Source organism: Streptomyces sp. NPDC100445, assembly GCF_044759735.1.
In the GTDB taxonomy this organism is placed as follows: domain Bacteria; phylum Actinomycetota; class Actinomycetes; order Streptomycetales; family Streptomycetaceae; genus Streptomyces.
In genome coordinates this window covers 1-54561 of the sequence record NZ_JBIVZV010000005.1, presented here as the reverse complement: position 1 = coordinate 54561, position 54561 = coordinate 1, and the positions used below count along the sequence as shown (strand labels likewise).

The 54561-nt window shown below is 71.8% G+C and carries 59 protein-coding genes and 1 pseudogene (1 of these 60 only partly in view); 35 read left to right on the top strand and 25 right to left on the bottom strand.

Annotated elements, in window-relative coordinates:
• The 4 genes from ACIQVT_RS14320 to ACIQVT_RS14305 all read right to left on the bottom strand — a co-directional run.
• Positions 1-14, bottom strand: partial view of an HAD family hydrolase gene (locus ACIQVT_RS14320; RefSeq protein ID WP_403751927.1) — the beginning only. The gene continues 730 nt to the left of window position 1, outside the view; 14 of the gene's 744 nt are visible here — the first part of the coding sequence; the start codon lies at positions 12-14; its stop codon lies off the left edge, out of view.
• On the bottom strand, positions 14-895 hold the full coding sequence (locus ACIQVT_RS14315; RefSeq protein ID WP_403751925.1) for a winged helix-turn-helix domain-containing protein: 882 nt from the start codon (positions 893-895) through the stop codon (positions 14-16). The genes ACIQVT_RS14320 and ACIQVT_RS14315 overlap by 1 nt, the downstream gene beginning before the upstream one ends.
• Before the next feature lie 114 nt (positions 896-1009).
• A complete protein-coding gene (locus ACIQVT_RS14310) occupies positions 1010-1918 on the bottom strand; it encodes a winged helix-turn-helix domain-containing protein (protein ID WP_403751923.1) in 909 nt (302 codons plus the stop codon).
• A 434-nt stretch (positions 1919-2352) separates the two neighbouring features.
• Complete coding sequence (locus ACIQVT_RS14305; RefSeq protein WP_403751921.1) at positions 2353-2964, bottom strand: aerial mycelium formation protein; 612 nt, start codon at positions 2962-2964, stop codon at positions 2353-2355.
• A gap of 250 nt (positions 2965-3214) precedes the next feature.
• Between ACIQVT_RS14305 and dtd the strand changes: the two genes are divergently transcribed.
• The gene (dtd, locus tag ACIQVT_RS14300; RefSeq protein ID WP_403751919.1) at positions 3215-3640 is read left to right on the top strand and encodes a D-aminoacyl-tRNA deacylase; all 426 of its coding nucleotides are present in this window, start codon (positions 3215-3217) and stop codon (positions 3638-3640) included.
• A 33-nt stretch (positions 3641-3673) separates the two neighbouring features.
• Here the strand turns inward: dtd and ACIQVT_RS14295 are convergent, their stop codons facing one another.
• From ACIQVT_RS14295 to ACIQVT_RS14285, 3 genes are read right to left on the bottom strand one after another with little or no spacing between them, the layout of a single operon-like run.
• Positions 3674-4639 carry a YgfZ/GcvT domain-containing protein gene (locus tag ACIQVT_RS14295; RefSeq protein WP_403751917.1) on the bottom strand — a complete coding sequence of 322 codons (966 nt, stop codon included), beginning with the start codon at positions 4637-4639 and terminating at the stop codon, positions 3674-3676.
• 9 nt (positions 4640-4648) lie between these two features.
• Positions 4649-5086, bottom strand: coding sequence for a Fur family transcriptional regulator (locus tag ACIQVT_RS14290; RefSeq protein WP_403751915.1), 438 nt, complete (start codon positions 5084-5086; stop codon positions 4649-4651).
• A gap of 52 nt (positions 5087-5138) precedes the next feature.
• Positions 5139-5714 (bottom strand): FABP family protein, encoded by a 576-nt coding sequence (locus ACIQVT_RS14285; RefSeq protein ID WP_403751913.1) that lies wholly within the window; start codon positions 5712-5714, stop codon positions 5139-5141.
• Positions 5715-6028: 314 nt separating this feature from the next.
• On the opposite strand from ACIQVT_RS14285, the gene ACIQVT_RS14280 reads away from it, so the two are divergent.
• Positions 6029-6391: a DsrE family protein gene (locus ACIQVT_RS14280; protein ID WP_403751911.1), complete on the top strand. Its 363-nt coding sequence runs from the start codon at positions 6029-6031 to the stop codon at positions 6389-6391.
• Positions 6392-6421: 30 nt separating this feature from the next.
• Here the strand turns inward: ACIQVT_RS14280 and ACIQVT_RS14275 are convergent, their stop codons facing one another.
• Positions 6422-6685 (bottom strand): DUF3099 domain-containing protein, encoded by a 264-nt coding sequence (locus ACIQVT_RS14275; protein ID WP_403751909.1) that lies wholly within the window; start codon positions 6683-6685, stop codon positions 6422-6424.
• A gap of 140 nt (positions 6686-6825) precedes the next feature.
• Between ACIQVT_RS14275 and ACIQVT_RS14270 the strand changes: the two genes are divergently transcribed.
• The 4 genes from ACIQVT_RS14270 to ACIQVT_RS14255 all read left to right on the top strand — a co-directional run bounded on the left by ACIQVT_RS14270 (position 6826) and on the right by ACIQVT_RS14255 (position 9163).
• Positions 6826-7563 carry a DUF2993 domain-containing protein gene (locus ACIQVT_RS14270; protein WP_403752963.1) on the top strand — a complete coding sequence of 246 codons (738 nt, stop codon included), beginning with the start codon at positions 6826-6828 and terminating at the stop codon, positions 7561-7563.
• A 213-nt stretch (positions 7564-7776) separates the two neighbouring features.
• Positions 7777-7857: an Ms5788A family Cys-rich leader peptide gene (locus tag ACIQVT_RS14265; protein WP_351055874.1), complete on the top strand. Its 81-nt coding sequence runs from the start codon at positions 7777-7779 to the stop codon at positions 7855-7857.
• A 125-nt stretch (positions 7858-7982) separates the two neighbouring features.
• Positions 7983-8828: a sulfurtransferase gene (locus ACIQVT_RS14260; RefSeq protein WP_403751907.1), complete on the top strand. Its 846-nt coding sequence runs from the start codon at positions 7983-7985 to the stop codon at positions 8826-8828.
• 47 nt (positions 8829-8875) lie between these two features.
• A complete protein-coding gene (locus tag ACIQVT_RS14255; RefSeq protein WP_121788100.1) occupies positions 8876-9163 on the top strand; it encodes a DUF1416 domain-containing protein in 288 nt (95 codons plus the stop codon).
• A 93-nt stretch (positions 9164-9256) separates the two neighbouring features.
• Here the strand turns inward: ACIQVT_RS14255 and ACIQVT_RS14250 are convergent, their stop codons facing one another.
• Positions 9257-9535, bottom strand: a complete 279-nt coding sequence (locus tag ACIQVT_RS14250) for a hypothetical protein (protein ID WP_403751905.1) — start codon at positions 9533-9535, stop codon at positions 9257-9259.
• Positions 9532-9933 carry a hypothetical protein gene (locus tag ACIQVT_RS14245; protein WP_403751903.1) on the bottom strand — a complete coding sequence of 134 codons (402 nt, stop codon included), beginning with the start codon at positions 9931-9933 and terminating at the stop codon, positions 9532-9534. The genes ACIQVT_RS14250 and ACIQVT_RS14245 overlap by 4 nt, the downstream gene beginning before the upstream one ends.
• 166 nt (positions 9934-10099) lie before the next feature.
• Here ACIQVT_RS14245 and ACIQVT_RS14240 point away from each other — a divergent pair, with 166 nt between their 5' ends.
• Positions 10100-10936 (top strand): helix-turn-helix transcriptional regulator, encoded by an 837-nt coding sequence (locus tag ACIQVT_RS14240; protein WP_403751901.1) that lies wholly within the window; start codon positions 10100-10102, stop codon positions 10934-10936.
• A complete protein-coding gene (locus ACIQVT_RS14235) occupies positions 10924-11286 on the top strand; it encodes a DUF397 domain-containing protein (protein ID WP_403751899.1) in 363 nt (120 codons plus the stop codon). Before ACIQVT_RS14240 ends, ACIQVT_RS14235 begins: the two co-directional genes overlap by 13 nt.
• A gap of 28 nt (positions 11287-11314) precedes the next feature.
• Here ACIQVT_RS14235 and ACIQVT_RS14230 read toward each other — a convergent pair whose 3' ends face one another.
• Genes ACIQVT_RS14230 through ACIQVT_RS14220 form a run of 3 tightly spaced genes read right to left on the bottom strand, consistent with a single transcriptional unit; the run spans position 11315 to position 13692 of the window.
• On the bottom strand, positions 11315-12526 hold the full coding sequence (locus ACIQVT_RS14230; RefSeq protein ID WP_403751897.1) for a hypothetical protein: 1212 nt from the start codon (positions 12524-12526) through the stop codon (positions 11315-11317).
• A gap of 3 nt (positions 12527-12529) precedes the next feature.
• Positions 12530-12784 carry a MoaD/ThiS family protein gene (locus ACIQVT_RS14225; RefSeq protein WP_403751895.1) on the bottom strand — a complete coding sequence of 85 codons (255 nt, stop codon included), beginning with the start codon at positions 12782-12784 and terminating at the stop codon, positions 12530-12532.
• 56 nt (positions 12785-12840) lie between these two features.
• On the bottom strand, positions 12841-13692 hold the full coding sequence (locus ACIQVT_RS14220; protein WP_403751893.1) for an alpha/beta hydrolase: 852 nt from the start codon (positions 13690-13692) through the stop codon (positions 12841-12843).
• A gap of 181 nt (positions 13693-13873) precedes the next feature.
• Between ACIQVT_RS14220 and ACIQVT_RS14215 the strand changes: the two genes are divergently transcribed.
• The 6 genes from ACIQVT_RS14215 (at position 13874) to ACIQVT_RS14190 (ending at position 19501) form a co-directional block, all read left to right on the top strand.
• A complete protein-coding gene (locus ACIQVT_RS14215) occupies positions 13874-14671 on the top strand; it encodes a winged-helix domain-containing protein (RefSeq protein WP_403751891.1) in 798 nt (265 codons plus the stop codon).
• Between the two features lie 98 nt (positions 14672-14769).
• Complete coding sequence (locus tag ACIQVT_RS14210; protein ID WP_403751889.1) at positions 14770-15795, top strand: LacI family DNA-binding transcriptional regulator; 1026 nt, start codon at positions 14770-14772, stop codon at positions 15793-15795.
• A 99-nt stretch (positions 15796-15894) separates the two neighbouring features.
• The gene (locus ACIQVT_RS14205) at positions 15895-16932 is read left to right on the top strand and encodes a S1C family serine protease (protein WP_403751887.1); all 1038 of its coding nucleotides are present in this window, start codon (positions 15895-15897) and stop codon (positions 16930-16932) included.
• Between the two features lie 58 nt (positions 16933-16990).
• Complete coding sequence (locus ACIQVT_RS14200; RefSeq protein ID WP_403751885.1) at positions 16991-17227, top strand: hypothetical protein; 237 nt, start codon at positions 16991-16993, stop codon at positions 17225-17227.
• A gap of 91 nt (positions 17228-17318) precedes the next feature.
• Positions 17319-18053: a response regulator transcription factor gene (locus ACIQVT_RS14195; protein ID WP_403751883.1), complete on the top strand. Its 735-nt coding sequence runs from the start codon at positions 17319-17321 to the stop codon at positions 18051-18053.
• Positions 18050-19501: an ATP-binding protein gene (locus tag ACIQVT_RS14190; protein WP_403751881.1), complete on the top strand. Its 1452-nt coding sequence runs from the start codon at positions 18050-18052 to the stop codon at positions 19499-19501. Before ACIQVT_RS14195 ends, ACIQVT_RS14190 begins: the two co-directional genes overlap by 4 nt.
• Positions 19502-19584: 83 nt before the next feature.
• On the opposite strand, the gene ACIQVT_RS14185 is transcribed toward ACIQVT_RS14190, so the two are convergent.
• Positions 19585-21375 (bottom strand): bifunctional metallophosphatase/5'-nucleotidase, encoded by a 1791-nt coding sequence (locus ACIQVT_RS14185; protein WP_403751879.1) that lies wholly within the window; start codon positions 21373-21375, stop codon positions 19585-19587.
• 129 nt (positions 21376-21504) lie between these two features.
• Between ACIQVT_RS14185 and mshD the strand changes: the two genes are divergently transcribed.
• The 7 genes from mshD to ACIQVT_RS14150 all read left to right on the top strand — a co-directional run bounded on the left by mshD (position 21505) and on the right by ACIQVT_RS14150 (position 29195).
• On the top strand, positions 21505-22431 hold the full coding sequence (mshD, locus tag ACIQVT_RS14180) for a mycothiol synthase (RefSeq protein WP_403751877.1): 927 nt from the start codon (positions 21505-21507) through the stop codon (positions 22429-22431).
• Positions 22432-22567: 136 nt separating this feature from the next.
• The gene (locus tag ACIQVT_RS14175) at positions 22568-22954 is read left to right on the top strand and encodes a GntR family transcriptional regulator (RefSeq protein WP_403751875.1); all 387 of its coding nucleotides are present in this window, start codon (positions 22568-22570) and stop codon (positions 22952-22954) included.
• Complete coding sequence (locus ACIQVT_RS14170) at positions 22951-23832, top strand: ABC transporter ATP-binding protein (protein WP_403751873.1); 882 nt, start codon at positions 22951-22953, stop codon at positions 23830-23832. The genes ACIQVT_RS14175 and ACIQVT_RS14170 overlap by 4 nt, the downstream gene beginning before the upstream one ends.
• Entirely contained in the window at positions 23829-24851 is a 1023-nt protein-coding gene (locus tag ACIQVT_RS14165) for an ABC transporter permease (RefSeq protein ID WP_403751871.1), read from the top strand. The genes ACIQVT_RS14170 and ACIQVT_RS14165 overlap by 4 nt, the downstream gene beginning before the upstream one ends.
• Positions 24848-25600, top strand: coding sequence for a hypothetical protein (locus tag ACIQVT_RS14160; RefSeq protein ID WP_403751869.1), 753 nt, complete (start codon positions 24848-24850; stop codon positions 25598-25600). The genes ACIQVT_RS14165 and ACIQVT_RS14160 overlap by 4 nt, the downstream gene beginning before the upstream one ends.
• 156 nt (positions 25601-25756) lie before the next feature.
• A complete protein-coding gene (locus ACIQVT_RS14155; protein WP_403751867.1) occupies positions 25757-28111 on the top strand; it encodes an RNA degradosome polyphosphate kinase in 2355 nt (784 codons plus the stop codon).
• Positions 28092-29195 carry a CHAD domain-containing protein gene (locus ACIQVT_RS14150; RefSeq protein ID WP_403751865.1) on the top strand — a complete coding sequence of 368 codons (1104 nt, stop codon included), beginning with the start codon at positions 28092-28094 and terminating at the stop codon, positions 29193-29195. Before ACIQVT_RS14155 ends, ACIQVT_RS14150 begins: the two co-directional genes overlap by 20 nt.
• 726 nt (positions 29196-29921) lie before the next feature.
• Here the strand turns inward: ACIQVT_RS14150 and ACIQVT_RS14145 are convergent.
• Entirely contained in the window at positions 29922-30107 is a 186-nt protein-coding gene (locus ACIQVT_RS14145) for a hypothetical protein (RefSeq protein ID WP_403751863.1), read from the bottom strand.
• 143 nt (positions 30108-30250) lie between these two features.
• Here ACIQVT_RS14145 and ACIQVT_RS14140 point away from each other — a divergent pair, with 143 nt between their 5' ends.
• Positions 30251-31129, top strand: coding sequence for a hypothetical protein (locus ACIQVT_RS14140; RefSeq protein ID WP_403751861.1), 879 nt, complete (start codon positions 30251-30253; stop codon positions 31127-31129).
• A gap of 101 nt (positions 31130-31230) precedes the next feature.
• Complete coding sequence (locus ACIQVT_RS14135) at positions 31231-31392, top strand: hypothetical protein (RefSeq protein ID WP_189752189.1); 162 nt, start codon at positions 31231-31233, stop codon at positions 31390-31392.
• Between the two features lie 26 nt (positions 31393-31418).
• On the opposite strand, the gene ACIQVT_RS14130 is transcribed toward ACIQVT_RS14135, so the two are convergent.
• On the bottom strand, positions 31419-31724 hold the full coding sequence (locus tag ACIQVT_RS14130; RefSeq protein ID WP_403751859.1) for a metal-sensitive transcriptional regulator: 306 nt from the start codon (positions 31722-31724) through the stop codon (positions 31419-31421).
• A 215-nt stretch (positions 31725-31939) separates the two neighbouring features.
• Between ACIQVT_RS14130 and ACIQVT_RS14125 the strand changes: the two genes are divergently transcribed.
• Together ACIQVT_RS14125 and ACIQVT_RS14120 are read left to right on the top strand one after the other, a co-directional pair.
• A complete protein-coding gene (locus ACIQVT_RS14125; RefSeq protein WP_121788071.1) occupies positions 31940-32560 on the top strand; it encodes a DUF47 domain-containing protein in 621 nt (206 codons plus the stop codon).
• A 7-nt stretch (positions 32561-32567) separates the two neighbouring features.
• Positions 32568-33566, top strand: coding sequence for an anion permease (locus tag ACIQVT_RS14120; protein WP_403751856.1), 999 nt, complete (start codon positions 32568-32570; stop codon positions 33564-33566).
• Positions 33567-33664: 98 nt separating this feature from the next.
• On the opposite strand, the gene pstB is transcribed toward ACIQVT_RS14120, so the two are convergent.
• From pstB to pstS, 4 genes are all read right to left on the bottom strand, one after another.
• On the bottom strand, positions 33665-34441 hold the full coding sequence (gene pstB, locus ACIQVT_RS14115; RefSeq protein WP_403751854.1) for a phosphate ABC transporter ATP-binding protein PstB: 777 nt from the start codon (positions 34439-34441) through the stop codon (positions 33665-33667).
• Between the two features lie 74 nt (positions 34442-34515).
• Complete coding sequence (pstA, locus tag ACIQVT_RS14110; protein ID WP_403751852.1) at positions 34516-35568, bottom strand: phosphate ABC transporter permease PstA; 1053 nt, start codon at positions 35566-35568, stop codon at positions 34516-34518.
• Positions 35565-36566, bottom strand: a complete 1002-nt coding sequence (gene pstC, locus ACIQVT_RS14105; protein ID WP_403751850.1) for a phosphate ABC transporter permease subunit PstC — start codon at positions 36564-36566, stop codon at positions 35565-35567. The genes pstA and pstC overlap by 4 nt, the downstream gene beginning before the upstream one ends.
• A gap of 112 nt (positions 36567-36678) precedes the next feature.
• The gene (pstS, locus tag ACIQVT_RS14100) at positions 36679-37809 is read right to left on the bottom strand and encodes a phosphate ABC transporter substrate-binding protein PstS (protein WP_403751848.1); all 1131 of its coding nucleotides are present in this window, start codon (positions 37807-37809) and stop codon (positions 36679-36681) included.
• A gap of 344 nt (positions 37810-38153) precedes the next feature.
• On the opposite strand from pstS, the gene ACIQVT_RS14095 reads away from it, so the two are divergent.
• Positions 38154-39725 carry an FAD-binding oxidoreductase gene (locus tag ACIQVT_RS14095; RefSeq protein WP_403751846.1) on the top strand — a complete coding sequence of 524 codons (1572 nt, stop codon included), beginning with the start codon at positions 38154-38156 and terminating at the stop codon, positions 39723-39725.
• A 365-nt stretch (positions 39726-40090) separates the two neighbouring features.
• On the opposite strand, the gene ACIQVT_RS14090 is transcribed toward ACIQVT_RS14095, so the two are convergent.
• From ACIQVT_RS14090 to ACIQVT_RS14080, 3 genes are all read right to left on the bottom strand, one after another.
• Positions 40091-40786: a phosphatase PAP2 family protein gene (locus tag ACIQVT_RS14090; RefSeq protein WP_403751844.1), complete on the bottom strand. Its 696-nt coding sequence runs from the start codon at positions 40784-40786 to the stop codon at positions 40091-40093.
• A 230-nt stretch (positions 40787-41016) separates the two neighbouring features.
• Positions 41017-42018, bottom strand: a complete 1002-nt coding sequence (locus ACIQVT_RS14085) for an NlpC/P60 family protein (RefSeq protein ID WP_403751842.1) — start codon at positions 42016-42018, stop codon at positions 41017-41019.
• Positions 42019-42111: 93 nt separating this feature from the next.
• Positions 42112-42891, bottom strand: a complete 780-nt coding sequence (locus ACIQVT_RS14080) for a trypsin-like serine peptidase (protein ID WP_403751840.1) — start codon at positions 42889-42891, stop codon at positions 42112-42114.
• 495 nt (positions 42892-43386) lie between these two features.
• On the opposite strand from ACIQVT_RS14080, the gene ACIQVT_RS14075 reads away from it, so the two are divergent.
• From ACIQVT_RS14075 to ACIQVT_RS14050, 6 genes are all read left to right on the top strand, one after another.
• On the top strand, positions 43387-43695 hold the full coding sequence (locus ACIQVT_RS14075; RefSeq protein ID WP_016436843.1) for a hypothetical protein: 309 nt from the start codon (positions 43387-43389) through the stop codon (positions 43693-43695).
• 168 nt (positions 43696-43863) lie between these two features.
• The gene (locus ACIQVT_RS14070) at positions 43864-44694 is read left to right on the top strand and encodes a hypothetical protein (protein ID WP_403751838.1); all 831 of its coding nucleotides are present in this window, start codon (positions 43864-43866) and stop codon (positions 44692-44694) included.
• Positions 44684-46012, top strand: a complete 1329-nt coding sequence (locus ACIQVT_RS14065; RefSeq protein ID WP_403751836.1) for a hypothetical protein — start codon at positions 44684-44686, stop codon at positions 46010-46012. Before ACIQVT_RS14070 ends, ACIQVT_RS14065 begins: the two co-directional genes overlap by 11 nt.
• The gene (locus ACIQVT_RS14060; protein WP_403751834.1) at positions 46009-47565 is read left to right on the top strand and encodes an SCO6880 family protein; all 1557 of its coding nucleotides are present in this window, start codon (positions 46009-46011) and stop codon (positions 47563-47565) included. Before ACIQVT_RS14065 ends, ACIQVT_RS14060 begins: the two co-directional genes overlap by 4 nt.
• 14 nt (positions 47566-47579) lie before the next feature.
• Positions 47580-48992 carry an ATP-binding protein gene (locus ACIQVT_RS14055; RefSeq protein ID WP_403751832.1) on the top strand — a complete coding sequence of 471 codons (1413 nt, stop codon included), beginning with the start codon at positions 47580-47582 and terminating at the stop codon, positions 48990-48992.
• Positions 48993-49003: 11 nt separating this feature from the next.
• Positions 49004-50626, top strand: coding sequence for a type VI secretion protein (locus tag ACIQVT_RS14050; RefSeq protein ID WP_403751830.1), 1623 nt, complete (start codon positions 49004-49006; stop codon positions 50624-50626).
• A gap of 59 nt (positions 50627-50685) precedes the next feature.
• Here the strand turns inward: ACIQVT_RS14050 and ACIQVT_RS14045 are convergent, their stop codons facing one another.
• On the bottom strand, positions 50686-51429 hold the full coding sequence (locus tag ACIQVT_RS14045) for an SDR family oxidoreductase (protein WP_403751828.1): 744 nt from the start codon (positions 51427-51429) through the stop codon (positions 50686-50688).
• A 98-nt stretch (positions 51430-51527) separates the two neighbouring features.
• On the opposite strand from ACIQVT_RS14045, the gene ACIQVT_RS14040 reads away from it, so the two are divergent.
• A complete protein-coding gene (locus ACIQVT_RS14040) occupies positions 51528-52430 on the top strand; it encodes a LysR family transcriptional regulator (protein ID WP_403751826.1) in 903 nt (300 codons plus the stop codon).
• A gap of 52 nt (positions 52431-52482) precedes the next feature.
• Positions 52483-53203: pseudogene (locus tag ACIQVT_RS14035) on the top strand (IS5 family transposase).
• Between the two features lie 59 nt (positions 53204-53262).
• Here ACIQVT_RS14035 and ACIQVT_RS14030 read toward each other — a convergent pair.
• Positions 53263-53850 carry a GNAT family N-acetyltransferase gene (locus tag ACIQVT_RS14030; RefSeq protein ID WP_403751824.1) on the bottom strand — a complete coding sequence of 196 codons (588 nt, stop codon included), beginning with the start codon at positions 53848-53850 and terminating at the stop codon, positions 53263-53265.
• Positions 53851-53900: 50 nt separating this feature from the next.
• Between ACIQVT_RS14030 and ACIQVT_RS14025 the strand changes: the two genes are divergently transcribed.
• Entirely contained in the window at positions 53901-54449 is a 549-nt protein-coding gene (locus tag ACIQVT_RS14025; RefSeq protein WP_403751822.1) for a cysteine hydrolase family protein, read from the top strand.
• The last annotated feature ends 112 nt before the right edge of the window (positions 54450-54561 follow it).

Sequence of the window (54561 nt, the reverse complement as noted above, 5' to 3'; positions counted from 1 at the left end):
GCATCAGAAGTCACTAAGAGAGTGTCAGGTCCGTGCTGATGGTTTCCCAGAGGGCGTCGAACCACTTCTGCGACTGTTCCACGAACGCCGCGTCCCGCTGCCCGGCCCGCCGCTCGAAGGAGAACAGCAGGGACTCGGAGCCGAGCGCGTCGTACATCTCCAGCGTCCCGTCCTCGGTGGGCTCCGCGCGGCGCGTGACCGTGTAGTACGCGAACAGCGCCTCCGACCCGTTGAGCAGGTACAGCTTCACCGGCGGGGTGAACGGCAGTGCCCGGAAAGTCACTTGGACGTCGATGCCGTGCGTGCCGCGCAGCGCCTGGAGGTTGTACTGGAGCACCTGGCCCTGGGCGTTGCGCATCCCGAGCCAGCGCTGGTGCACCGCGTCGTCGTCGCTGCCGGCGTCGACGGAGACCGGGAAGGCCAGGTTGATGTCCCGGGACGGCAGCAGGACCCGGACGTCGACCCGCCGGGGCCGCAGCCGACCGTCGTGGATGAGCCGCAGCGGTTCGCCGAGCGCGGGTATGAGGCTCTGCGCGGTCAGGCAGACGGCGTCGATGCGCACGTGCGGCGCGGCGAAGGCGTCGGTGAGCCGGGGGGCGAGGGCCACCATGGTCGGCTGCGGCCCCTCGTGCGCGGCGACCGCCGGCCCGGCGACCCGGGGCGGGCTGCCCTTGCTGACGTTGCTGAGCAGGCCGTCCTCCTGGAGTGCCCGCAGGGCCTGGCGCACCGCGCCCCGCTCCACACCGAACTCCCCGGCCAGCTCGGCCTGGGTCGGCAGCCGTTCACCGGCCCGCAGGGCACCGGAGCGGATGCGGTCGCGCAGGGTGTCGGCGATCTGCCGCGAGCTGCGCCGTCCACCGCCGTTGACTGCCGCGTTCTCCTGGGTCACGACCAAAAGCTACAACCCTGACCCATCTTCGGGGAGTTGCGCGCGAGTTGTTCGTGCCGGACGACCAAGTGGGTCGGGAGTGGGTGAAGTTGGTTACCAACTCGGTCAGGTTGGTGTCGCTCAGGGGGTGAGGACCAGCTCGGAGCTGATCGTCTCCCACAGGGCGTCGAACCACAGCCGGGACTGTTCCACGAACGCCGCGTCCGGCCGCCCGGTGCGCTGCCCGAAGGCGAACAGCACCGACCGGGTGCCGTCGGCGTCGTACAGCTCCACGTGCTCGTGCTCGATCTCCTGTTCGCGGCGCCCCAGCGTGTAGTACGCGAACAGCGCCTGCGAGCCATTGAGCAGATACAGCTTCACCGGCGGGGTGAAGGGCAGTGCCCGGAAGGAGACCCGCACGTCGATGCCGTGGGTGGTGCGCAGGGCCTCGAGGTTCTGCCGCAGCACCAGGCCCTGGGCGTTGCGCTGGGCCAGCCAGCGCCGGTGCAGCAGGCCCCCGTCCCCGGCGTCCACCGGGGTCGGGAAGGCGAGGTCGATGTTCCGGCCGGGCAGCAGCAGCCGGAGGTCGATCTTGGCCGGTTCCAGCCGGCCCGCGTGGATCTGCCGCAGCGGCTCCCCGATCGCCATCGTGAGCGAGACCGCGGTCAGGCAGAGCGCGTCGATCCGCACGTGCGGGGCGGCGAAGGCGTCGGCGATCCGCGGCGCGAGGGCCACCATGGTGGGCTGCGGCGGCGCCGCCGGGCCGGCCGGGGCACGCGCGGGCCCCGGGACCGCCGCCACGGTGGCCGGACTGCCCTTGGAGACGTCGGTGAGCAGCCGCTCCGACTGGAGGATGCGCAGCGCCTGCCTGACGGCACCGCGCTCGACCCCGAACTCGTCCGCCAGCCTCGCCTGGGTGGGCATGCGCTCGCCCGGCCGCAGCACTCCGGTCCTGATCCGGCGCCGCAGTTCGTCGGCGATCTCGCGGTGGGACGAGCGGTGCCGCTGGGGCCTCGTCCGCCCACTGGCGGGGACGTGCTCCGGGTCCACACCTGGCACCGTACAACTTCCCGCCAACTTCTGGCAGTTCCGCCGTAGCTGGTTATGAGCCGCTTCCCGGCGGAGATAAGTACAGTGAAGTTGGCAGCCAACTTGCCCGACCTGGTCAGGCCTCCTCGTGGTTGGCCGACCGGGTTCCCTCCCGGAGGGGAGCCGGGAGCCCGGACAGGGAACGGCCACCGGAGCGCACAGCCACAACTGAACATCCCGCACAGCCACAACTGAACACGCGTCGCACAGCCACAACTGAACAGCTCGCTACGGATGAACAGTCGGCGTCGCCGGGAGAGGGGAGCCGCAGCGACGGTCCGGGCGGCTCGACCGCCCGGACGGGCACACCAGGGCGCCGGCCACCGGACGGCGCCCTCTCGCCCGCCCGGGCGCGCCGCACGGGGACCCCGCCCACCGCGGGCGGGCGGGTGCCGTCAGGTCAGCAGGTCGTCGATCTGGGCCTCGCCCGCCCGGTAGCGGCGGGTGATCTCCCGGCCGCAGTCGTCGACCGTGCGCTGGAGCAGCTGGCGGCGCCGGGAGACCTCCTGCTCGTAACGGACCAGCCGGCCCATGGCGGCCACCAGTTCGGGATCGGTCCGGGCCGTCAGGTCGGACAGCTCGACCCCGCCGAGCATCTCGGCGGCCAGCAGCCGGTACTCCTCGTTGTGCGGGGTGCCGAGCGTGACGTGCCGGGCCGAGGAGCGCTGCCGGGCCGGGGCGTCCTGGAGGATCTCCGGGAGCCGGTCGACCACCGAGCCGTCCACGGGCGCCGGCACCGACGTCCGGCCCCGCCGGCCCAACTCCGCCCGCAGGATGTCGATCCGGCCGTGCAGCAGCCGCCGCACATAGCTGAGGTCCGCCTCGTCGCGCTGGGCGTCGCGCAGCAGGGCGCGCAGCTCGGGCAGGCTCAGCCGGACCAGGTCGTGCCCCTGGGAGCGGCCCGTGCCCGGGCGGGGCTCGGGGCCCGTGGTGCCGTCGGCACGCTGCGCGGGCGGCCGGAATGCCTTCTGTGTCCCCAGCCGCCCGCTGGTACTCGGTGTGCTCATCTGGTGGTGACCGTCCCCTCGACCCGCGTGTGACAGCATCGTGCCACCCCAACCCGCCGCTATGTGACCGAGTGCCCCCGAACAGCCCCAGATGGGCGGTAACGGAAACAAATTGGGCCCGCCGCGGCCCGCCGGGGTCCACCACGACCGTCTGCGACCGGCTGCGACCGCTTTCGACCGGCCGCGGCCCACCTCGGCGCGACGGTGGCCCCGCGCCGCCGGGCGCGCGGCACCCGGCATCATGGTCCGCATGCGTGCGGTGGTGCAGAGAGTGGACGGCGCGAGCGTCGTCGTGGACGGCGAGACGGTGGGCGCCCTCGAGGGCGAGGGGCTGTGCGTCCTCGTCGGGGTGACCCACGAGGACACCCCGGAGAAGGCGGACCGGCTGGCCCGCAAGCTGTGGACGCTGCGGATGCTGCACGACGAGAGGTCGTGCAGCGACACCGGCGCCCCGCTGCTGGTGATCAGCCAGTTCACCCTGTACGGCGACGCCCGCAAGGGCCGCCGGCCCACCTGGAACGCGGCGGCCCCGGGCGAGGTCGCCGAGCCCCTGGTGGACGAGGTGGTGGCCCGGCTGCGGGCGCTGGGCGCGACGGTGACGACGGGCCGGTTCGGCGCGCGGATGCGGGTGTCGCTGACGAACGACGGCCCGTTCACGGTGCTGCTGGAGGTCTGACCGGGCCGGGCCGGGCGGCGGGCCCTGGGGCCCTCAGGGCGCCACGACGACCTCCTGGGCGGCGGCCGTGTCCCCGGCCAGCAGCCGCGCGTCGACCGGCACGTTCCGCTTGACCAGGGCCAGCGCCACCGGACCCAGCTCGTGGTGGCGCACGGACGTGGTGACGAAGCCGATCTTCCGGCCGTCGGGCTCCTCGTCCGCGAGCCGGATCTCCGTGCCCGCCGGCGGCAGGTGGACCTCGCTGCCGTCCAGGTGCAGGAAGACCAGCCGCCGGGGCGGCTTGCCCAGGTTGTGCACCCGGGCCACGGTCTCCTGCCCGCGGTAGCAGCCCTTCTGGAGGTGGACGGCGGTGTCGATCCAGCCCAGCTCGTGCGGGATGGTGCGGTGGTCGGTCTCGAAGCCGAGCCGGGGCCGGTGGTGCTCCACGCGCAGCGCCTCGTGGGCGAGGATGCCGACGGCCGGCCCGTGCGCGGCGGCGAACTCCTCCAGCCCGGCGCGCGGCAGGAACAGGTCACGGCCGTACGGCGTCTCGCGGACCACCGCCTCCTTCGGCGGCTCGGTGATCGAGCCGGCGGGCAGGTGGACCACGGCGGTGTCGGCGGTGCGGTCGGCGACCTCCACCCGGTAGAAGAACTTCATCGACTCCAGGTAGGCGATGAGCGCCTCCTGGGTGCCGGGCTCCACGTGGGCCCAGACGGTCGTGCCGTCGTCCACCAGGTACAGGGCGTGCTCGATGTGTCCGTTCGCGGAGAGGATCAGGGCCTCGGTGGCCTCGCCCGCGGGCAGTTCGCTGACGTGCTGGGTGAGCAGCAGGTGCAGCCAGCTCAGCCGGTCCGCACCGCTGACGGTGACGACACCGCGGTGCGAGAGGTCGACGAAGCCGGTGCCGTCGGCGAGGGCGCGCTGCTCGCGGAACAGGTCTCCGTAGTGGGCGGCGACGCCTTCGTCCACACCCTCGGCGGGAACGGCGCCGGGCAGCGACAGCAGGGGGCTCTTCATACCGCAAGCCTACGACGAGGGGGTCGCGGCCTTCCGGGAGCAGTCCTGGCACCGGCCGAAGATCGCGAAGTGCTTCAGGTCGGTGTCGAACCCGAACTGCTCGCGCAGCTTGTCGGTGAACTCCGCGGCCACGCCGACGTCCGCCTCGATGACGTTCTCGCAGTCCCGGCACACCAGGTGCAGGTGGTGGTGGCGGTCGGCGAGGTGGTAGGTGGGCGCGCCGTGCCCGAGGTGGGCGTGGCTGACCAGGCCCAGCTCCTCCAGCAGCTCCAGCGTGCGGTAGACGGTGGAGATGTTGACCCCCGACGCCGTCCTCCTCACTTCCACGAGGATGTCGTCGGGGGTCGCGTGTTCGAGGGTGTCCACGGCTTCGAGGACAAGCTGGCGCTGCGGCGTCAGCCGGTAGCCGCGCTGCCTGAGGTCGCTCTTCCAGTCGGTGCTCACCACACTGGAAGTCTAGGACCAGTCGGCCTCCGGACCGCGGGTGGCGGCCGGCGGCCTACTTGAAGAAGGCGATGCCGTCGTCCGGGAGGTCGTCCGGGAGGGCCTTCGCCCAGCGCTCGACCTCTTCCGGGGTGACGACCTTCTTCAGCTGGGCCGACATGTAGGGGCGCAGCGGGACCTCGGGGGTCTGCTTCTCGCCGACCCACATCAGGTCGCTCTTCACGTACCCGTACAGCCGCTTGCCGCCGCTGTACGGCTGCGAGGCGGCCGTGCGGGCGACGGCGTCCGTCACCAGGTCGATCTGGGGCTTCTTGTCGGCCAGCTCGCCGTACCAGATCTCGATGACGCCGTCGTCGCGGGTCATCGTCACCTCGACCTTGCGCTCCGCGTCGATCCGCCAGAAGCCGTGCTCGGACTCCAGGGGGCGGACCTTGTTGCCGTCGTCGTCCAGCACCCAGGTGTGGGAGCGGTACTCGAGGAAGTCACGGCCGTCATGGGTGAAGGCGACCTCCTGCCCGAAGTTGCACTTCTGCGAGCCGGGGAAGTCGTGCACGCCCGCGCCGGCCCAGTTGCCGAGCAGGAAAACGAGCGGGACGAGGTCCTTGTGCAGGTCGGACGGGATCTCGATCATGAGCGACAGCTTTCCTTGGGGTGGGTCAGCGCTGGCCCTGGTACAGCTTCTTCACGGTCAGGCCGGCGAAGGCGAGCACGCCGAGGCAGACCAGGACGAGCAGGATTTCGTAGAAGATCTCCACGGGTGCTCCTTGAGCGAAGGTGGACGGACGACAGAGCCGCAGACCAGCTTACGCGGCCCGGGCCCCGCCCTCCCGACGAGGTCCGCTCGGCCGAACGGCTCGCTCCGCACGGCGGCGGCGCCGGTCCGACCGCGGCTCGCGAGCGCCCGGCACCGGGGTCGGTGGCGGGCCGTCGGCTTACGATGCGGGCATGGCGAAGAAGCTCGTGATCAAGGTGACGGCCGGGGCGGACGCCCCCGAGCGCTGCTCGCAGGCGTTCACGGTGGCCGCGGTGGCCGTGGCCAGTGGCGTCGAGGTCTCGCTGTGGCTGACCGGGGAGTCGTCCTGGTTCGCGCTGCCGGGCCGGGCCGCCGAGTTCGAGCTGCCGCACGCGGCGCCGCTGCCGGACCTGATCGACTCCGTCCTCGCGGCCGGGCGCCTCACGCTGTGCACGCAGTGCGCCGCCCGCCGGGAGATCGGCGAGAAGGACGTCATCGAGGGCGTGCGGATCGCGGGCGCGCAGGTGTTCGTGCAGGAGGCGCTGGCCGACGACACCCAGGCCCTCGTGTACTGAGCCCGCCGGCCCGGTTCGGGGAACGGGCGGTCAGGAGCGCGGGCGCTTGCGGCCGTCCAGTTCGTCCCACCAGTCGTCCGACTCGGGGTCCCCGGAGGGGTCGTCCCACCAGCGGTCGTCCGGGCCCCGGCGGTTGGCGACCATCGCCGCGACCGGCGGGATGACCATGGCGATGACGCACATGCCGACGGCCGCCGGCACGGACCACACGCGCACGACCCCCCACGCCAGGACGAAGAGGCCGATGCAGATCCCCATCATGGCGAAGTACAGGTGCCGCCGTCGGGCGTACATGCTTCCAGGGTAGGGCCGACGGGCCCGACGGGCCCTGTCACAACTGATCGACAATGACCGTGCCTCCGGGACCCCGGGGTTACCGTGGCGTGGACGTACGCGTCCCGATCACCGCCACCGACCCCGGGGGGAACCACCACATGCGCGCCCTGCGAATACTGCTGATCCTCGTCGTGATCCTGGGCGGGCTGTTCGTGATCGCGGACCGGGTCGCCGTGCACTTCGCGGAGGGTGAGGCGGCGGACAAGCTGAAGGCGACGGAGAACCTGGCCTCCACCCCGGACGTGGACATCAAGGGCTTCCCGTTCCTCACCCAGCTGGCGGGCGGCTCCCTCGACGACGTCGAGGTCGGCATCGACGACTACCAGGCGCAGAGCGGCAAGGCCGGGCAGACCATCCGCGTGGACGGTCTGAAGGCCCACATGAAGGGCGTCGCGTTCTCCGGTGACTACAGCTCCGCGACGGCGGCGAGCGCGACCGGCACCGCGACGGTCTCCTACGCCGAGCTGCTGAAGACCGTCAAGGCCGAGCCGACCGAGGTGGCCCCCGGGGTCACCGCCCGGATCGTCGGGCTCTCCGACGGCGGCAACGGGAAGATCAAGGTCGCGGTGGAGGGGACCGTCTCGTCCCTCGGGCTGAAGCAGACGGTGTCGGTGCTCAGCTCGGTGGCCGTGGTCAACGACCGGGTCGAGGTGCACGCGGACTCGCTGCCCAAGCTGGGGCCCGCCGCACTCGCCGAGAACCGCGTCCGCGAGATCACCGACTTCCAGCAGGCCATCGACCGGCTGCCCGGCGGCATAAAGCTCGACAAGGTGCGGGCCGCGCCCGACGGCGTGAAGATCAGTGTGAAGGGTTCGGACGTCCGGCTGGCGGGGTAGTCGACCGGACACCGCGGCCGGACCGCCGGTGGACACCGATTGTCCGACTGGCGAGACGGCCAGGCCCGCAGACCGGCGCGGTGACCCGCGCGAGCGCCCGGAGGTCCCCGGAGGACCCCCGGGCGCCTCTCGTATCCCGCCATTCGGACGATCGCGTCTCGACATATGACACGGCGGTGACATGCCCGCCCGTACCTCCCTACGATCGTCGGCATGAGGCGACAGGCGGATCTCACGAAGCGGCGGGCAGTGGACCTGTGCCGCGTTGCCGCCATGCTCTGTCGCCCCTTCTGAGCGGAAGCCAGGCTTCCGCATCTCACCGCCCTGTCGTCAGGGCTTCCGCGCGCCGCTCGGGCACCGAGTGCGCGCCCCTCGCTACTTCGCACGCCCCGCCGTAACTGCCCCGGAGGAGAAAGAGCATGAGCCGCAGCGACGTCCTGGTCGACGCCGACTGGCTCCAGGAGCACCTGGACGACCCGACCATCGCGATCGTCGAGGTGGACGAGGACACGTCCGCCTACGAGAAGAACCACATCCGCAACGCGATCCGCATCGACTGGACCAAGGACCTCCAGGACCCGGTCCGCCGTGACTTCGTCGACCAGGAGGGCTTCGAGAAGCTCCTGTCGGAGAAGGGCATCGCCAACGACCACACGGTGATCCTCTACGGCGGCAACAACAACTGGTTCGCGTCGTACGCCTACTGGTACTTCAAGCTGTACGGCCACGACAACGTCAAGCTCCTCGACGGCGGCCGCAAGAAGTGGGAGCTGGACGCCCGCGAGCTGGTCCCCGGTGACGAGGTCCCCGAGCGCCCGAAGACCGAGTACTCCGCCAAGCCGCAGAACAAGGCGATCCGCGCCTTCCGGGACGACGTCGTCGCCGCGATCGGCGCCCAGAACCTGGTCGACGTCCGCTCGCCCGACGAGTTCTCCGGCAAGCTGCTCGCCCCGGCGCACCTGCCGCAGGAGCAGTCGCAGCGTCCGGGGCACGTGCCGAGCGCCAAGAACATCCCGTGGTCGAAGAACGCCGACGACGACGGCACGTTCAAGTCGGACGAGGACCTCAAGGCCCTCTACGCCGCCGAGGACGTCGACCTGGCCAAGGACACCATCGCCTACTGCCGCATCGGTGAGCGCTCGGCCCTGACCTGGTTCGTGCTGCACGAGCTGCTGGGCGTGGAGAACGTCAAGAACTACGACGGCTCCTGGACCGAGTACGGCTCCCTCGTCGGCGTGCCGATCGAACTCGGCTCCGGCAAGTAACCCATCCCGACCGGCCTCCCCGGTCAGACACCTCTGGAGAGACAGACATGTGTGGAGCGAAGGCCGGCGGCCCGGACGCCTCGACCGTCAAGCCCGGTGAGACCACGATCCAGGGCCAGGTGACCCGCGACGGCGAGCCGGTGGTCGGGTACGTCCGACTGCTCGACTCGACCGGCGAGTTCACCGCCGAGGTACCCACCTCCGCGACCGGCCAGTTCCGCTTCTACGCGGCCGAGGGCACGTGGACCGTGCGGGCGCTGATCCCGGGCGGCACGGCCGACCGCACGGTCGTCGCCCAGCAGGGCGGCCTGGCCGAGGTCGCCATCGCGGTCTGAGCCGCCCTCGCGCGACTCGCCGAGGTCGAAGGGCCGCACCCCCTGGGTTGGACGCCAGTGGGGGTGCGGCCCTTCGGCCGCCCCCGGCCCCGGTCAGCCGCGCGTCCGGACGGCCGCGAGGACCACGGTCACGAGCAGCGCGGCGGCACACAGCGCGGTGAGCACGCCGCTCACCACCGCCCCGCCGGCCGGTCGCCGCCGGGCCCGGCGCGCGGGGCTCGGCCGGAACACGGGGCCACTGAGCGGGTCCTCCCACGCGGGTGGTCGGAACGGCGGCAGCGCGTAGGCCGGCCACGGGCCCACCGCGTCCCGCGGCGAACGCCGCCCCCACCGTCGGCACTCCTCGTACGGCAGCCCCCCGGTCCCCGTCACGCGCGGTGCTCCTGCCGCTGGTGCTGGCGCAGCAGCACGTTCACATCGGTCTCGGCACTGCGGTCGAACGCCGCCCGCGCCTCCTCCCGCCGCCCGGCCAGCTCCGCGCACACGGCACAGCCCGGCACCGGACGCGGCGGCCGGCTGACGTCGTCCAGCGGCGCGGGCAGCGAAGGCAGCGCCCCGGCACGGCGGTTGACGGCCCGGACACTCGCGCAGAGCCGCTCCCGGTCGGTGGCCGGGCGCAGGGTGCCCGGATCGGCCTCCCACTCCACCCCACCGCCGACGGGGCGCAGCAACGCGTACGGGCCGGCCCGGTCGCGGTACTCGCCGACCCTGTCGGTGGCCGGGTCGTAGAGGAGGCTCCCCGGCTCGTGGGGCTCCGACGTCGTTGTCATCGCGGCCTGCTCCTTTCCATGAACGCCTGAGCGCAGCGCATACGTAGGACTACCCTGCGTGTCCGGAATGCCTACGAGCATGGCCCACGGAAAGCGCGTTTGAGCTGTTGAGAGGCCCAAATTCAACGTTGCGGCCACCAAATTCAACAAATTCAACAGGAGTGCGATGCCTCAACGGCTGGTGATCACCGGACGGAGCCAGGAGCCGAGGGCGCGGTTCACCGAGGAACTGCGGCGCCTGCGCGGCGAACGCGGCCTGTCCCTGCGGGACCTCGCCAAGGAGGTGGGCTGGGACTCGTCCCAGTTCTCCAAGATGGAGAGCGGCCAGACCCTGGGCGGCCCGGAGGTCGTACAGGCCCTGGACCAGTACTACGCGACACCGGGCCTACTGGTGACCCTCTGGGAACTGGCGGTCGCCGACCCCACCCAGTTCAGGGAGCAGTACCGGCGGTACATGGTGCTGGAGGCCGAGGCGGTGAGCCTGTGGCACTACGCGGTGAGTGCGCCGCCGGGACTGCTCCAGACAGCCGGTTACGCGCGTGAGGCGCTCAGCGCGGGCTGGCTCAAGGGAGCCGAACTGGACCAGCAGGTGGAAGCCCGACTGGGACGACGCCCTCTGCTCGATGGTGACGACCCTCCGCCTTTCCGCGGCATCATCTCCGAGACGGTGCTGCGCACGACGCTGCGCGATGTCCAGGCCTGGCGGGAGCAGTTGTCGTACTTGGCGGAGGCCGCCGAGCGCCCGAACATCACGCTCCAGGTACTGCCGTTCAGCGCTGGTCTGCACGGCTTGCTGAACACCGCCGTGATGTTCCTGCGGTTGCTCGACGGCCGTACGGTCGCCTACACCGAGAACGACCTGCGTGGCGAACTGCTGGAAGAAAACGTCTCAGTTGAGCTGCTACAGCGTAGGTACGATGCGATGCGCGACCTCGCGCTGTCCCCGGCCGAGTCGCGCCACTTCATCCTGCGGACGCTGGAGGAAATGCCGTGCGAGCCATAGACATGAGAAGCGTGACGTGGCGCAGGAGCAGCTACAGCAACACGAGCGGCGGCGAATGCGTCGAAGTCTCCGACGACTTCCTCCGCGCCGCCGGCTGGCGCAAGAGCAGCCGCAGCAACACTACGGGCGGCGACTGCGTCGAGGTCTCCGACGACTTCCTGGACGCGGACCGGCGTAGGAGCAGCTACAGCAACTCGGACGGCGGCCAGTGCCTGGAAGTCGCCGACAACCTCCCCTCCGTCGTCCCCGTCCGCGACAGCAAGGCCCCCGCCCGCGCCGCACTCGTCTTCGGGGCGGCCACCTGGGTGGCCTTCGTGGCCGGCGTCAAACACGAGCACCCGCTCGGCTGAGGTTCGCCGCGAAGGCCGCCGGACGGGTTCAGTGGCCCAGGGCGCGGCCCAGCAGCCACACCACCGGTGCCGCCGCCGAGAGGGGCAGGGCGACGCCCGCGGTGAAGTGGACGAAGCGGGACGGGTAGTCGTAGCTCGCCACCCGGTGGCCGATCAGCGCGCACACCCCGGCGGCGCCGCCCAGCAGCGCGCCCTTCGTGCCGAAGCCGGTCATCGCGCCGGCCGCGATCCCCGCGCCCGCCGCCGCCAGCACGGCCACCACGACCGACGCCGGGGTCGGCAGGGGCAGGGCGCGGGCGAGGACGGCGACCGCGACCGCGACCGCGCCCACCGACACCGCGTGCGTGTCGGCGGCGAGGAAGCCGGTGGCCAGTACGGCGAGCGCCGCCGAGGCGACCGTCGCCATCAGGCCGTAGATCCGCTCGTCGGGCGAGGCGTGCGAGCGCAGCTGGAGGACGAGGGAGAGCAGGACCCACAGGCCGAGCGAGCCCAGGATGGCCACCAGTGCGTGGTCGCGGCCGGCCGCGAGGACGGCCACGTCGGCGGTCAGCGCGCCCGCGAAGGCCAGCGCGATGCCCTGCCGGGCCGGCCACATGCCGTTCAGCCGGAACCAGCCGGCCGCCGTCACCGCCTGGAGCACCACGAGCGGTACGACGAGGGCGTACGAGGCGACCGGCGCGGTGACGGCCAGCAGCAGGCCCAGCACCGCGGTGAGCGCCGCCGGCTGCATGCCGGGCTCGATGACCGGCGAGCGGCCCTCCAGCCGGGCCCGCTGGGCGTCGGTGATCCGCGCGTTCCCGGCGAGGGTGGCGGGGCCGTACTCGGGTCCCGCCCCGGCCTCCGCCTCCGGCACGGGCGTGGGCGCCGGGACCTGGGCCGCGGCCGGGGCCGGCTCGGGGTGCTGCGCGGGCGCGTGAGGCTGGTCGTAGGGGCCACCACCGTACGAACCACCGGCGTACGAGCCGCCGCCGTACGAACCGTCACCGTAGGACCCGTCGCCGTACGAGCCCTCGTACGACTGGGGGTACGGGGACTGCGGGTAGTGCTCCTGCTGGTACGCCGGGTCCGGCACCGGCGCGTGCGTCTGCGTCTCCCAGGTCCGGCCCTGCCACTGCTGGGTCAGTTCGGGATCGTGCCCGTGCCGCTGGTCGTGCTGCGGCTCGTGCCCGGGCCAGTGCTGGGGCTGCTGCTGGTGGTCGTAGCCCTCGTAGGGGCCGCCCTGATACGGCTGGTCGGTCATCGCTCACCCTCCTGCGAACGGCGGGAGCACCTCGACCGTGCCGCCCTCGGCCAGCCGTACCGTCTCATGCGCGCGGGTCCCGGCCGGGTCGCCGTCGACGAGGAAGGAGCACCGCTCCAGCACGCGCGTCAGCTCACCGGGGTGGCGCACGCGCACGGCGGCCAGCGCGTCGGCCAGCGTCTCCGCCTCGTACGGCTCCTCGGCGACCTGGGCCGCGGCCTTGGCGGCGGCCCAGTACCGCACCGTGACCTTGGGCATCTCGATCCTCACTCGACGGCAGGAAAAGACATGGACAAAGACAGTGTGGGGTCAGGCTAGCCCGCCGCCGACACCGCCCAGGCCCCGATCCGGGCCAGCAGGGCGTCGTCCGCCGCGTTCTCCGCGTGGCCCATGCCCGCCTCGACCCACAGTTCTCCGTGGTCACCGGCCGCCTCGGCGAGCATCCGGGGATGGTCGAGCGGGAAGTAGCCGTCGCGGTCGCCGTGCACGACCAGCAGCGGGACCGGCGCGATCCGCGAGACCGCCTGCACCGGAGAGAGCGGGACGGGGTCCCAGTCCCGGTGGTGGATGCGCGTGCGCAGCCCGTAACGGCCGACCAGGCGGCCGGCGGGGCGGGTGACCAGCCAGTGCAGGCGGCGCATCGGGGCCGTGCCCCGGTAGTACCAGCGGGCCGGCGAACTCACCGAGACCACCGCGTCGACCGTGCCCGGGTGCAGCGCCGCGTGCCGCAGGACCACCGAGCCGCCCATGGAGAAGCCGACGGTCACCACGCGCGCGTGCCCGAGGCGGCGGGCCCAGTCCACGGCGGCGGTGAGGTCCAGCACCTCCCGGTCACCGACGGTGGACCGGCCGCCGGAGCGTCCGTGGCCGCGGAAGGAGAAGGTGACGACCGCGCCGTGCGCGCGCAGGACCCGTGCCACCCGGCGCACGTGCGGCCGGTCCACGTCCCCGGTGAACCCGTGGGCGACCACGAACACCAGGTCACCGGCGGGTGTCCGGGAGGCGTCGGGGAGCCCGGCGGGCGCGGCGGCGCCGGGATCGTATACGGCCTCGACCGCGACCCCGTCGGCCGTGCGCAGAAACGTCCGGATAGGGCCCCGTCTGCCTGTCTCGGCATTCGGACGAATGGTGGAACCTGCCACATGACCTGCCGGACGGTTGCTCATGTGGGCTATTCTGCTGGGCAGAGGACTCGGGCAGCGTAGCCCCCGGGTCCTTTCGTGCTTTCGGAAGCGTTGTATACGAAGCGGGAAACCTCAGGTGACCGCCGGTGTACGGGGCCTTCGGGATCGCGGAGCAGTGCCGCACCGCACACGTCCTCGCAGGGACCGAGGAGGAACCAGACGTATGAGTTCTCTGCTGCTCCTGACCAACGCCCTCCAGCCGTCGACGGAGGTGCTGCCCGCGCTCGGCCTGCTGCTGCACAACGTGCGGGTCGCCCCGGCGGAGGGCCCCGCACTGGTCGACACCCCGGGCGCCGACGTGATCCTGGTCGACGGCCGCCGCGACCTCCCCCAGGTGCGCAGCCTGTGCCAGCTGCTGCGCTCCACCGGACCCGGCTGTCCGCTGGTCCTCGTGGTCACCGAGGGCGGCCTCGCCGCCGTCACCGCCGACTGGGGCATCGACGACGTGCTCCTCGACACCGCGGGCCCCGCCGAGGTCGAGGCCCGGCTGCGGCTGGCCATGGGCCGCCAGCAGATCGTCAACGACGACTCCCCGATGGAGATCCGCAACGGTGACCTGTCGGTGGACGAGGCGACCTACTCCGCGAAGCTCAAGGGCCGGGTCCTGGACCTGACCTTCAAGGAGTTCGAGCTGCTCAAGTACCTCGCCCAGCATCCGGGCCGGGTCTTCACCCGCGCCCAGCTGCTCCAGGAGGTGTGGGGCTACGACTACTTCGGCGGCACCCGCACGGTCGACGTGCACGTACGACGGCTGCGGGCCAAACTGGGCCCGGAGCACGAGTCGCTGATCGGCACCGTGCGCAACGTCGGCTACCGCTTCGTCACGCCCGAGAAGCCCGAGCGGTCCGCCGACAAGACCGACCGGTCCGCCGGCGAGGCACCGGCCGGGACCGGCCGGGCGAAGCCGGCGGACCCGGCGGCGGCCGTCCTGGACGGCGTCGAGCTGCACGCCGACGCCTAGCGCCTCCCGTCGGGTGAGTCCGGGCAGGCTCCCGGGCCCGCCCGGCCGGGATGTGATACTCCCTGCCCAGGGCCGGTCAATCCGCGTAGACTCCGCGCGTGGCCAAGGTGACTCGGGATGATGTGGCACGGCTGGCGGGGACCTCCACCGCCGTCGTCAGTTATGTCATCAACAATGGACCCCGGCCGGTCGCCCCGGCCACGCGCGAGCGTGTACTCGCCGCGATCAAGGAGCTGGGGTACCGCCCCGACCGGGTCGCCCAGGCGATGGCGTCCCGGCGCACGGACCTCATAGGGCTCATCATCCCCGACGCCCGCCAGCCGTTCTTCGGCGAGATGGCGCACGCGGTCGAGCAGGCCGCCTCCGAGCGCGGGAAAATGGTCCTGGTCGGCAACACCGACTACATCGGCGAGCGCGAGGTCCACTACCTGCGCGCCTTCCTCGGCATGCGCGTCTCCGGGCTCATCCTCGTCTCCCACGCGCTGAACGACAGCGCCGCCGCCGAGATCGACGCCTGGGACGCCCGGGTGGTGCTGCTGCACGAACGCCCGGAGGCCATCGACGACGTCGCCGTGGTGACGGACGACCTCGGCGGCGCCCAGCTCGCCGTGCGCCACCTGCTGGAACACGGCTACGAGTACGTCGCCTGCATGGGCGGCACCGCCCAGACACCGGCCGTCGGCGACCCCGTCTCCGACCACGTCGAGGGCTGGCGCCGGGCCATGGCCGAGGCGGGCCTGCCCACCGAGGGCCGGCTGTTCGAGGCGCCGTACAACCGCTACGACGCCTACCGCGTCGCCCTGGAACTGCTCGCCGGCCCGCACCGGCCGCCCGCGGTGTTCTGCTCCACCGACGACCAGGCGATCGGCCTGCTGCGCGCCGCCCGCGAACTGCGCATCGACGTGCCCGGGCAGCTCGCGGTGGCCGGCTTCGACGACATCAAGGAGGCCGCGCTCGCCGACCCGCCGCTGACCACGGTCGCCTCCGACCGCTCCGCGATGGCCCGGGCGGCGGTCGACCTGGTGCTGGACGACGGCCTGCGCATCCCCGGGTCGCGGCGCGAGCGGCTGAAGACCTTCCCGTCCCGGCTCGTGCTGCGCACCTCCTGCGGCTGCCTGGGCTGACCGGCCCGCGCGGCGCTCTCATATCGGGCGAAGGAGGTTCTGCCGGGCTTCTCAGGGAGCACTCAGGAAGCTCTCATGGTGGCGGGGGACTCTTCAGTCATGACCGAGAGCATCCGCCACAGCGGCGAGTACGGGTACGACGGCCCGCAGGGCGCGCACCCCCAGCAGCACAGCTACTCCGCTCCCGTGAACCCCGAGTGGCCGCCCCCGCCGCCGTACCGGCCGGCGACGGCCGCCACGCCCGAGCCGGCGCCGGGCAAGCGTGCCCGCAGGCCGGTGGGGCTCCTGGCGGCGGTCGCGATCGTCGCGGCGGCCGTCGGCGGCGGCACCGCCTACGCCTTCCAGGAGCTGACCGGCACGGACGGCGTCGCCGCCCCCGGCAGCACCGCCACCGTGGTGCCGGCCGCCAAGAGGGGCGACGTCGCCGCCATCGCCGCCGCGGTCAGCCCCAGCGTGGTCGAGATCAACGCGACGCTCACCGACGGCACCTCCACCGGCTCGGGTGTGGTCATCACCTCCGGCGGCGAGGTCGTCACCAACAACCACGTCATCGCCGGCGCCACCTCCGTCAAGGTGCGCACCAGCGACGGCAGCAGGTACACCGCCCGGGTCGTCGGCACCGACAGCTCCAAGGACCTCGCCCTGCTCAAGCTCCAGGGCGCCTCGGGACTGAGGACGGCCGCGCTGGGCGACTCCGCCGACGTCCAGGTCGGTGACACGGTCGTCGCGATCGGCTCCCCCGAGGGTCTGACCGGCACCGTCACCAGCGGCATCGTCTCCGCCCTGGACCGGGACGTCACCGTGCCCACCGAGCAGAGCCAGGGCCAGAGCCAGGGCCAGGGCGGCGACGGGCAGTGGCCCTTCCAGTTCGGCGGCCGCGAGTTCAACGGCGACACCGGCTCGTCCACCACCACGTACAAGGCCATCCAGACCGACGCGTCCCTGAACCCCGGCAACTCCGGCGGCGCGCTCATCGACGCGAGCGGTCACGTCATCGGCATCAACTCCGCGATGTACGCGTCCGGCGCGCAGGCGTCCTCGTCCTCGGACGCCGGCAGCGTCGGCCTCGGCTTCGCCATCCCCGTCGACACCGTCAAGTCCGACCTGGCCAAGCTGCGGTCGGGCGCTCAGAACTGACGCCCGCCCGGCCGGCACCCGTCCGGCCGGCGTCCGTCCAGCCAGCAGGGAGCACGTCATGATCCAGCAGGTTTCGCACCAGGAAGCGGGCCGCGGCCCGGCCGACCTGACCGTCGCCCTCTCGGTCGCGCACGAGCTGCACGCGGCCACCGGGGACACCCGCGCCCCCGAGGTCGCCCCCGCCCCCGTCCCCGAGCTGATGGGCCTGCGCACCTCCGCCGCCCGGCCGCACCGGCGCAAGGTCCCGCTGAACCGGCTGAACACCATGCGCAGCCTGAGCACGCTGGGCGTCTGAGGCCCGGTCCGCCCGCGGTCCGGCCCGGGGCCGTGCGAGGCTGGAGACCCCCGACCCGGCCCACCCACCACACCCCGAGGAACCGCGAGCGATGAGCCCCGCCGAAGGCGACCGTGACCCCCAGCGCATCCTGATCGTCGACGACGAACCGGCCGTACGCGAGGCACTCCAGCGCAGTCTCGCCTTCGAGGGGTACGACACCGAGGTCGCCGTCGACGGCGCGGACGCCCTGGACAAGTCCACCGCCTACCGGCCGGACCTGGTCGTCCTCGACATCCAGATGCCCCGCATGGACGGCCTGACCGCGGCCCGCCGCATCCGCGGCACCGGTGACACCACCCCCATCCTGATGCTCACCGCCCGCGACACGGTCGGCGACCGGGTCACCGGCCTGGACGCCGGCGCGGACGACTACCTGGTCAAACCGTTCGAGCTGGACGAGCTCTTCGCCCGCATCCGCGCGCTGCTGCGCCGCAGCTCCTACGCGGTGACCGTGTCCGCCGAGGCCCAGCAGGACGACGCGCTCACCTTCGGCGACCTGCGCATGGACCTGACGACCCGGGAGGTGACACGCGGCACCCGGCAGGTGGAACTGACCCGCACCGAGTTCACGCTCCTGGAGATGTTCATGGCCCACCCGCGCCAGGTCCTCACCCGCGAGCAGATCCTCAAGGCCGTCTGGGGCTTCGACTTCGAGCCGTCCTCCAACTCCCTCGACGTCTACGTCATGTACCTGCGGCGCAAGACCGAGGCCGGCGGCGAGCCCCGCCTCGTGCACACCGTGCGCGGGGTGGGGTACGTGCTGCGCCAGGGCGGCGCCGAGTGAAGCAGCTGGTGCGCCGGTACCGGGCCCTGCCGATGCGGGCCCGGCTGGCGATGCTGGTCGCCGCGGCGGTCGCGTTCGCGGTGGCGGCGGTCTCGGTGACGTGCTGGTTCCTCGTGCAGGGCAAGCTGTACGACCAGCTCGACGAGGACCTGAAGAAGTCGCTGCGGGCCACGACGCAGACGGACCAGCTCCGGGACACCCTCTACAACTGCACCGACACCCCGCCCAGCGACGGCCTGTTCCGGGACCGGTACTCCCAGGTGGTCACCGAGGACGGCCGGATCTGCCTGTTCGGCGGCGCCTCGGGCCGGATCAGGGTCACCGGGGGCGACAAGTCCGAGATCAAGGACCTCAAGCCCCGCGTCATCTACTTCCGCAACGGCACCGACAGCGAGGGCAACGAGCTGCGCGTGCTCACCCAGCCGTTCGGCCCGACCGCCACCACGAGCGGCGGACGCGGACCCAACATCGGCGTGCTGGTCGCCCTGCCCCTGAAGAGCACCGAGAAGACCCTCAACGACCTCGCCCTGGTCCTGCTCCTGGTGTCCGCGATCGGTGTCGTCGGCGCCGGGGCCGCCGGTCTCGCGGTCGCCCGGGCCGGGCTGCGCCCGGTGGACAAGCTCACCGAGGCCGTCGAGCACGTGGCCCGCACCGAGGACCTGACGATCCGCATCCCCGTGCGGGACGACAGCGAGGACGAGGTGGCCCGGCTCTCCCGGTCGTTCAACTCGATGACCGCCTCCCTGGCCAGCTCCCGCGACCTCCAGCAGCAGCTGATCGCGGACGCCGGGCACGAGCTGCGCACCCCGCTGACGTCGTTGCGGACGAACATCGAACTCCTCAGCCGCAGCGAGGAGACCGGCCGCCCGATCCCGCCGGCCGACCGCAAGGCGCTGCTCGCCTCGGTGAAGGCGCAGATGACCGAGCTGGCCGCGCTCATCGGCGACCTCCAGGAGCTGTCCCGCACGGAGACCCAGCGCGGCGAGCGGGTCCAGGTCACCGGGTTCCAGGACGCGGTCGAGGCGGCCCTGCGCCGGGCCCGGCTGCGCGGCCCGGAACTGGAGATCACCGCCGACCTGAAGCCCTGGTTCGTCCGGGCGGAACCCTCCGCGCTGGAGCGGGCGGTCGTCAACATCCTCGACAACGCGGTGAAGTTCAGCCCCGGACACGGCACGGTCGACGTGCGGCTGGACGGGGGCGTGCTCACGGTCCGCGACCACGGCCCCGGCATCCCCGAGGACGAACTGCCCTACGTCTTCGACCGGTTCTGGCGCTCCCCCAGCGCCCGCGCCCTGCCAGGATCGGGCCTCGGCCTGTCGATCGTGGCCCGTACGGTGCGGCAGGCGGGCGGCGAGGTCACCCTGGCCCGCGCCGAGGGCGGCGGCACGCTGGTGACCGTACGGCTGCCCGGGGCCCCGACCCCGCCGCCGGACACACCCGCCGGCTGAGCGGGGGGCACCGCCGGCCCCGGCGCGGGCGCGGCGAACCCCGGCCTACCGCTGCCCGGGGACGCCGCGCCGGCCATCGGGGCTCACCGCACGACGGTGATCCGGTCGGCCTTCGGCGGGGCCAGCGGGCTGCCGGCCGAGGAGTTGGCCGTCAGGTAGTGCGCCAGGGCGGTCAGGTCGTCACTGCCGACCAGGTCGCCGGTGCCCTGCCCCAGGGTAGGGAAGCCGTCGCCGCCGCCCGCGAGGAAGCTGTTGGTGGCGACGCGGTAGGTGGCCGCCGGGTCGACCGGCGCGCCGTTCAGCCGGATCGAGTCCGTCACCACGCGGTCCGCGCCCGACTTCGTCAGGTCCAGCGTGTACGTCAGCCCCGCCGACGGCTGGAGGATCTTCGGCGCCGCCTCGTTGACGCCGCTGACCTGCTCCTTGAGCACCTGGATCAGCTGGGCGCCGGTGAAGTCCTGGAGGTTGACGGTGTTGGCGAACGGCTGGACCGTGAAGCCTTCGGCGTAGGTGACCACGCCGTCGCCCTCGCCGCCCTTGGCCGCGTAGGTCAGGCCGGCCCGCACCCCGCCCGGGTTCATCAGGGCGAGGCTGGTCCTCGGGTCGAGTTCCCGGCCGTGGGCGAGCTGCGCGTCGGCGATCAGGTCCCCCATCGGGGACTCGGTGCCGGTGTTGTCCACGTCGGCGGAGATGTAGCCGATGGGCCGGTTGCCGATGGGCGCGGCGAGGGTGTTCCAGCGGGAGATCAGGTCGGTCATGTCCGCCGCCCTGGGGACGTCCCGGGTGACCACGTGGTTCGCGGACTTCACGGCGGTGCGCACGATGTCGCCGGTGCGGCGGTCGTAGGTCAGCGTGGTGTCCGTGTAGAGCCGGCCGAAGGAGGCCGCGGAGGTCACCATGCGGGGCCGGCCGGACGGGTCGGGGACCGTGCACACGTACGCCTGGTGGGTGTGGCCGGTGACCAGGGCGTCCACCGCCGGGGTGACGTTCCTGGCGATGTCCACGATCGGGCCGGACAGGCCGGAGCCGGCGCCCGGGGAGTCGCAGTCGTAGTTGTAGTCGCCGGAGGCCGGGTAGCCGCCCTCGTGGATGAGGGCCACGATCGACCGCACGCCCTGGCGCTGGAGCACCTTGGCGTACTTGTTGATGGTCTCGGCCTCGTCCTTGAAGGTCAGCCCCTTGACGCCGTCCGCCGAGACGATGCCCGGGGTGCCCTTCAGGGTGACGCCGATGAAGCCGATCCGGACGTCCTTCTTCTTCCAGACCCAGTACGGCTTCAGGATCGGCTTGCCGGTCCTGTCGTCCAGGACGTTCGCGGCGAGGTAGGGGAAGTCCGCGCCGCGGAACCGCTTGCCGGTGTAGCAGCCGTCCGTCGGGTGGCAGCCGCCGTTCTGGAGGCGACCCAGCTCCCGGGCGCCCTCGTCGAACTCGTGGTTGCCGACCGAGGTGACGTCCAGGTCCAGTTTGTTCAGCGCCTCGACGGTCGGCTCGTCGTGGAACAGGCCGGACAGCAGCGGGGAGGCGCCGACCATGTCGCCGCCGGCCGCGGTGATCGAGTACGGGTGGCCCGCGCGGGCCCGGCGGAGATGGGTGGCGAGGTACTCGACACCGCCCGCGTCGACGGTCTTCGACGTACCGTCCGCCTGGCGTTCGGTGACCCGGCCGGAGGAGCCGGCCGGCGGCTCCAGGTTGCCGTGCAGGTCGTTGAAGGAGAGCAGCTGCACGTCCTGGTAGCGGCCGTGCCGGCTGCCGTTCCCGTCGCCGTGCGCGTCCGCCGGGAGCGCGGCGGTGAGCGCGGCCATGGTGGCGAGGCCTGCGGCGGTGGCGAGGAGACCGTACGTACGGCGTCCGGTGCGCCGGGGCGCGGCTGGCATGGGGACCCCCCTGTGGGTCGGCTGTGCTGGCTCGCGCAGCCTAGGGTCAACGCGCGTAGCGCGACAGGGGGTTCGGGGTCACATCCTGGTTTCGGCACTTCACGGCCCCCGCCCCGTACCCTCGTACGCATGAGCAGCGACGACACCGTACGGGCCTTTCCCGGCCGCTCCATCGAGACCTACTCCGCGCTCACCCCGGACCGGGCCGAGGCGGTACTGAGCCTGCTCGGCGAGGCCGCCGCGGTGGACGGCCGCCAGCCGGTGTCCGAGCAGGGCCGGCTCCAGCTGCGCGCGGGGGCCCGCCCCGGCGTCTCCCACCTGCTGCTGCACGCCGACGGGGAACTCGCCGGGTACGCCCAGCTGGAGGACACCGACCCGGTGGAGGCGCCGGCCGCCGAACTCGTCGTGCACCCGGCGCGCCGCGGGCACGGGCACGGCCGGGCGCTCGGCTCGGCCCTGCTCGGCGCCTCCGGCAAGCGGCTGCGGGTGTGGGCGCACGGCGGGCACCCGGCCGCCCGGCACCTCGCCCAGGTCCTCGGGCTGACCATGTTCCGTGAACTGCGCCAGATGCGGCGGTCGTTGACCGACCTGGAGCTGCCCGCGCCGACGCTGCCGGCGGGCGTGACCGTGCGCACCTTCGTGCCCGGCAAGGACGACGCCGCCTGGCTCGCGGTGAACGCCGCCGCCTTCGCCCACCACCCGGAGCAGGGCTCGCTGTCCCAGCGGGACCTCGACGCCCGCAAGGCCGAGCCGTGGTTCGACCCGGCCGGCTTCTTCCTCGCCGAGCGGGACGGGGAGCTGATCGGCTTCCACTGGACCAAGACGCACGCCGAGGAGCAGCTCGGCGAGGTGTACGTCGTCGGTGTGCGCCCCGGGGCGCAGGGCGGCGGCCTGGGCAAGGCCCTCACCACCATCGGCCTGCGCCACCTGGCCGCCCAGCAGCTGCCGACCGCGATGCTCTACGTCGACGCCGACAACACCGCGGCGGTGTCGGTCTACGAACGGCTGGGGTTCCGGGTCCACGAGACGGACCTGATGTACCGCACGGAGACGTGAGCCCCGCCGGCCGCGCCCACGCCTGAGACCCCGGTCCGCCGGGCCCCGGAACCGGGGTCCGGCGGACCGGGGTTTGACTTTCGCGCACCCTTGCAACACCCTTTCACTACTTGATTAGTGAAAGGGTGGTGCAGCGATGGTCGAATACCGCATCGACCGGCACAGCGGCGTGGCCACCTACGTACAGATCGTCCAGCAGACCAAGCAGGCCCTCCGGATGGGCCTGCTCCGCCCCGGCGACCGGCTGCCCACGGCACGCGAAGTGGTGGAGGCCACCGCCATCAACCCCAACACCGTCCTGAAGGCGTACCGCGAACTGGAACGCGAGGGCCTGGTGGAGGCGCGGCGCGGACTCGGCACCTTCGTGCGCCGTTCCCTCGGCACCACCCCCGCCGACTCCCCGCTGCGCACCGAACTGGAGCAGTGGGCACGCGACGCCCGCGCCGCCGGACTGGACCGGGACGACGTGGCCGCGCTCTTCACCGCCGTACTCGACAAGCACTTCCAGGGAGACCCGTCATGAGCAGCGACACGGCACTGAGGGCCGAGACCCTCGGGAAGAGGTTCGGCCGCCGCGGGGCCTGGGCCCTGCGGGACTGCACCTTCCGGCTGCCCACCGGGCGCGTGTGCGCCGTCGTCGGCCCCAACGGCGCCGGCAAGTCCACGCTCCTCGCCCTGGCCGCCGGCCTCACCGCCCCCACCGAGGGCACGGTGCACGTCCTCGGCACCACCCCCGCCGCCGCCCGCCCCCGGGTCGGGTTCGTCGCCCAGGACAAGCCGCTGTACCCGCAGCTCACCATCGCCGAGACGCTGCGCATGGGCGCCGACCTCAACCCCGGCCACTGGGACGCGGCCGTCGCGACCCGGATCGTCGCGGGCGGCGACCTGGACCCCGGGGCCCGCGTCCGCTCCCTCTCCGGCGGCCAGCGCACCCGCGTCGCGCTCGCCCTCGCCCTCGGCAAACGGCCCAAGCTGCTGCTCCTGGACGAGCCCATGGCCGACCTGGACCCGCTGGCCCGGCACGAGCTGATGGGCACGCTCATGGCGGAGGCCGCCCAGTACGGCACCACCATCGCGATGTCCTCGCACGTCATCGCCGAACTGGAGGACTCCTGCGACCACCTGCTGCTGGTCGGCGGCGGCCGGGTCCGGCTGGCCGGCGACACGGACGACCTGCTCGCCGCCCACCTGCGGGTCACCGGCGCCGCCGACACCACCGCGCTCCACGGGCACACCGTGGTCGAGTCCCGGGTCACCGGTCGCCAGCTCACCGCGCTGATCCGCCCGGCCGCACCGCTCCCCGGCGACCTGCGCACCACCACCCCGTCCCTGGAGGACCTGGTCCTCGCCCACCTGCGCAACCCCGCCGCGCCGGGCCTGACCGAGGAGAGCGCCGCATGACCGCCACCCTGACCGGCACCGCCCCGGCGCCGACCGCCACGAGCCCGCGCCTGTCCCGCTGGGTGCTGCGCCTGCACCGGCCCGCGCTGTACGGGTGGGCAGGTCTGGTGCTCGTCCTGGGGGCCCTGCTGCTCGCCCTGCGCGGCCCGCTCGCCGACGCCGCCGCCGAGGCCTGGCGGCAGTACGACGCCTGCGCCGGCGAGCGGTGCCACTACGACCAGGCCGCGATCCTGCGCTACAAGGACTACTACGGCTACGCCACCTACGCGCTGAACGCACTGCCCCTGCTGGTGGCCGGCTGGGCCGGCGCCGCCCTCACCGGCCGGGAACTGGAGTCCGGCACGGCCCTGCTGTCCTGGACGCAAGGGTCGTCACCGGCGCGCTGGCTGGCGGTCCGGCTGGCCGTGCCGGCCCTCGCCGTCACCGCCACGACCACGCTGCTGTACCTGCTGCACCACCTGGCCTGGAACGCGGGCCACGGCCGCATCGACACCGCCAAGCCGTGGTCCGACCGCTGGACCTTCCACGCGGGCGGCCCCAGCCTCGCCGCCCTGACCCTCGCCGGCCTCGCCGCCGGCACCCTCGCCGGGCTGCTGCTGCGCCGCACCCTGCCCGCGCTCCTGGTCGGCACGGCCGTCGCCGCCGGCGTCCGGGGCCTGACCGAGATCGCGCTGCCGCACCTGTGGCCCGCCGTCACCCGCGTCTCCACGATGGACCAGGGATTCACCGGCTCCGGCCTCGCCGTCGACCACGGCATGGTCACCCGCACCGGCGCCCACGTGCCCGTCCCCGAGTGCGGCTCCTTCGAGTCCTGCCAGAAGGCGTACGCCGGTTTCACCGGCTACTGGAACACCTACCACCCCTTCTCCCACTACTGGCCGCTCCAGCTCACCACCAGCGCGCTGGTCCTGGGCCTCGCCGCACTGCTCGTCCTCGGCTGCTTCCTGGCCCTGCGCCGGCTGACCGGCCCGGCCGGCACCCGCGCGGGCCGGTCCGCCACCGGAGGAACCACCGCATGACCACCGCACCCCTCACCGCCCGCCCGGCCGTCGGCCGCACCGTGCTGCGCCTGCACCGCCCGGCCCTGCTCGTGTGGAGCGCCTACGTGCTCCTCGCGGTCGGCGCGCTGCTCGAGGTCCACCTCTCCACCGCCCCCCGGGACCGGGCCTGCGTCCTCGGCGGCTGGTGCTCGTACACCCCGCTCACCGACACCGGCAACATCGTCAACCTCCTCGGCGAGGTCCTCTCCTACACCCCCTGCGCGGTGGCCGCCTGGGCCGGGGCCGCCCTCATCGGCCGCGAACTGGAATCCGGCACGGCAGCGCTGGCCTGGACCCAGGGCGCCACCCCGGCCCGCTGGCTGACCGCGAAACTGACCACGGCCGTGCTCCCCCTGCTCATCGGCACCGCCGTGCTCGCCCTCGCCTACGACACGGTGTGGACCGCCGACAAGGACGTGCTGGTCACCCACTGGAGCTGGGACCGCGTCTTCGTCCCGCGCGGCCCGCTGCTGCCCGCGCTCACGCTGTACGCGCTGGCAGCGGGCGCCCTCGCCGGCCTGGCCCTGCGCCGCACCCTCCCCGCGCTCGCCGCCGCCTGCGCCGCCACCCTCGCCGTACGGCTGTACACGCGCGAACTGTGGCAGCCGCTGCGCGGCACCCTGCACGGCTTCTGGCCGCTGCACCTGGCCGCCACCGGCTTCGTCCTCGCCCTCACCGCGCTCCTCACCACCGCCGCGTACACGGTCCTGCGCCGCCGGTCCCCCTGACCCCCGCGCCCCCGCCCGGCCCGGTGCGCCGCCGCACGGCGGGACCGCACCGGACCGGGCCCTTCGCGGCCGGGAACCCCGCGGAGCCGCCCCCCGCTATCCCGCACGTCATGTCTCCGTAACCGCTGATTCAGACGGGCTTGCGACGCTCGGCCAATGAAGCCCGCCGTGCCAGAACCTTCGCCGCCCCCCGAGGGGCCAGCGGGGAACGGGGCCGTGACGCTCCCGCCCGCACGATCCGACGCGCCCCTGTCACCCGCCGCGCGGAAGAATGGGTTCATGAGCCAGTCAGACACCCAGGCGGACGTCCAGCACCCGCAGCCCTCCGTGGGCTCCCTCGCCGCACACCGCCCGCACACCGTGGCGGCCACGGTCTCCGATCTGGAACCCGACATCGACGCGGACCTCGACGCGTACGAGGAGTCGCAGTCCGACGGCACCCCGCTCCCCCAGGGCCGCTTCCTCGACCGCGAACGCAGCTGGCTGGCCTTCAACGAACGCGTCCTGGAACTGGCCGAGGACCCGGCCACCCCCCTGCTGGAGCGCGCCAACTTCCTCGCGATCTTCGCCAGCAACCTCGACGAGTTCTTCATGGTCCGGGTGGCCGGCCTGAAGCGCCGCATCGCCACCGGCGTCGCCACCCGCTCCGCCTCCGGCCTCCAGCCCCGCGAGGTCCTGGAGATGATCTGGGCCCGCTCCCGCGAGCTGATGGCCCGGCACGCCGCCTGCTACCACGAGGACGTCGCCCCCGCGCTCGCCGAGGAGGGCATCCACCTGGTCCGCTGGAACGAACTGGCCGACAAGGAACAGGCACGGCTCTTCACCCTCTTCCGGCACCAGATCTTCCCGGTCCTCACCCCGCTCGCCGTGGACCCCGCGCACCCCTTCCCCTACATCTCCGGCCTCTCCCTGAACCTGGCCGTCATCGTGCGCAACCCCGTCAGCGGCCACCGGCACTTCGCCCGCGTGAAGGTCCCGCCGCTGCTCTCCCGCTTCCTGGAGAGCAGCCCCGGCCGCTACGTCCCCATCGAGGACGTCATCGCCGCGCACCTCGAGGAGCTGTTCCCCGGCATGGAGGTGCTGGAGCACCACACCTTCCGCCTCACCCGCAACGAGGACCTCGAGGTCGAGGAGGACGACACCGAGAACCTCCTCCAGGCCCTGGAGAAGGAACTCATGCGGCGCCGCTTCGGCCCGCCGGTGCGCCTGGAGGTCGAGGAGTCCATCGACCGCGAGGTGCTCGACCTCCTCGTGCGCGAACTGAAGATCTCCGAGGCCGAGGTGTACCCGCTGCCCGGCCCCCTCGACCTCACCGGCCTCTTCCGCATCCACTCCCTGGACCGGCCGGAGCTGAAGTACCGCAAGTTCGTCGCCGGCACCCACCGCGACCTCGCCGAGGTCGAATCCGCGTCCGCGCCCGACATCTTCGCCGCCCTGCGCGCCCGCGACGTGCTCCTGCACCACCCGTACGACAGCTTCTCCACCTCCGTGCAGGCGTTCCTGGAGCAGGCGGCGGCCGACCCGGACGTCCTCGCCATCAAGCAGACCCTCTACCGCACCTCCGGCGACTCCCCCATAGTCGACGCGCTCATCGACGCCGCCGAGTCCGGCAAGCAGGTCCTCGTCCTGGTCGAGATCAAGGCCCGCTTCGACGAGCACGCCAACATCAAGTGGGCCCGCAAACTGGAGGAGGCCGGCTGCCACGTCGTCTACGGCCTCGTCGGCCTGAAGACCCACTGCAAGCTGTCCCTCGTGGTCCGCCAGGAGGGCGACCTCCTGCGCCGGTACAGCCACGTCGGCACCGGCAACTACCACCCCAAGACCGCCCGCCTCTACGAGGACCTCGGCCTGCTCACGGCCGACCCCCAGGTCGGCGCCGACCTCTCCGACCTGTTCAACCGCCTGTCCGGCTACTCGCGCCGGGAGACCTACCGCCGGCTCCTCGTCGCCCCCAAGTCCCTGCGGGACGGCCTGATCGCCCGGATCGACAAGGAGGCCCAGCACCACCGCTCGGGCCGGCCCGCCTACGTCCGCATCAAGGTCAACTCCATGGTGGACGAGGCGATCATCGACGCCCTCTACCGGGCGTCCCAGGCGGGCGTACCCGTCGACGTCTGGGTCCGCGGCATCTGCGCCGTCCGCCCCGGCGTCGCCGGCCTCTCCGAGAACATCCGGGTCCGCTCCATCCTCGGCCGCTTCCTCGAACACTCCCGGGTCTTCGCCTTCGGCAACGGCGGCGAACCCGAGGTCTGGATCGGCAGCGCCGACATGATGCACCGCAACCTCGACCGCCGGATAGAGGCCCTCGTCCGCGTCGTCGACCCCGGCCACCGCGCCGCCCTCGACCGGCTGCTGGACACCGGGATGTCCGACACCACGGCCTCCTGGCACCTCGGCCCCGACGGCGAGTGGACCCGGCACGCGACCGACACGGACGGCCAGCCCCTGCGCAACGTCCAGGAGATGCTCATAGACGCCCGGAGGCGCCGGCGTGGCACAGCGACACCCTGACCCGACGGACACCCCGGCCGCCACGGCCACCGGGGACGCCCTCGCGGACTACCTACGCGCCCAGGCCACGGAGTTCCTCCGCGCCCTGCGCCTGCACCGGGAGACCGGGGGCCACACCGGGGGCGGCCCCGCCCGGGCGCGCGCGGGCACCGGCGGGCACGCGGGCGGCACCGAGGAGTGCGTCGACGCCGCCCGCGCCCTGCGCCGCTCGGCCCGCCGCATCAGCGCCAGCCTGCACACCTTCCGCCCACTGCTCGACCCCGACTGGTCCGAGGAGATGCGCCCCGAACTGGCCTGGCTGTCGGGCACGCTGGGCCTGGAGCACGCCTACGAGGCCCGGCTGGAACGCCTACTGCTGGCGCTGCACCGCCTCTCGGGCGCGGCGGTCCTCCCCGGGCGCGCGGCCGCGCCGGCCACCGTCGGCGGCGCCGGACCCGACCGGTCGGCGCCGGCCGCGGACCGCGGCGCCCTCACGGTCGGCGTGGCGAAGGCGGGCGCACTGCTCGAACGCCAGCTGACCCTGGCCCGGACCCGGGCCCACTCCACGGCGCTCCAGGCCCTCGGCTCCGCCCGCTTCCACGCCGTCGCCGACAAGGTCGCCCTGCTCGCCAGCGAGGTGCCCCTCGCTCCGGCCGGCCGCACCACCGCCCTGCACACCCTCGCCGCGGCCGCCGAGGAACGCCTCACCGACGCCGTCACCGCCCTGCCCCTGATCACCGCCGGCCACCCCTACAACGCGGAGGCCCTGGTCCACGGCCTGTCCCCGGAGCCGTCCCCGCACCCCCAGGACGGCCCCTGGCACCAGGTCCGCCTGCTGCTGCGCCTGCACCGGTACGCCCACGAGGTCCTGCGCGGCGCCGGCACCGCCGCCCCGGTGGACGTACGGCTGCTGTCGGCGGGGCAGGCGCTCAACCGCCACCGGGACGCCTCCGAGGCGGCGGCCGCCGCGGCCCAGGCGGCCCGCACCCCCCGCATCACCCCGGCCACGGCCTACGCCCTCGGCGTCCTCCACGCCGACCAGCGCCACGAGGTCGAAGCAGCCCGCTTCGCCTTCCAACAGACCTGGCAACACCCCACCCCCTGACCTCCACACGGACCTGCCTGCCACGCCCCCGACGAACGGCAGCCGCCGTACACCACCGACACCCGGGCGCCGTGAAGTCCACCGCCACCGCGGGCCGGGGCACCGGCGTCCCCTTGCCGGCGGGGACCGTCACGGGGGCCTCGTACGGGTCTGCGCGTCCACGCGGACCTGGCGGCTGCGGGCGCGGTGGCCACGGGCAACGCCCGCTGCCCGCCGTCGAGACACGCTCCGCCACCGGGCGGAACACGAGCGTCCCCCGCCTGCCGCGTCGCCGGGCCGAGACACCGGCGCCCCCGTGCCGGCGGGGACCGTCGCGGGGGTCTCCGCGTCCACGTGGAGCTGGCTGCCCGCGAGCCCAACGGGCAGTGGCCGCCGTACGACACGACACCCCGACCGCCTGTACCCGCCACCGATCGGCCCCGGGCACCCCTACAGCCGACGGTGCACACCGACACCCGGGCACCACGCAGCCCACCGACCACACGGGCGCGGCGAAGCCCACCGCCTCCGGCGGGCCGGGGCCATCGGCGAGCCGGTATCGCCGGGGGTCGTACGAGTCTCCGCGCCCACGCCGGCCCGGCGGCGGCGGGCAGCGCGGGGCGCGGAGACCCCGGCCGCCCGCTGCCCGCCGCCGAGACACGGCCCGCCGTCGGGCGAACCGCAGGCGTGCCCCGCCTGCCGCGTCCGCGGGGCGGGGCACCGGCGGAACCGGGCCGGCGGGGACCGTCAGGGGGTCGTCGTGTGGGTCTCCGCGTCCGTGCGGGCCTGGCTGCGGGCGCGGCGGGCGGGGCCCCGCCAGCCACAGCTGCATCTGGCCACGCAGAAACGGCCCTGCTCGGCCGTCGTCGTGAGGTGTTCCTGCCCGGGGCGGGCGCGTTCCGGCCCGTCCTGCTGCGCCGCGGTGACTGCCACGACGACAACGGTACCCATCCGGCGGCCCCGCCGACCCTCGCGCTCCCCGGGCGCCCGGCGGCGCGTGACGGCGTTCCCCAGCCGTCGTTATCCGGACGACAGGGCGACCCGTGACGGACACTCCGGCTGGGGGTAGGCAGGCGATGGATCGGCGGCAGGACAGACGCGCGGGCAGGACGGTCGCCGCGGTGGGCATCCTCCTCGGCCTGGGGACGGGCGCCGCGGGCTGCGCCGGCAGCGGGGCCGCCGCCGAGGACGTCAAGGGCGGCGGCGATCCGGTCGCCATGCTGCACCGGGCGGCCGACGCGCTGCGCGACGCGGGCAGTTCCAAGGCCGGCACCTCGATGGAGATGGCCACGGGCGGCACCCGGGTCACCATCCGCGGCCGGGGGGTGTACGACTACCGGCACCGCCTGGGCCGGCTGACCGTCATGCTGCCCGAGGATCCCGCGGGCGCCTCCGAACACCGGCCCATCACCGAACTCCTCGCCCCGGGCGCGCTGTTCATGAAGAACCGGGGCGCGGGCGTGCCCGCCGACAAGTGGGTGCGGGTGGACAGCGCCACGCTGTCCGACGGCAACCTGGTCACCGGCGGCGCGACCGACCCGTACGCGGCGGCCGAGGTGCTGCGCGGGACGCGGCAGGCGGTGTTCGTCGGCCGGACCCGGGTCGGCGGGACGCCGGTGCGGCACTACCGGGGCACCGCCGACCTGGCCCGCGCGGCCGGGTCCGCCTCCGCCGGCAACAGGGCGTCCCTGGCCGCGGCGGCGAGGGGCTTCGCCACGGCAACGGTGCCGTTCGACGCCTACCTGGACGACCAGGGCCGCATCCGCAAGCTCCGGCAGCGCTTCAGCTTCGTCAACGGCCGCCGCAAGGCCACCGTGGCGGTCGCCTCGACCCTGCTGCTGTACGACTTCGGCGTCCCCGCCGAGGTGCGGCTGCCGGCGCCGGCGGACATCTACGCCGGCCGGGTGGCCGAGCGGACCACCGGCGGCGACGTCGGGAACCGGCCACCGCACTAGTCCGGGACACCACCCCGTAAGTAGCCCGTCCGTGCCATGCGCGGCGTGCGGGCCGCTGCCTACCCTAGGAAGTCGGTGACGGCGGGGAAGAGGTGAGGCGGGTGGCTCCGGTCGGTGGTACGGCGGTACAGGACCACGTGGCCCTCGCCGAGATCGAGCTGTGCGGAGAGCTGATCATCGCGGCGTCGGCCGCCGAGGACCGGCTCAGCCTGGAGAGCATCGACGAGGTGCTGCGGGTGGCGGAGGAACGCGACCCGGCCTGACGGCCGCCCCCGGCGAGGCCGGCGGCTCAGGTGCGCAGCAGCCGCCCGATGGCCTTCGTCGCCTCGTCGACCTTCGCGTCGATCTCGTCACCGCCCTTGACGGCCGCGTCGGCGACGCAGTGCCGCAGGTGCTCCTCCAGCAGCTGGAGCGCGAAGGACTGGAGCGCCTTGGTGGAGGCGGAGACCTGCGTGAGTATGTCGATGCAGTACGTGTCCGCCTCCACCATGCGCTGGAGCCCGCGGATCTGGCCCTCGATCCGGCGCAACCGCTTGAGGTGCTCGTCCTTCTGCTGGTGGTAGCCGTGGGTGGCGCCGGCCTCGGTCGTCGTCATCGCTGGCCTCCGTCGTGGAACGAGCTGCGGACAAAAGGGATACATACCCCCAGTGGGTATATGGTAACGAACTTTGCGGGGTAGAGGGCCGTTGGTACGCCCCCGTGCCGACCACCGTGGTCCATGGGCGACACTGGGGGACGGCCCATTAGCCGTGGCCGGATGATGCGCCTAGCATCAGCCTGACCGAAACCGAAGCACCCCGAGGACCCCACGTGCGCTTTCGTCTGACCCCCAGGGAGACGAGCTTCTACGACATGTTCGCCGCGTCCGCGGACAACATCGTCACCGGCTCGAAGCTCCTGATGGAACTGCTCGGGGCGGACTCCTCCGCCCGGGCCGAGATCGCAGAGCGTATGCGGGCCGCGGAACACGCAGGTGACGACGCCACGCACGCGATCTTCCACCAGCTGAACTCCTCCTTCATCACGCCCTTCGACCGCGAGGACATCTACAACCTCGCCTCGTCCCTCGACGACATCATGGACTTCATGGAGGAGGCGGTCGACCTGGTCGTCCTCTACAACGTCGAGGAACTGCCCAAGGGCGTCGAGCAGCAGATCGAGGTCCTGGCCCGGGCGGCCGAGCTGACGGCCGAGGCCATGCCGAACCTGCGGACCATGGACAACCTCACCGAGTACTGGATCGAGGTCAACCGGCTGGAGAACCAGGCCGACCAGATCCACCGCAAGCTGCTCGCCCAGCTCTTCAACGGCAAGTACGACGCGATCGAGGTGCTGAAGCTCAAGCAGATCGTCGACGTCCTGGAAGAGGCGGCGGACGCGTTCGAGCACGTGGCGAACACGGTGGAGACCATCGCCGTCAAGGAGTCCTGAGGCGTCGATGGACACCTTCGCCCTGATCGTGACCGTCGCGGTCGCGCTCTTCTTCACGTACACCAACGGTTTCCACGACTCCGCGAACGCGATCGCCACCTCGGTGTCGACGCGGGCGCTGACCCCGCGCGCGGCCCTCGCCATGGCGGCCGTCATGAACCTCGCCGGCGCCTTCCTCGGCTCCGGCGTCGCCAAGACGGTCAGCGAGGGCCTGATCGAGACACCCCAGGGCTCCAAGGGGATGGGCATCCTCTTCGCCGCGCTGGTCGGCGCGATCGTCTGGAACCTGGTCACCTGGTACTTCGGGCTGCCCTCCTCGTCGTCGCACGCGCTGTTCGGCGGCATGGTCGGCGCGGCGCTCGCGGGCGGCACGGACGTCCTCTGGAGCGGCGTCCTGGACAAGGTCATCATTCCGATGTTCCTGTCGCCGGTCGTGGGCCTGATCGTCGGCTATCTGATGATGACCGCGATCATGTGGCTGTTCCGGCGGTCCAACCCGCACAAGGCCAAGCGCGGCTTCCGCATCGCGCAGACCGTCTCGGCGGCCGGCATGGCGCTCGGCCACGGCCTCCAGGACGCCCAGAAGACCATGGGTGTCGTGGTGCTGGCCCTGGTCATCTCCGGCAACGCGACGTTCGAGGACCCGATCCCGGTCTGGGTGAAGCTCGTCTGCGCGATGATGCTCTCGCTCGGCACCTACGCCGGCGGCTGGCGGATCATGCGCACACTCGGCCGCAAGATCATCGAACTCGACCCGCCGCAGGGCTTCGCCGCGGAGACCACCGGCGCGTCGATCATGTTCACCACCGCCTTCCTCTTCAAGGCGCCGATCTCCACCACCCACGTCATCACCTCCGCGATCATGGGCGTGGGCGCGACCAAGCGCGTCAACGCCGTCCGCTGGGGCGTGGCGAAGAACATCGTCCTCGGCTGGTTCATCACCATGCCGGCGGCCGCGCTGGTCGCCGCCGCGGCCTTCGGGATCGTCGACCTCGTGGCGCTCTGACGGACAACGCGTCGGGCCCGCCCCCGGGATTTTAGGGGGCGGGCCCTTCCACGTCCCCGCGGTGGCACCGCCATGCAGCACCGCGAGGGGTCCGGGGGTCAGCCGAAGCGGCCCGAGATGTAGTCCTCGGTGGCCTGGACGGACGGGTTGGAGAAGATCCGCTCGGTGTCGTCGATCTCGATCAGCCGGCCGGGCTGCCCGACCGCCGACAGGTTGAAGAACGCCGTACGGTCCGAGACCCGCGCCGCCTGCTGCATGTTGTGCGTCACGATGACGATCGTGAAGCGCTCCTTCAGCTCGCAGATCAGGTCCTCGATGGCGAGCGTGGAGATCGGGTCCAGCGCCGAGCAGGGCTCGTCCATCAGCAGCACGTCCGGCGCGACCGCGATCGCCCGCGCGATGCACAGGCGCTGCTGCTGGCCGCCGGAGAGGCCGGAGCCCGGCTTGTTCAGGCGGTCCTTGACCTCGTTCCAGAGGTTCGCGCCCTTGAGCGACTTCTCGACGACGTCGTTCAGCTCGCTCTTCTTGTAGCTGCCGTTCAGCCGCAGGCCCGCCGCCACGTTGTCGAAGATCGACATGGTGGGGAACGGGTTCGGGCGCTGGAAGACCATGCCCACCTCACGGCGGACGGACACCGGGTCGATCGCGGTGCCGTACAGGTCCTCGTCGTCCAGCAGCACCTTGCCCTCGACCCGGCCGCCCGGAGTCACCTCGTGCATCCGGTTCAGCGTGCGCAGGAACGTCGACTTGCCGCAGCCGGAGGGGCCGATGAACGCCGTCACCGAGCGCGGCTCGACGGTCATCGATATGTCTTCGATCGCCTTGTGGGAGCCGTAGTAGGCGGTGAGTCCGCTCACGTCGATTCGCTTGGCCATTACTACTTCACTTCCAGTCAGTCACCTGGCGGGCCCCGGTCGGCGGCCGGCCGCGCGGCGGTAGCCGCGGATTGTCAGCGCGGGGCCTTCCAGCGGGCGATACCGCGGGCCACCAGGTTGAGGATCATCACGAAGGCGATGAGGGTGAGGGACGCCGCCCACGCGCGGTCGTACGCCGCGTTGGCGCCCGCGCTCTGCGCGTACTGCTGGTAGATGTACAGCGGCAGCGACGCCTGGGCGCCCTCGAACGGGTTGTTGTTGATGAACGGGTTGCCGAAGACGAGCAGCAGCACCGGCGCGGTCTCGCCCGCGATACGGGCGATGGCCAGCATGATGCCGGTGGTGATGCCGCCGATGGAGGTCGGCAGGACCACCTTCAGGATGGTCCGCCACTTCGGCACGCCTAGGGCCAGGGAGGCCTCGCGCAGCTCGTTGGGGACGAGCTTGAGCATCTCCTCGGTGGAGCGGACGACGACCGGCATCATCAGGATGGCCAGGGCCAGCGAACCGGCGAAGCCGAACGGCTGCATCTCGAAGATGAGCATCAGGCTGAGGATGAACAGGCCCGCGACGATGGACGGGATGCCCGTCATCACGTCGACGAAGAAGGTCACCGCCGTCGAGAGGCGGCCCCGCCCGTACTCCACCAGGTAGATCGCGGTGAGCACACCGACCGGGGCGCCGATGGCGGTGGCGAGCCCGACCTGCTCCAGGCTGCCGATGATGGCGTGGTAGATGCCGCCGCCCGCCTCGGAGTCGGCGACGACGCCCATGGAGTGGCTGAGGAAGTAGAAGTCGAGGACCTTCACGCCGCGCGAGACGGTCGTCCACACCAGGGAGACCAGGGGGACGACGGCGAGCAGGAAGGCGACCCAGACGAGCGAGGTGGCGACCCGGTCCTTGGCCTGCCGGCGGCCCTCCACCCGGGCGGCGATGCCGAAGGTGCCGAGGACGAACAGGATCGCGGCGATCAGGCCCCACTGGACCCTGCTGTGCAGGCCGCCCGCCAGCCCGATGACGACCGCGAGGGCGATCGACCCGGCGGCGATGGCCCACGGGGACCACTTCGGCAGGCGGGCGCCGCGCAGCGAGCCGGGGCGCTTGTCGGTGAGAGCTGCGGTGCTCATGCGTTGGCCCCCGAGTACTCCTTGCGGCGGGCGATGATCGCGCGGGCCGCGCCGTTGACCACCAGGGTGATCACGAACAGGACCAGGCCGGAGGCGATCAGCGCGTCGCGACCCTGCTCGGTGGCCTCACCGAACTTGCTGGCGATGTTCTGCGCGAAGGTGCCGCCGCCCGGGTCGAGCAGGCTGAGGTGGATGTCGTAGTCCGGGGAGAGCACGGTGGCGACGGCCATCGTCTCGCCCAGGGCGCGGCCGAGGCCGAGCATCGACGCGGAGATCACACCGGAGCGGCCGAACGGCAGGACGGACATCCGCACGACCTCCCAGCGGGTGGCGCCGAGGGCCAGCGCGGCCTCCTCGTGCATCCGCGGGACCTGCCGGAAGACCTCACGGCTGACGTTGGTGATGATCGGCAGGATCATGATCGCCAGCAGGACGCCGACGGTGAGCATGGCGCGGGGGGCGCCGCCGTCCCAGGCGAACAGGCCCGTCCAGCCGAGGTAGGTGTCCAGCCAGCCGTACAGCCCCTGCATGTGCGGGACGAGGACCAGCGCGCCCCACAGGCCGTAGACGATGGACGGCACGGCGGCGAGCAGGTCGATCACGTAGGCGATGAGGCCGCTCAGCCGGCGCGGGGCGTAGTGGGTGAGGAACAGCGCGATCGCGACGGCGACCGGGACCGCGATGGCCATGGCGACGATCGAGGAGACGACCGTGCCGAAGGCCAGCACCGCGATGCCGAACACCGGCGGGGTGAGGTTGGTGTTCCACTCGAAGGTGGTGAGGAAGTTCCCGTGGTCCTTGCTGATCGCGAGGGAGGCGCGGTAGGTGAGGAACACCGCGATCGCGCCCATCACCGCGAGCAGCAGGATGCCGGAGCCCCGGGTCAGGCCCAGGAAGATCCGGTCACCGGCGCGGGAGGCGCCCCGGGACGCGCGCGGCTGCCCGGTCACCGCGGGCTGGGGGCTGGGAGGGGGTGTGTCGGTAGTCGATATGTCCATCGGGTTCTCCGGTCTGCGGAGCCGCGTCCCCCCGGGGGCCGGCTCGTGGCGGCGGTGCACCGGACGGTGCGGCCCGGACCTGGTGGGTGCCGGGCCGCACTCTCGGATCAGGTCAGCTCAGGCCCTCGATGGTGGTGCGGACCTTGGCGATGATCTCGTCGGGGATCGGGGCGTACGCGTTCTGCGCCAGCACCTTCTGGCCGTCCTCGCCGGCGATGTAGCGCAGGAACGCCTTGGTGGCGGGCAGCGTGTCGGCCTTGTTGCCCTTGTCGCAGACGATCTCGTACGTGACCAGGGTGATCGGGTAGGCGCCGTCGGCCTTGGTCTTGTAGTCGAGCTGGAGCGACAGGTCCTTGCCGGTGCCGACGACCTTGGCGGCCGCGATGTCGGCGGTGGCGGAGTCGGTCGACGGCTTCACCGGGGACTTGGCGCCGGTGTCGATGGAGACCGTGGAGATGTCCTTGGCGTAGGACAGCTCGAAGTAGCCGATCGCGCCGGAGTTCTGCTTGACGCCCTGGGCGACACCGGCCGAACCGGACGCCGCCTGGCCGCCCTTGGCCTGCCAGGCCTTGCCGCCGGAGTACTTCCAGTTGTCCGGGGCGGTGGCGATCAGGTACTTGGTGAAGTTGTCCGTGGTGCCGGAGTCCTCGGAACGGTGGAACGCCTGGATCTTCAGGTCGGGCAGCTTCGCGCCGGGGTTCAGCTTCTTGATCGCCGCGTCGTTCCAGTTGGTGATCTTGCTGTCGAAGATCTTGGCGAGGGTCGGCGCGTCCAGGACCAGGTTGTCGACACCCGGGACGTTGTAGCCGAGGGCGATCGGGCCGCCGACCATCGGCAGGTCGATGCCCTGGCCGCCGGAGCAGACCTTCTTGGAGGCGGTGACCTCCTCGGGCTTCAGCGCGGAGTCCGAACCGGCGAACGCGATCTGGCCCTGGTTGAAGGAGGTGACACCGGCACCCGAGCCGGCGCCCTTGTAGTTGATCTGCACGTGGCAGGCCTGGGAGAAGGCCTTGACCCAGGCGTCGATCGCGTTCTTCTGCGCGGAGGAGCCGTCCGCGAGCAGCTGACCCTTGGCGTCGTCGCACTTGACCGAGCCGGCGCCGGCCGACGCGGAGGTGCCGCCGGACGCCTTGCCGCTGCCGCCGTTGTCGTCGGAGCCGCACGCCGTCAGGGCCAGGGCACCGGAGACGGCGACAGCACCGAGGGAGAGGGCGCGCAGCCGGTTCTTGCGCTGAAGCTTCACTTCTGGTGGTTCCTTCCAGGAGCCGCCGCTGTCGGCGGCGCGCGAGGGTCGAAAAGTTGCGTGAGTCAGTCGAGCGCGTTCATGCCCGCACTCAGCACCCGCTACGGCCGAAATTAGGCAGAACAGGTGAAGGCGCCGATGGCCGGAAGTGAACGAGGAGTGAACCCCTGCCGTCGGCCCGGTGAGGTCACGGAATGCTCACGGGGAGAGCACGTGGAGGTCCCGGTGGAGGTCCCGAACGACCCGGTCGCCCGGACGTATATTCGACACCTCTCATCCGGGCGGGGAACCCCACGGCGCGGGGCGTCGTCTCGTTCCCCGAGAGCCGAGGAAAGGCGACGGACATGGAACGGCGTACGTTCATCTCGGGTGGCACCGCCGCCCTCGCGACCACCGCACTGACCGCGTGCGGTGCGGGCGGAGGCCGTTCCGCCCCGGCCCCGGCGCACCCGGGCGCCCCGTCGGGTTCCCCGTCGTTCACCGCCCTCAGGACCACCAGCGCGAGCGCCGCCGCCAACTGGGCCGCCCTCGCCCGCGACCTCGACGGCACCCTGCTGCGGCCCGGTGACGCCTCCTGGAAGACCGCCCACCAGCTCTACAACACCCGCTTCGACGGCCTGAAGCCCGCCGCGGTGGCCTACGTCGCCCACCCCGAGGACATCCGCACCACCCTGGCCTACGCCCGCGCCCACCACATCAAGGTGTCGATACGCAACGGCGGCCACTCCTACGCCGGCTACTCCTCCGGCGACAACCGGCTCGTCCTCGACGTCTCCCGGCTCAACAAGGTCCGTGCCGCCGGCGGCCAGGCCGTCGTGGGCGCCGGCGCCAAGCTCATCGACGTCTACCGCGGGCTCGCCGCGAAGGGCGTGACCGTGCCCGCCGGCTCCTGCCCCACCGTCGGCATCTCCGGCCTCGTCCTCGGCGGCGGCCATGGCGTCGCCTCCCGCGCCTACGGCCTGACCTGCGACAGCCTCACCCAGGCCACGCTGATCACCGCCGACGGCACCCAGGTCACCGCGGACGCCACCCACCACTCCGACCTGTTCTGGGCGCTGCGCGGCGCCGGCAACGGCAACTTCGGCGTCGTCACCGAACTGCACTTCCGCACCCATCCGGCACCGCAGGCCGTCACCGCCTACCTGAGCTGGCCCTGGGCCAAGGCCGCCAAGGTGCTCCAGGCCTGGCAGGAATGGGGCCCGAGCCAGCCCGACGAGATCTGGTCCTCCCTGCACCTGTCCTGCTCCCCCGGCCACACCCCGACCGTCTCCGTCTCCTGCTTCTCCCTCGGCACCTACGGCGAACTCCAGAACGCCGTCGACCGCCTCGCCCACCGGGCCGGCGCCGACGCCGCCTCCGTCACCCTGCGCCGCCGCGGCTACGAGGAGGCGATGGAGATCTACGCCGGCTGCTCCTCCTTCTCCGCCGACGCCCAGTGCCACCTGCCCGGCTCCACCCCGGGCCGCTCCCCGCAGGGCAGGCTGGGCCGGGAGACCTACGCCGCCCGCTCCGACTTCTTCGACCGCTCGCTGTCCGCGGCCGGCGTCCAGACCGCGCTCAAGCAGATCGCCTCCGTCCGGGGCGGCGGGGGCAGCATCGCCTTCACCGCGCTCGGCGGCGCCGTCAACCGGGTCTCGCCGACCGCCACCGCGTTCGTCCACCGCCGCTCCCGGATGCTGGCCCAGTACCTCGTCTCCTGGGGCGCGGGGGCCTCCGGCACCACCGCCCAGACCTGGCTGAACTCGGCCCACACCGCGATGAAGCCGTACGCCTCGGGCGCCGCCTACCAGAACTACGCCGACCCGACGCTCAAGGACTGGCGGACGGCGTACTACGGCGACGCGACGGCCCGGCTGAACAAGGTCAAGAAGCAGTACGACCCCCAGCGCTTCTTCTCCTACACACAGGGGCTGTAGAAGGCGGCGGGGGCCGTGGGTAGGGGCGGGGCTGCCGTACGTGGCTTCAGGGGCTGTAGGCGGCGGCAGGGACTGCGGAGATCGCTGCAACGGGGCTCGCGGGGCCTGTACGGGCCCCGCGACACTTCCGGGGCCTGTGACGGGCCTCGGGGGCGCATGCAGCGTCCCTGTGCGCCCCTCAGGCCGTTCCTGGGCGCCCCCGGAAGGGCCTCCGTAGAGCCTTCGGGGGTCCAGCGGACCGGCCGGGAGGCTACCGGGCCCCTTTCGAGGGCCCACCGGGCGCCGGAGGCACCGGGCCGCCCATGGGCCGCCGGGCCGCCGGTGCCGTCACCGGCCGCCCTCGGACGCCGCACCGGCCGGCAGGCTCACGCGGCCAGGTCGCGTTCCTCGGACTCGGCCGGGCAGCGGGCGCCGGCGAGGAGGGGCACGCCCGGCGCCGAACGCCGCCGCACCAGCCCGCCCACCCTCGGCGAACGCTCCACGGCCCGCATCAGCGGGGTCAGCAGCGCGGTGGCCGGCGGGGACAGCAGCAGGACGACGGCCGTACCGAGCGCGAAACCGCCGACGACGTCCGTCGGGTAGTGCACGCCCATGTACACCCGGCAGAAGCCCTCCAGGAGGGCCAGACCGATGCCCACAAGCCCGAAGCGACGGTGGGCGACGAAGAGACCGACCCCGAGCGCCATCGTGATCGTCGCGTGGTCGCTGACGAAGGAGAAGTCGTTCTTGCCGGAGACGAGGACGTCCAGCCCCTCATGGTCCAGGAACGGCCGCGGACGCTGCACGAAACCCCGTATCGGCACGTTCACCAGCACCGCCAGGCCGGCCGCCAGCGGCGCCCACACCAGCGCGGCCACCGAGGGCGCCGCCTCCTCGCCGCCCCGGCGCCGCACCGACCACCAGCACCACACGATCAGCAGCACCATGGCGAGCAGCAGGCCGTACTCACCGACGAACTCCATGACCCGGTCCCACCAGTGCGGCGCGTCCTTGGCCAGGCCATTGATGTCGTACAGCAGGTCGACGTCGGGGTTCGATCCGGAATCGGCGAGTACAGCCATGGTGCTGCGGCCCCTTCGTCGTTGGTCCGGACGCACCGGGTGTGCGTCGCTCCTGCCCCCCGTGGTTCGTAGATCCGCTTCCGCTGCACTGCCGCACTGACGTCCGCTCGGCTACGTCAACAGGAACGCACAGCCACCATTCATACGTTCCACTCTCCACCGAATGATCACGCAGACGTTACCGAAGAGAGACTCATCGCCGCAGCTCAGGGGGTGGGTTCACGCTCGGTTCACACCTTCGTGGGGAGAGCTTTTGCGCCATCTTCGGTGACCCGGGTGGCCCCGAAGTAGTCCGGGGTGTCGACGGGGTCGAACCGGATCACGGCACCCGTCCGGGGCGCGTCGATCATGTAACCGCCGCCGACGTAGATGCCCACGTGCCGGATGGCCCGGGAGTCGGTCAGGTCATCCGAGAAGAACACCAGGTCCCCCGGGAGCAGCTCGTCCCGCGAAGGGTGCGGGCCGGCGTTGTACTGGTCGTTGGCGACCCGGGGCAGCGTGATGCCGACCTTCTCGTACGAGGCCTTGGTCAGACCCGAGCAGTCGAAGCGTCCGCCCTGGTCGGCGGTGCCCTCGCCGCCCCACAGGTACGGCGTGCCGAGCTTGCTCTGCGCGAAGGCGATGGCCCCCGCGGCCGCCCGGGTCGGGTCCAGCCGGCTGACCGGCGCGGCGAAGCTCTCCTCCAGGCTGCGGATGCGCTGGACGTAGTTGCGCGTCTCGCTGATGGACGGCACCCCGCCCGCCCTTATGACGCGGTAGGCGCCCGCGTTGTAGGCGGCGAGCATGTTGTCGGAGACGTCGCCGGGGACGTCCTTGACGTACTTCGCGAGCTCGCAGTCGTACGACGCGGCCGACGGGATCGCGTCATTCGGGTCCCAGATGTCACGCCTGCCGTCACCGTTGCCGTCGATGCCGTGCGTCGCCCAGGTGCTCGGGATGAACTGGGCGATGCCGCGGGCGTCGGCGGGGCTGACCACCGTCGGGTTCCACCCGCTCTCCTGGTACAGCTGGGCGGCGAGCAGCGCCGGACTGAGCGCCGGGCACAGGTTGCCCCACCGCTGCACCAGCGTCTTGTAGGCGGCCGGCACCGCGCCCTTGGCGAGCCCCCGGGCGCCCGAGGCCGCACCGCCGGCCAGGTTCCCCGCCACGATGTACACCCCGACGACCAGCAGCATGACGAAGCCCATGCCGAGCGCGACGGCCGCCCCACCGAACACCCATACCTTCCGCACGGTTCAACTTTCCCCCATGCGGACCCCGTTCAAGGCCATTTGAACGCGAAGTGGCGTCATTTCGCCATCGCGCCACCCCCCGCTGACGGCCGCTCAGTCCCCGGCCGACGCCTCCCGGTACAGCTCCGCCGCCTCGCCGCCCAGCACCACGCTGTAGGAGACGTCGGCCGTGGCCCCGCCCTGCTGATGGCCGCCGATGACCCCGACGACCTGCCCGTCGCCGTTCACCCAGGGGCTGCCGCTGGTGCCCCCGCTGAAGTCCGGGCACGCGATGCGCTGCTGGGTGCCGCTGTGCACGGCCGGCTTGGCGGTGCAGCTGATCGGCGACTCGCGCGAGTCCGGATAGCCCATCACGGTGACGGCGGTGGCGCCGGTGGCCGTCCCGGCCGTGAACCGGTTGGCCCCCACGACGTCCTCGATCCGCTCACCGTCACGCTCGGCGACGGTGACGAAGGCGACGTCACTGTCCTCGTCCCGGCCGCCGGTCCACCCTTCGGGCAGGAAGCGCCGCGTCACCCGCCACACCCCGAACGGCGCCCGCCCGTCCCGGTAGCCCGGCTCGAACACCAGGTCGCCGTCCTCACCGTCCACACAGTGCGCGGCCGTGACGACGAGGTCACCGCGCGCCCCGTGCACCACCGAGGCGGTGCAGAAGTGGCCGCCGGACGGCCTGCCCGACGGGTCCGCGGCGAACAGCGCCCCGACCCGCGCGCTCTGCCGGGTCGCGACCGCATCGGCCGTGACCCCCAACGGCCCCGGCCCGTCGTCGGCGGCGGCCACGGACGCCGAGGTCAGCGCGAGCATCACCACCGCGCCGAGCAGCGCGGGCCGGGAGGTGACCGAGATGCGTGAGATGCGTGAGATGCGCTTCATCAAGCCCCACTCTGTCCCACGAAGCTGAGAAACCCGCTCCGACATCACTGAGATTCTCCTGTGAACACCGGGTGCCCCGCCACCGCAGCCCCGCAAACCCGGGTCCCCGCACCCCACCGGGCCCGCGCACGACACCCCTGGAATCGAACGTGTGCCCGACACTCGAGCGTCACCGCAACCCGTCGGCCACCCCCACACCCGTGAGAACATCTCCCCGAAGCCTCACCCGACCGGCCGTCAGAACCCGCGCCACGCAACGCGTCCAGCCGTGAAAGAGGCCAACGACCGAACCACGCGCCAGGTTCCGCTCCGACTTCATTGCCCGGCGTGACCTGCCGTGATACACAGAGTGACCGTGCGGGCCATTCGTACGAAACCCGCCAGTCAATGACGTCAAGTCGACATACGTGGACGACGTTGTCGGCGACAATGAGGCCTGACCTCTGCACACCGCAGAGGCACACGCGGAACTACCCACCAGGGGCGGTGACTTACATGCTCTTTGCGGCCGACAAGGGAGACATCAACACCATCATCGGCGGAATCGCTCCGGACTGGGGCCCCTTCGGCAGCCTGGGCAACGAGGCCAAGGTGATGATCGAGGTGGTCATGGCCGTGGCCATCCTCCTCTGCCTGGGCCTCGCGGTATGGGGCGCGGCCAAACAGCGCATCGGCGCCACGGCCCTGCGGGACACCTTCAGCGCCGAACAGGGCAAGGGCCTGATCATCGCCGGCCTCACCGGCGTCTTCATCATCGGCTCCCTCGGCACCCTGTTCACCATCGTGTACGGCATGGCGGTGTAACCCTCCTCCCGGGCACGCCCGGCCACGGCTGTCCCCTCCACCCCACCCACCCGTCGTGCCCACCGGCTGAGGTTGCGTTTCCCTGATGTCGAGTCACCACACCGCGCCCGCGCGGGAACCAGCACGGCTACCGTCGTATGTCTACGAGGTGGAGGGGGCGTACGCGGCATGAATCACGGAGACGAACAGAGCTACACCGACTACGGCGACACGGGCCAGACCCGGACCCGCCTACCGGAGAACGACCCCTACGGCGGCGCCCCCCGCCGCCCCCACCGCTCCTCCTCCCGGAGCCTGGTCACGGTGGTCGGCGTGGTGGTCCTCCTGATCGCAGCCATCGCCTTCGCAAACAAAAACAACAACACCCACACGGACGACACCGCCACCACCAAGGGTTCCCGCCCCCAGACCTCCACGACAGCCCCCACGGGCACCCACCCGGTAGGCACCAGAACAGCAGGCATCCCCTCAGGCTTCCCCCGCACAGAACAGGGAGCCCAGAGCGCGGCGGCGAACTATGCGTCGGTCCTCGGGTCCGACGGCATGTTCAATGCCTCACGACGACACGAGATCGTGCAGACCATCGCCGATCCCAGCACGGTGAGCCGTCTCCAGGCCGGCTTCGACGCCGATTACTCGGCCTCCTTCCTGAGGAAGGTCGGCCTCGACGACAACGGCACCGCCCCCAAAGGCAGCACGTTCGTGAACCGCACAGTGCCGGTGGGCACCAAGACAACAGCACTGAGCGAACGCGCGGCGACGGTCGAGGTCTGGTGCAACGGCCTGTTCGGCCTCGCCGATGACGCTTCGACCAATCCGGTGACCAGCAATTGGTTCACCGTGACCATGAAACTGAGCTGGGACAGCGGTGACTGGAAGGTTCGGGAAACCACCCAGAGGACCGGCCCGACCCCCGTCGCCGGCGACAACCCTGTGTCCGGAGCCGGCGACATCAGCAGGGCGGTCCAGGAGTTCGGAGGCTTCACCTATGCCCGGTAGCCAGCACCGCACGCTCAAGCTCACCGGCCTGGTGGCCACCGTCCAGACGGCTGTCGTCCTGCTCGCCACGCAAGCGGTAGCAGCTCCGCATCCGACACCTTCCAAGAGCGACGACCCCTGCTCACTGATCGCCGGTCCGGCCAAGAAGTACTGCGAGAACGGCCGCAGCGGGTCCAAGGGCTCCTCCGGCCTCACCAAAAACCCCCTAACCGACACCCTCGATCCCCTCGCCTCCCTTGCGAAGGGATGCGCCGAAGCGGCCGCGTGGACCGTCGGCAAGCTCAGCAAGGCGGTGAAGGAGACCGCCAACGTGGACTTCACCAACGCGAAGTTCCTCCAGCAGTACGCGATCGTGTTCGCGGCGTCCACGATCCTCACCCTCCTGCTGTGGCTCCTGGCGGTAGCCAAGCGCGCCGTCCGCGGCGTGCCACTCACCACCGCCATCTCGGAGGCCATCGGCTTCCTGTGGCTGACGGTCCTCGCCTCCGCCTTCACCCCCCTGATCCTGTACACGGTGGTGTCGGCGACCGACGGCGTCACGGACGTCCTCGCCAAGGCCACCGGCGACCAGACCGACACCTTCTTCGGCACCTTCTCCGGCGCCCTGAACAAGGGCACCGACATCGGCGGCGGCCCCATCATGCTGATCGTGGTCTCCCTGGTCAGCATCCTCGCCGCCGGCATCCTCTGGCTTGAGCTGGTGATCCGCGCCGCACTGCTCTACGTCGGCGCCCTCCTCGGCACCGTCGTCTACGCCGGACTGGTCGACAAGAACCTGTGGGGCCACGTACGCCGCTGGGCCGGCATCATGATCGCGGTCATCCTGGTGAAACCGGTCATCGTCATCGTGCTCGGCCTCGCCGGCGCCCTCTCCGGCGCCGACGGCCCGGACGCCTTCTCCGCCGTCGTCTCCGGCCTCGCCATCATCCTGCTCGCCATCTTCGCCAGCGCGATGATCTACCGCTTCGTCCCCGGCTTCGGCGACGAGATCGCCGGCTCCCGCAGCAACCGCATCATGCAGGGCGCCGAGGGCAAGGCCGCCGCCGTCATCAGCTCGCCCGCCACCCTCGTCGCCCAGGGCATCAAGACCCACAGCACCCGCGCCGACAACAACGGCGGCACAGGCCAGTCCGGCAGCGCCCCGCGCCCGGCCAACCCCGTCACCGGCGGTGTCGCCGCCCACAGCAGCCGCACCCCCTCCGGGAGCTCCGGCGGAGCCGTCCCCTCCGCCACCCCCGCGCCCCGCGCGGCCAGCCCGGTGAACACCCCGCACGCCAGCAACGCCCGCAACAACCGCTCGGGAGGTGAAGGGCGTTGACGACCGAGTCCCACCTGTCCCATCCGATCACGCCCCGCCGTACGTATCTGATCGGCCGCGCCCGGCCCAACGCGATCGTGGGCCGCAACCGCGAGTCCGGCGAGATCGCGCTGATCGTCATCGGCGCGTTCCTCGGCATGATGTGCGGCCTCCTCGTCCCGGTGCTGCCCCTGCGCATCGTGCTGCTGACCGGCTTCCCGCTGCTCGCGCTCGCCGCGGTCTACGTGCCGTACAAGCGCCGCACCTTCTACAAGTGGTTCGAGATCAACCGCAGCTACAAACGGACCGTCAAACGGGGCGCCCACTACCGCTCGACCGTCATGGAGGCCGGCACCGGCCTCGACGGCCGCGAGGTCGAGATCGGCCCTCCCCCCGGCATCGGGCGCATCAACTGGCTCGCCGCCCCCTTCGGCCCCGACGAGATCGCCGTACTGCTGCACGCCGACCGCAAGACGGTCACGGCGGCCATCGAGATCGAGGGCCCGGGCGTCGGCCTGCGCGACTCCGAGGACCAGGAAGCCCTCGTCGACCGCTTCGGCACACTGCTCAAGCACGTCGCCAACGGGGACGGCTTCGTCACCCGCATCCAGATGCTCGCCCGGACGCTGCCCGCCGACCCGGACGCGCACGCCAAGGACGTCAGCCTGCGCGGCGACGACCGCTCCCCGGACTGGCTCCAGCAGTCCTACGACCAGCTCCAGTCCATGGTGTCCACCAGCAGCGAGCAGCACCGCGCCTACCTCGTCGCCTGCATGCACTACACCCGCGACCTGGCCGCCGAGGCGAACGCCATGGCCCGCGCCGTCCGCGCCCACGGCACCAAGGTCGACCGCGACGTCGGTCTCGCCGTCGTCATGGCCCGCGAGCTGACCGACATCTGCTCGCGCCTCCAGGAGGCCGACATCCGCGTACGGCAGCCCTTGGGCCAGGGACGGCTGGCCTCCCTCATCCACTCCATGTACGACCCCGACCACCCCATCGACCACATCCAGGCGATGACCAAGCGCAACGCCTGGCCGGCCGAGCTCGACGCCATGCAGCCCACCTTCCTCCAGGCCAAGACCCGCGAGTCCAGCACCCGCGCCCCCTGGTGCCACGCCACCGCCTGGGTGAAGGAGTGGCCGATGACCCCGGTCGGCGTCAACTTCCTCGCCCCGCTCCTCGTCCACACCCCGGACGTCATCCGGACGGTCGCCGTCACCATGGACCTCGAACCCACCGAGGTCGCCATCGAACGCATGCTGACCGAGAAGACCAACGACGAGGCCGAGGCGTCCCGCGCCGCCAAGATGAACCGCACCGTCGACCCCCGGGACATCGCCGCCCACAACCGCCTCGACCAGCGCGGCGAGGACCTCGCCAGTGGCGCCGCGGGCGTCAACCTCGTCGGCTACATCACCGTCTCCTCGCGTTCCCCCGAGGCCCTCGCCCGCGACAAGCGCACGATAAGGGCCTCCGCGGGCAAGTCGTACCTCAAGCTGGAATGGTGCGACCGGGAGCACCACCGCGCCTTCGTGAACACACTTCCGTTCGCCACCGGCATCCGAAGGTAGGGGCTGATTCGCCGATGCGGGATCCGCTGTCCGTCCTCACCGACGCCTTCACCTCCTTCCTCTTCGGGAAGGTGGAGACCACCCGGCTGCCGGTGCGCACCTCCACGGGCCAGGCCCAGGCCGTCTACCTGCCCACGGCCGCGCCCGGCCTCGGCGACTCCGGCGTCATCATCGGCCGCGAGGTCTACTCCGGGAAGGGATACATCTACGACCCCTTCCAGCTGTACGGCCAGCAGCTCCCGGCCCCGCACTGGCTCGTCCTCGGCGAGTCCGGCAACGGCAAGTCGGCGCTGGAGAAGACGTACGTCATGCGCCAGCTGCGGTTCAAGGACCGCCAGGTCGTCGTCCTGGACGCGCAGGGCGAGGACGGGGTCGGCGAGTGGAACCTGATCGCCGAGGAGCTGGGGATAACCCCCATCCGGCTCGACCCGACGGCCGCCCTGAACCACGGGATCCGGCTGAACCCCCTGGACCCGGCGATCACCACCACCGGCCAGCTCGCGCTGCTCCGGACGATCATCGAGGTGGCGATGGGCCACGGCCTGGACGAACGCTCCGGCTTCGCCCTCAAGGTCGCCCACTCCTACGTCAACGAGACCATCCTCGACCGCCAGCCGGTCCTCACCGACATCGTCGAGCAGCTGCGCCACCCCGAACCGGAGTCGGCCGAGGCGATGAACGTCGCCATAGACGACGTACGCGCCTGGGGACTCGACGTCGCCCTGGTCCTGGACCGGCTGGTCGACGGCGACCTGCGCGGCATGTTCGACGGCCCGACCACGGTCGGCATCGACCTCGACGCCCCGCTCATCGTCTTCGACCTGTCCCACATCGACCGCAACTCCATCGCCATGCCGATCCTCATGGCGATCGTCGGCGTCTGGCTGGAGCACACCTGGATCCGCCCCGACCGGAAGAAGCGCATCTTCCTGGTCGAGGAGGCCTGGCACATCATCAACAGTCCCTTCGTCGCCCAGCTGTTCCAGCGCCTGCTGAAGTTCGGCCGGCGGCTCGGCCTGTCCTTCGTGGCCGTCGTCCACCACCTGTCCGACGTCGTCGACGGCGCCGCCGCGAAGGAGGCGGCGGCCATCCTGAAGATGGCGTCGACCCGGACGATCTACGCCCAGAAGGCCGACGAGGCACGCGCCACGGGCCGGGTGCTGGGCCTGCCGCGATGGGCGGTGGAGATCATCCCGACGCTCACGCCCGGCATCGCGGTCTGGGACGTCAACGGCAACGTCCAGGTGGTCAAACACCTGATCACGGAGACGGAACGCCCGCTGGTCTTCACCGACCGGGCGATGACCCAGTCCTCCAGCGACTTCGCGGCCGACGAGGCCCTGCGCGCGGCCGAGCTGGAGGCCGAGCAGCGCGCGGCGGCCTTCGTGGAGCAGCACCTGGGCGACTCCGAGTCGACGGTGGCGTAGGGAGGGGCAGCGTGAGACCGGACGACCGCCGTGACAGCCGCGCGCAGGGCCGGGGCGGCGGCATCCCCGACGGGCTGCTCGTCGGCCTGCTGGCGTTCCTCCTCGGCATGACCCTGCTGGTGTGGACGGCCACCGGGCTGGCGGCCCGCTTCGCGCAGGGCGCCTGGCCGCACGGCGTCACCTTCACCCGGACGCCTCTGGCCATGCGCCATCTCATCGCCCGGCCCCATGACATCACCGGAGCCTGGCCGGACACCCCACCGTCCCAGCTGTCCGGCTGGGGCCTGTTCTGGGGGCTGTTCATCGGCCAGCTGATGATCCTGTTCGTCCTCGCCCTGTTCCTGATCGGCTCGGTGACGCGATGGCGCGCGCGCCGGGCGACGGCCAGGCACGGCGGCCCCACGCACACCGAAGGCCTCCCCGACGGACCGGTCACCGACGGGCGGACCACAGATCCCACACCAGCGAGCCCAACACCAGTAATCCCCGCACCAGCAGCTCCCGCCCCAGCGATTCCCGCGCCACCGCCGGCATCCACGCCCAGGCCCACGCCACCCCCCGCCCCCACGCACGAGATTCCGGCGCCGCGCGCCGAGCCCGCGCCGCACGAGGCCGGCTCCCTCGCGGCCGGGATTGCGCGGACGGGCCCGTGGACGGTGGCCGGCACCGGCGGACCGGTGCTCTACGGCGCCCCGGCGACCCGCCGACCGGCCGCGGTGCAGGCCATCCGGGACGCCGCCGGCCCCACCGTCGTCGTCACCTCGGACCCCGCGCTCTGGGCGGAGACGAAGGACGCGAAGGCCAAATTGGGCCCCACCCTGCTCTACGACCCCACGCACCTCTGCGACACCCCGGCCCGCCTCCACTGGTCGCCCACGGCGGGCTGCGCCGACCGGCAGACGGCGCTGCACAGGGCGACGGCCCTCCTCGCCCCCGTACGTCCCACCGCCCGGATCGACCAGGCGGTCACCGACACGGCGACCACCCTCCTGCGCAGCTACCTTCACGCCGCGGCCCTGGAGAACCGCACCGTCCGCCACGTCCACCGCTGGGCCCAGGGCACCCAGGTCCAGGACGCCGTACGCACCCTGCGCACCCACGCCAAGGCCGCGCCAGGCGCCGCGGGGGAACTCGAGGCGGCCCTCACCGCGCACCCCGAACGCCGGGACATCGCCCAGGAACTGACCAGCAGGGCCCTCGCCGCCCTGCTGACGGTCAACGTCCGCGAGGCGTGCATCCCGAACCGAACCGATGCCCTCGCCCTGGATTCCTTCGTCCACGAGGGGGGCACACTCTATGTGGTCGGTGAATCCATCGAGGACCCCAGGAGCAGACCGGGCGCGATGCCGCTCCTGACGGCCCTCGTCTCCAGCGTGGTCGAGCACGGCCGGCGCATGGCCGAACGGTCATCCTCCGGTCGGCTCGACCCACCACTCACCCTGGTCCTGGACGACATCGCCGCCGTGGCACCCTTCCCCGAGCTGCCGTCCCTGCTCGCCGGCGGAGCCGACCGCGGCATGCCCACGCTGGCCCTGCTCCGCTCGCGCGAACAGGCCCGCTCCCGCTGGCCCCACCACGAACTCCCGGTCCAGGCGGGCCCGTCCGGTCGGAACGGTTCAGGCGGCCCGATCTAGGGCCTGTCTTCAAAGTCCCGCCTGCCCTTCGGGCGACGACGTGACTTCACGCAAACGGCCTAGAGCTGCGACGCCCCTCCGTCGACAGGGAACTCCGTTCCCGTCGAGAAGGTCGCACCGAACGCCAAGTACGCCACCGCGGCGGCCACTTCCTCGGACATCCCCAGCCGCTGCATCGGGTTGGTGCTCCGGTAGGTGTCCTTCATCGTCTCGGCGACGTCGGCGGGGACGGAGCGGTCCAGGATGCCCGTGTCGGTCGGGCCGGGGCTCACGGCATTGACCCGCACCTTGTGCGGCAGCAGCTCGCGGGCCAGGGTGCGGGTCATCGACCGCAGGGCTGCCTTGCTCGCCGAGTAGACACTGAGCGTGTCGAGGCCCAGGACGTTCACCACCGACGTGGTGAGGACCACACCGCTTCCCTCGCGCAACAGCGGCGCCAACGCCTGCACCGTGAAGTACGGGCCCTTGGTGTTGATGTCGAACAGCGTGTCGTACATCTCCTCCGTCGTTGAGTCGAACGGCGCGGACTCGCTGATGGCGGCGTTGACGAACAGCGCGTCCACCGCACCGAACCGCTCCTGGACCGTGCCGGCCAGCGCCTTGATGTCCTTCAGGGACGCGGCGTCGCTGCGGACGCCGACCGCCTTGTCTCCCAGCTGCTCAAGCGCGGCGTCCAGAGTGGATCGGGTGCGGCCGGTGATCAGTACGTGCGCCCCGCCGTCCGCGAACAACCGGGCCGTAGCCAGGCCAATACCGCTGCTTCCGCCCGTAATCACGATCTTCTTGCCGTCATAAGTGGTCATGCCCTCAAGCCAATATCCACCCGCACACCCTGTCCAAGACCTGTTCCGTATGCCGTCATGCCCCAGGCGTATGACGAGGCGCGACGTACCCTGAGCGAATGGACGTCGATCTCCGGCTCGTGCGCTATTTCACAGTCGTGGCGGAGTACGGCAACTTCGGCCGGGCCGCCACCAAGCTGCACCTGGCACAGCCGTCGCTGAGCCGCCAGATCCAGCGACTCGAGGCTCAGCTCGGTGTCCGGCTTTTCGTCCGTTCGCCGCAGGGCAGCAGCCTCACCGACGCCGGTCAGGCATTCCTTCCCAGGGCCCGGATACTGCTCCAAGAGGCCGAGCAAGCCGCTCGCACGGCCAGAGCCGCCGTCCAGCCCCCTATCGTCATCGTCGGCTGCGCCGAAGGACTGGTCATCACCGCCTGCGTGCGGGAACTGCGCCGTCGGCACCCCGACGGCCAGGTCCGTACCCGGCACCTCGACTGGCGGGACACGCGCGCCCTCGCCGAGGGGCGGGTCGACGCCCTCGTCGTGTACAGGCCCCTGCCCTTCCCCACGGACGGCTTCCGGGTGACCAAGCTTCATCAGGAATCACGGGTACTCGTCACATCGGCAAGTCATCATCTGGCGAACGAGAAAGCCGTCAGCCTGCGGGCTCTGTCGGACGAGAAACTGGTGGCCTGCGTCAGCACTCCGGTTGTCTGGAGCACGCCCAAGCCGGTCGACGACCACCCGGCACCACCCCCACCCGCGATCGACGACAGCTACGAGGACAAGCTGGAACTCATCGCCACCGGCCACTGTGTCGCGATCTTCCCCGCCTCCGATCGACGCGCTGCTGTGCGCGAGGACATCGCCCTGGTGCCCGTCATCGACATCGATCCCTGCGAACTCGTGCTCGTCACGCGTGCTGGCGACCCAAACCCGCTGCTCGGATCCCTTGAAGACGTCGCACGTACATTGCTCGGCACAGCCTCCCGACAGGAGAACAGCACGCTGCCGATCAGCTGACCCCTCGCGGCGGCGTCTCCAAATGATCTCGTGCGGTGGATCATGGTCGGTGATACGTCGCCATGAACTGTCCGATGCCGAGTGGGAGTTTGTCCGTCCTCTGTTGCCTCGGTCGGAGCGAGGGCGGAAGCGGTCGGATGACCGGACGGTCCTCAATGGGATCATCTGGAAGTTCCGTACAGGCACGGGCGGATGCGGCCGGTGAGGTCGACTGGCTGGTATCGGTCGACTCCACCATCGTCCGGGCCCACCAGCACGCGGCCGGGGCCCGAAAAAAGGGGGGCTCCGGAACGCCGCGATCGGCCGCTCCAGAGGCGGACTGACCAGCAAGATTCACCTGGTCTGCGACACTGTCGGCCGACCGCTCGCCGTCGTTCTCACCGGCGGGAACACCAATGACTGCACCCAGTTCACCGCCGTGATGGAGGCGATACGGGTGCCCCGCATCGGTCCTGGCCGACCCCGCGTACGGCCCGATCGTGTCCTGGGAGACAAGGGCTACAGCTCGAAGGCGATCCGGGCCTGGTTGCGGCGCCGGGGCATCACGCACACCATCCCGGAACGAGCCGACCAGATCCGCAACCGGGCCCGGCGCGGCAGCCTCGGCGGAGGTCCGCCAGTGGTCGATCGCGAACTCCACAAGCAGCGCAACGTTGTGGAACGGTGCTTCAACCGCTTGAAGCAATGGCGCGGCATCGCGACCCGCTACGACAAAACCGCCGAGTCCTACCAGGCCGCCCGTAACCCTCGCCTCGCTGCTGATGTGGGCCTGACACTTTGACGACAACTCCTAGGTGACCCGGTGCGGACCGGCGGTCCTGACGCGGTCGGGTCATCCCGCCGGCCGGTCCAGGACGAACTCCAGCTCGTTCTCGGACTCGTTCTGGGAGAACGTCAGGACCAGTCCGCTCGGCACGAACCCGATCCTGCGGTACGCGCCCTGGGCCCGCACGTTGTCCTCGTGGACGATCAGCCGCACCCGTTCGACCCGCATCCGCCACGCCCAGTCCAGGCCGGCGTCGAACAGCGCCCCGATCAGCCCGTTGCCGCGGTGTTCCGGCCGGACGTAGACGCCCACGACGTGCCCCTGCCGCCGCTCGACGGGGTTGCCGGCCCAGTCCTTGGTCCCCGCCTCCTCGACGAGCACGGTCAGGGTGCCCACCCAGGTCCCGTCCGGTGCCTCGGCGATGAACTGCTGGGCGGCCGTGGATCCCTCACCGGAGCCGACGGCCCGGTCCTGCCAGTACTCGTCGGGCCTGTCCGCCGCTTCCTCGTAGGTGCCCAGGAAGGCGATCCGCGCGACCGGGTCCCGCAACGCGTCCAGCCGCAGCTGCCGCACGGCGGCCCACTCGTCGGGACGTATGGCACGGACGGTGTAGTCATCCCTGGTCAGGCCGGGTGCATCGGTGAAGCTGGTCATGTGGTCACCGTAGACCACGCGTTGTCAGTGGCACGCCGTATTTTGGCAGCATGACCACACTCAACGACCGGCCGGACACCGCGCTGCTCGTCATCGATGTCCAGAACGGCGTCGTCGTCGGCGCCCACCGCCGGGACGACGTCATCGCCAACATCAACACCCTCATCGACAGGGCCCGCGCGGCGGGCGTACCGGTGATCTGGGTGCAGCACTCGGACGACGCGCTGGAGAGGGGGAGCGACGACTGGCAGTACGTCCCGGAGCTGGTCCGGGAGGCCGGCGAACCGCTGGTCCACAAGAGCTACGGGGACTCCTTCGAGGAGACCGATCTGGAGAGCGCCCTCGCCGAGCACCGGGTGGGGCGGCTCGTCGTGGCGGGTGCCCAGACCGACGCCTGCGTCCGCTCCACGCTGCACGGTGCGGTCGTCCGTGGTTACGACGCGACGCTGGTCGCCGACGCGCACACCACCGAGGACCGCACCGCGTACGGCGCACCCACCCCGGAGCAGGTGATCGCGCACACCAACCTGTACTGGAAGTTCCACACGGCGCCCGGCCGCCGGGGTGGCACGCTGGACACCGCGGAGGTCACCTTCTAGAAAAGTCGCCGGAAAAACAGAAAACCCCCGCATCGAAGATGCGGGGGTTTTCCCAAAGATTGTTCGGCGGTGTCCTACTCTCCCACAGGGTCCCCCCTGCAGTACCATCGGC

Coding starts and splice junctions, on each gene's coding strand:
- ACIQVT_RS14305 (WP_403751921.1), bottom strand. CDS start 2,964: ATGAGCACACCGAGTACCAGCGGGCGGCTGGGGACACAGAAGGCATTC.
- dtd (WP_403751919.1), top strand. CDS start 3,215: ATGCGTGCGGTGGTGCAGAGAGTGGACGGCGCGAGCGTCGTCGTGGAC.
- ACIQVT_RS14295 (WP_403751917.1), bottom strand. CDS start 4,639: ATGAAGAGCCCCCTGCTGTCGCTGCCCGGCGCCGTTCCCGCCGAGGGT.
- ACIQVT_RS14285 (WP_403751913.1), bottom strand. CDS start 5,714: ATGATCGAGATCCCGTCCGACCTGCACAAGGACCTCGTCCCGCTCGTT.
- ACIQVT_RS14280 (WP_403751911.1), top strand. CDS start 6,029: ATGGCGAAGAAGCTCGTGATCAAGGTGACGGCCGGGGCGGACGCCCCC.
- ACIQVT_RS14275 (WP_403751909.1), bottom strand. CDS start 6,685: ATGTACGCCCGACGGCGGCACCTGTACTTCGCCATGATGGGGATCTGC.
- ACIQVT_RS14270 (WP_403752963.1), top strand. CDS start 6,826: ATGCGCGCCCTGCGAATACTGCTGATCCTCGTCGTGATCCTGGGCGGG.
- ACIQVT_RS14265 (WP_351055874.1), top strand. CDS start 7,777: ATGAGGCGACAGGCGGATCTCACGAAGCGGCGGGCAGTGGACCTGTGC.
- ACIQVT_RS14260 (WP_403751907.1), top strand. CDS start 7,983: ATGAGCCGCAGCGACGTCCTGGTCGACGCCGACTGGCTCCAGGAGCAC.
- ACIQVT_RS14255 (WP_121788100.1), top strand. CDS start 8,876: ATGTGTGGAGCGAAGGCCGGCGGCCCGGACGCCTCGACCGTCAAGCCC.
- ACIQVT_RS14245 (WP_403751903.1), bottom strand. CDS start 9,933: ATGACAACGACGTCGGAGCCCCACGAGCCGGGGAGCCTCCTCTACGAC.
- ACIQVT_RS14240 (WP_403751901.1), top strand. CDS start 10,100: ATGCCTCAACGGCTGGTGATCACCGGACGGAGCCAGGAGCCGAGGGCG.
- ACIQVT_RS14230 (WP_403751897.1), bottom strand. CDS start 12,526: ATGACCGACCAGCCGTATCAGGGCGGCCCCTACGAGGGCTACGACCAC.
- ACIQVT_RS14225 (WP_403751895.1), bottom strand. CDS start 12,784: ATGCCCAAGGTCACGGTGCGGTACTGGGCCGCCGCCAAGGCCGCGGCC.
- ACIQVT_RS14220 (WP_403751893.1), bottom strand. CDS start 13,692: ATGAGCAACCGTCCGGCAGGTCATGTGGCAGGTTCCACCATTCGTCCG.
- ACIQVT_RS14215 (WP_403751891.1), top strand. CDS start 13,874: ATGAGTTCTCTGCTGCTCCTGACCAACGCCCTCCAGCCGTCGACGGAG.
- ACIQVT_RS14205 (WP_403751887.1), top strand. CDS start 15,895: ATGACCGAGAGCATCCGCCACAGCGGCGAGTACGGGTACGACGGCCCG.
- ACIQVT_RS14200 (WP_403751885.1), top strand. CDS start 16,991: ATGATCCAGCAGGTTTCGCACCAGGAAGCGGGCCGCGGCCCGGCCGAC.
- ACIQVT_RS14195 (WP_403751883.1), top strand. CDS start 17,319: ATGAGCCCCGCCGAAGGCGACCGTGACCCCCAGCGCATCCTGATCGTC.
- ACIQVT_RS14185 (WP_403751879.1), bottom strand. CDS start 21,375: ATGCCAGCCGCGCCCCGGCGCACCGGACGCCGTACGTACGGTCTCCTC.
- mshD (WP_403751877.1), top strand. CDS start 21,505: ATGAGCAGCGACGACACCGTACGGGCCTTTCCCGGCCGCTCCATCGAG.
- ACIQVT_RS14175 (WP_403751875.1), top strand. CDS start 22,568: ATGGTCGAATACCGCATCGACCGGCACAGCGGCGTGGCCACCTACGTA.
- ACIQVT_RS14170 (WP_403751873.1), top strand. CDS start 22,951: ATGAGCAGCGACACGGCACTGAGGGCCGAGACCCTCGGGAAGAGGTTC.
- ACIQVT_RS14165 (WP_403751871.1), top strand. CDS start 23,829: ATGACCGCCACCCTGACCGGCACCGCCCCGGCGCCGACCGCCACGAGC.
- ACIQVT_RS14160 (WP_403751869.1), top strand. CDS start 24,848: ATGACCACCGCACCCCTCACCGCCCGCCCGGCCGTCGGCCGCACCGTG.
- ACIQVT_RS14155 (WP_403751867.1), top strand. CDS start 25,757: ATGAAGCCCGCCGTGCCAGAACCTTCGCCGCCCCCCGAGGGGCCAGCG.
- ACIQVT_RS14140 (WP_403751861.1), top strand. CDS start 30,251: ATGGATCGGCGGCAGGACAGACGCGCGGGCAGGACGGTCGCCGCGGTG.
- ACIQVT_RS14130 (WP_403751859.1), bottom strand. CDS start 31,724: ATGACGACGACCGAGGCCGGCGCCACCCACGGCTACCACCAGCAGAAG.
- ACIQVT_RS14120 (WP_403751856.1), top strand. CDS start 32,568: ATGGACACCTTCGCCCTGATCGTGACCGTCGCGGTCGCGCTCTTCTTC.
- pstB (WP_403751854.1), bottom strand. CDS start 34,441: ATGGCCAAGCGAATCGACGTGAGCGGACTCACCGCCTACTACGGCTCC.
- pstA (WP_403751852.1), bottom strand. CDS start 35,568: ATGAGCACCGCAGCTCTCACCGACAAGCGCCCCGGCTCGCTGCGCGGC.
- pstC (WP_403751850.1), bottom strand. CDS start 36,566: ATGGACATATCGACTACCGACACACCCCCTCCCAGCCCCCAGCCCGCG.
- ACIQVT_RS14095 (WP_403751846.1), top strand. CDS start 38,154: ATGGAACGGCGTACGTTCATCTCGGGTGGCACCGCCGCCCTCGCGACC.
- ACIQVT_RS14090 (WP_403751844.1), bottom strand. CDS start 40,786: ATGGCTGTACTCGCCGATTCCGGATCGAACCCCGACGTCGACCTGCTG.
- ACIQVT_RS14080 (WP_403751840.1), bottom strand. CDS start 42,891: ATGAAGCGCATCTCACGCATCTCACGCATCTCGGTCACCTCCCGGCCC.
- ACIQVT_RS14075 (WP_016436843.1), top strand. CDS start 43,387: ATGCTCTTTGCGGCCGACAAGGGAGACATCAACACCATCATCGGCGGA.
- ACIQVT_RS14070 (WP_403751838.1), top strand. CDS start 43,864: ATGAATCACGGAGACGAACAGAGCTACACCGACTACGGCGACACGGGC.
- ACIQVT_RS14065 (WP_403751836.1), top strand. CDS start 44,684: ATGCCCGGTAGCCAGCACCGCACGCTCAAGCTCACCGGCCTGGTGGCC.
- ACIQVT_RS14055 (WP_403751832.1), top strand. CDS start 47,580: ATGCGGGATCCGCTGTCCGTCCTCACCGACGCCTTCACCTCCTTCCTC.
- ACIQVT_RS14045 (WP_403751828.1), bottom strand. CDS start 51,429: ATGACCACTTATGACGGCAAGAAGATCGTGATTACGGGCGGAAGCAGC.
- ACIQVT_RS14040 (WP_403751826.1), top strand. CDS start 51,528: ATGGACGTCGATCTCCGGCTCGTGCGCTATTTCACAGTCGTGGCGGAG.
- ACIQVT_RS14030 (WP_403751824.1), bottom strand. CDS start 53,850: ATGACCAGCTTCACCGATGCACCCGGCCTGACCAGGGATGACTACACC.
- ACIQVT_RS14025 (WP_403751822.1), top strand. CDS start 53,901: ATGACCACACTCAACGACCGGCCGGACACCGCGCTGCTCGTCATCGAT.